The following is a 55,331-nucleotide window of genomic DNA, read 5'->3' as shown; positions in this document are numbered from 1 at the left end:
CTCCGACCGGCGCACCGCCCTTTGCAACGATCCGGCCGCAGGGCGAAGACCGTTGGCAGGTGATCACTGCGGATGCCCCGGAGGCACCGCGAGCCTGGGACGGTCTCAATACCGTGTGTGATCTCGTGGCGGAAATGGCCTGGGAGCGGTTGCGTTCCGATCCCGCGCTGCTGTGTCTCCATGCCGCTGCCGTTGATTTCGGGGGGCGCCTTGTCGTCTTTCCCAATGCCAGGCGCGCGGGAAAGAGCACATTGGCCATTGCCCTGGCACGGCGCGGCCTGCCGCTCTACACCGACGATTTTCTACCTGTGCGTCTCGACGCAGAGACCGGAACCTGCGCCGGGGTGGCGAACGGCGTGTTGCCGCGACTTCGCCTGCCGCCATACGCCGGGATCAGCCAGGCGTTTCGAAATGCCGTGGACCGTGACAGCGGCCCCTCGAACCGCCAGTACAAATACCTGGCGGAGCTGCCGGTTGCCCATTGGGGTGAGATGTTGCCCCTTGGGGCCATGGTGGTGCTGGATCGTCAGGACGCGCCAACCCGGCCGCAATTGAGCGCAATGGCGCGCGAAGATGCTCTTGCAAGCCTTATCACGCAGAACTTCGCCCGCACGCGCCATGCAGGTGCGATCCTGCGGTCCATCGACGTCGTGACGCGGCACCTGCCGATCCATCGCCTGCGCTACCATTGCGCGGAAGAAGCGGCTGCCTATCTGTCGACACATCCCGACCTGAAGGCACTTCCGGCGACCTCGCCTGCCGAACTTGTGCGCGATGACCGACAGGCGCCGCTGGAGCGGCCCTTTGAACCCGCTGCGACGTTCACCCCGGACCACCGCTATCAACAGGCGCCGGGCGTGACCGGAACCGTGGCCGGAGAGGATTGTTTCCTGGCCGACGGATCGGGGCGCGGCATTTTCCGCCTGAACCCGGTGTCGGCGGCGATCTGGACGCTGCTGGAGGAACCGACCGACCTGGCCGAGGTCACGGAAATCCTCACCTCGGCCTTTCCCGATATTGCCGCCGACCGGATCGCCACGGATTGTACCCGGCTGATGTGCGATCTGGCGCGGGCCCGGCTCATCTGCCCGGCGCCCCGGGAGGGGATCACGCAGTGACCGGCGGCAAACGCATATCCCGCCGGGCGGCTCTCGCCCGGCTTGGGCTGGGGGTCGCCGGTGTCTACACGACGCCCGGTCTGGTCGGTCTGAGCCGGGCCCACGCCGCGTCCGGCTCTGCCGCCAGCGCCGCGTCGGCGGCCAGCCCGGCAACTCCACCCAGTCCGGCTACGCCCCCCTCATCCCCAAGCCCGCCGAGCGGACCAAGTGACCCGTCGGAGCCCGGTGACTCCACCGGCGGCCTGAGCGCCCCGAGCGGTCCGGGCGCGTGCCGAAGCTCCTCGCTTGAGGGGGAGGCCCAGATTTCGCGGCGAGACTACCAGCGGGCCCAGCGCGCGATCGCGCGGGGCGACGCGCAGCCGTTGCGGGAGGTTCTGAAAAACGTGCGCTCCGAACACCCGGGCAGGGTTCTGCAGGTCGGGTTCTCGGAAAAAGGGGGGCGTGCGGCCTTCCAGGTGCTGATCGTCGATCCATCCGGCGCGGTGATTTCGGTATCCGTTGACGCGGGCTCCGGCCTGGTTACGAACATGTGGAAGTGCTGAATGCGTATTCTGATTGTGGAAGACGAACACAAGATCGCCGAGCTGATCGCCGATGTCCTGCAAGGCGAAGGGTTTATCCCCGAAATCGCCCGCGACGGAGAGGAAGGCTGGTTCCTGGGCAGCACCGAACACTACGCCGCCGCGGTGCTGGACATTGGCCTGCCCAAGCGCGACGGCCTGTCGGTATTGCGCAGCTGGCGCGAAGAGGGGTTGGATCTGCCGGTCATCCTGCTGACGGCGCGCGCGAACTGGAACGAGCGGGTCGAAGGGATCGATGCCGGTGCGGACGATTATCTGGGCAAACCCTTCCAGATGGAAGAGCTCGTTGCCCGTCTGCGGGCCCTTCTGCGCCGGTCGAGCGGGCAGAAGGTCACGGTGCTGGAAGCCGGACCGCTCAGGATCGACTTGCGACAGATGCGGGTCTCGGTCGATGGGCGACCGGTAAAGGTCACGCCTCTTGAGTACCGGCTGCTGAACTACCTGATGCACAACCGGGGGCAGGTCGTGAGTCAGGAGGAGCTGGCCGAAAGCATCTATTTCCGCGACCAGGAACCCGACAGCAACGCGATCGAGGTCCTTGTCGGGCGCCTGCGTCGCAAGATTGGCGGTGGCGTGATCGAAACCCGTCGCGGCTTCGGCTATCTGATCGGGGATGATCCCGAATGAGGATGTCGCTCAGCCTTCGCCTGCTGCTGGCCGCCGCTGTCACGACCGCGCTGGCGCTGGTGGCGACGGCGATTGTGTTCAACTTCCTGTTCCGCCTCTATTTCGAAGAGCGGGCGCGTAACGAGCTTGAGACCTATCTGGTCCTTCTGAGCGGGAATGTGGTGGTGCGGCCCTCCGGCGAGGTCGTTGTCATCCCGATAGCGGATCCGCGTTTCGACCAGGCCCTGTCCGGTTACTACTGGCAGGTCCAGGTCGATGATGCCGAGCCGATGCTGTCACCGTCCTTCTGGGCGGCGCCCCTGGTGCTGGACCGCCCGGCGGCACCGGGCGTGATCACTTTCGCCGATGTCACCACCGGGACCGGCGAGGCGGTGGCCGTCGCCAACTGGGTAATCACCATCGGCGAAGCCGAAACGCGGCGCGAGGTCTTCCTGGCTGTCGCCATCGACCGGGCAGATCTTGACAGCTCGGTCTCGGGTTTCCTGGCAAACTCCGTCTTCTGGCTGGCCATTCTCGGCCTGTTTCTGTTCGTGGCAAGCTGGGTCCAGGTCCGGCTGGGCCTGAATCCGTTGCAGAAAATCCGGTCCGAGGTCAGCCGCGTCACCCGCGCCTCAGGGGGCCGGTTGTCCTCCGACTATCCGACCGAGGTGCTGCCACTGGTCGAGGAGGTGAACCTGCTGCTTGACGCGAATGCGATGGCACTTGAACGGGCCCGCGCGCGGGCCGGAAATCTGGCGCACGGGTTGAAGACCCCCCTGACGATCCTGCACGGCGTGGAACGCAAGATGCGGCGTGCCGGCAATGACGCATTGGCGGACGAGTTGCAGGCCGAGATCTCCAGCGTGCGGCACATCGTCGAGCGTGAACTGGCGTCGACCCGGGACAGCCACCAGGTGCTCCGCCACTGTGATGCCGGCCCGATTGTCACCCGCCTGCACCGGGCCCTTGCGCGCCATCCGGGTGCCGAGACCGTTCGCTGGAGCATCGACATGCCAGCCCCCCTGCATGCTCCGTTCGACGAATACGACATGACCGAACTGCTGGGAAACCTGCTGGACAACGCCCTGAAATGGTCGGAAAGCCGGGTCGTGGTCAGCGGCGGACGGGACGGCACCCGGGCCTTTCTGGCGATCGAGGACGATGGTCCGGGCATCCCGGAAAATGCGCGAGCCTCCGTGCTGGAGCGCGGCGCGCGGCTGGACCCGAGCCAGCCCGGAACCGGGCTGGGTCTGAACATCGCAAACCGGATGGCCCTGGCCCACGGGTGCAGCCTGTCCTTGCAGGAGTCGTCTCTGGGCGGCTTGAAGGTCAGCCTTGCATGGAGCCTGCCCGCAGACCCTGGCGGCAGTTGACCATCCACGCATCCCGGTCAGTTCCCACGACGTGAAACCCGCCATCGGCGAAGCCTGTCATACCTTCGTCTCAACACAATGGGTTTTCTGCACCTGAAAGGCCGCTTCCAACCGTTTCGGCCACCATTACGAGTCATTTCTCACCCATATCGAGTGACAAGATGGTGACACGGGACTGCATGCAAAATGGTGACAACGCACCCGACAAGCAAGCGGGCACCGCGCAACCTGTTCAAAACACTATCCAATCTGGGAAGGAGATTTGGTGGAGCCTAGGGGAGTCGAACCCCTGACCTCTTGCATGCCATGCAAGCGCTCTCCCAACTGAGCTAAGGCCCCATCCTGTGCAACGCTGATCGCGTCTGCCCGGGGTATCTAGGCGAAGGCGTGGGGGGGTTCAAGTAAAAAAATCCCCCCAGCCAGTTTTTTAACCGTCGTCGTCGTCGGTCGCGACGTCGGCAATTTCGTCCAGCGAAACGTTGTCGTCATCGTCGTCATCCAGGACATCATCACCCAGATCCACGTCGCTGGTGTCGTCGTCATCTTCCAGCACCGCATCGGCATCATCCACCAGGTCATCCTTCATGGTGGCCTGGTCGGCCTTGTCGGCCACCATGGTGCGGGTGGCTTTGCCGGTTTCGACGTTCACCACTTCGCCGGTGTACGGGCTGACCACCGGATTGGCATTCAGGTCATAGAAACGCTTGCCGGTGGTCGGGCAGACGCGTTTGACGCCCCATTCTTCCTTGGGCATGGTTGGCCCCTTTCCGTGTTCAGTGTCTCTTGCGAAATCTGAGGCCAGTTGCCACAACAGGACCAGACTGTCAAAGGCTTTTGCCCGACAGATATAAACAGGCGGATAACGGGGGCGCAATGCGCAAGGCGGAGGTCTACGTGCTGGCAGGTGAGCCGGAGGTCGAGGTGGTTCTGAAACCCTCGCCCCGGGCAAGACGTCTTTCCCTGCGAGTCTCGCGCCTGGATGGGCGGGTCACGATGAGCATACCGCGCGGTGCGTCACGGCGCGAAGCGGTGCGCTTTGTCCAGGAACGGGCGGATTGGATTCGCACTCATCTGGCCGACCGCCCGGCCGAGCTGCGCCCCCGCCCCGGAGGCACCGTTCTGCTGGAGGGGCGCGAGGTGGCGCTGATCGCGTCCGGCGGACGGGCCGCGCGGATCGAAGATGGCGCGATTCACCTGCCCCTCTCGGCGCCGGAAAAGACCGGGGCACGTCTGGCGGCTCTTCTGAAGACCCTGGCGCGGGACCGGCTGGCCACGGCGTCGGACCGATATGCTGCCCAGGTTGGACGGACCTATGCCAGCCTGACCCTGCGCGACACCCGTTCGCGCTGGGGATCGTGTTCGTCGCGCGGGGGGCTGATGTATTCGTGGCGCCTGGTCATGGCTCCGCCCGAGGTGCTGGACTATGTTGCCGCCCACGAGGTCGCGCATCTGGTGCATATGGATCATTCCCGCGCCTTCTGGGCCCAGGTCGAACGGCTATGCCCGGACTATGCGCATCACCGCGTCTGGCTGCGCGACCATGGGGCGGATTTGCACAGGTACCGTTTCCGCGATTGACGGGCGGCGCATTTGTGATCACAAATACCCCATGGCCAATCCTACCCGTCTTTCCGGCGATGCCGGCTCCGCCCACGAAACCGTCTACCGTGCGCTGCGCACCCGAATCATGCATGGCGAGATGGACCCGGGCGAGGCGCTGACCCTGCGCGGGATCGGCAAACAATATGGTGTTTCGATGACCCCTGCCCGCGAGGCGGTGCGTCGGCTTGCGGCGGAAGGTGCCCTGACCATGTCGAGCTCGGGCCGGGTTACTGCGCCGGACCTGTCCAATGACCGGATCGAAGAGCTTGCCGCAATCCGCGCGCTCCTGGAGCCGGAACTCGCGGCGCGCGCCCTGCCCCGTGCCCACCTGGCCCTGATCGACCGCTTGCGGGCCATCAACGCGCGGGTGTCCGAATTCGTCGCCAAACAGGACGCTGTGGGCTATCTGCGCACCAATCTGGAGTTCCACCGCACCATTTACCTGCGCGCGCAGGCGCCGGCGATGCTGGCGATGCTGGAAACGGTCTGGCTGCAACTTGGCCCGACGATGCGGGCGCTTTATGCGCGGCGCAACCGGTCGGACCTGCAAAAGCACCATCGCATGATCCTGGCCGCCCTCGCCGCCGGGGACGAACCGGCGCTGCGCCTGGCGGTGCGGACGGATGTGACCCAGGGACTGAAGATGCTGGTGAGCTGAGCCCCCCCGCCACGGCAATACAAAAACATCGCCCCCGTGGTGGGGGCGATGCAAGGGCTCTGCCCCGCTTTCATGTCAGCGGGGAAACGGTCGCTCAGGCGGCACGGGTCAGAAGCGAATCAGCTGTCGAGATCACCGCCTCTTCAGCCGCTTTCATCGTGGCTTCCGCATCCACGGCAACGCCCGCAGCATCCACCACGTCGACTTCGGTAATGCCCAGGAAACCCAGCACCTGTTTCAGGTAGGACACCGCAAAGTCATGCGGGGCGCCCGCCGGGGTGCCACCGGAAGCCGCGACAACCACCGCGCGCTTGCCGGTCAACAGGCCTTCGGGACCGGCTTCACCATATTTGAAAGTCACACCGGTACGGGCCACCTGGTCCACCCAGGCTTTCAGCGCCGAGGGCACACCGAAATTGTAGACCGGGGTCGAGATGACCAGGAGATCGGCAGCCCGCAGCTCGGCCACCAGCTCATCCGAGAACGCCAGCGCCTCGTTCTGAGCTTCGGTGCGGGCCTCCGGCGGGGTAAATGTGCCGCTGACCCAATCTTCGGTCAGATGCGGGATGTTCGTGTCGGCCAGGTCGCGGCGGGTCACTTCGCCACCCAGGCGGGCGATCAGCTGGTCGGTCAGTTGGCGGCTGGCCGAGCCCTGTTTGCGGGCGGAGCCATCGATGCGCAGAATGGAAGTCATGGTGTCGATCCTTGTCATGTTGCGTTGACAGGAAGATCGGGCCTTGCGGTGACGAACTCAATCTGAGAGATTTCACAGTGAATGTTCGTTTTTGCACAGAAAGAATCCTCATGGACCATTGGGATGAGATCCGGACTGCCTATCAGGTGGCGAAACATGGCACAGTCAGCGCTGCGGCGGCGGAGCTGGGCGTGCATCATGCCACGGTGATCCGTCATATTGACGCACTGGAGGACCGCCTTGGGGTAAAGCTTTTTCAGCGCCATGCTCGCGGCTACACACCGACCGAGGCGGGCGCGGACCTGGCGCGGGTCGGACAGGCCACCGAGGATCAGCTCAGCCAACTGGGTGCCCGTCTGCAAGGCCAGGGAGAGACGATCTCGGGCGAGCTGGTGATCACGACGCTGGCCGGGTTTTCGAGCCTTTTGGTGCCGGTGGTGGTCTCTTTCCAACAGGCGCACCCGGGGCTTCGCGTGCGTTTCCTGACCGATCAGCGCCTGTTCCGACTGGAATATGGCGAGGCTCATGTGGCGATCCGCGCCGGTGGTCCACCGCAGGAGCCGGACAATGTTGCCCAGCGGTTTCACCAGGTCTGTACCGCGCTCTACGCCGCGCCCTCCTATGTCGAACGCTGCGGCATGCCAACCGAGCAGACCCTGGACCAGCATGATTTCGTGGGGCTTGAAGAGGGGGGCGGGCGCGCACCTTTCATGCGTTGGCTCGACGAACACGTGCCCAAAGAACGCATTACCTTCCGCGCCACGGACGACCGGGCCTGGACCGAAGCCGTCCGCGCCGGCGGTGCCCTGGGCTGGCTGCCCACGGATCAGGCCGAGGGGCTGATCCAAGTCCTGCCACCACGCCCCGAATGGACCTCGCAGCTCTGGCTTGTCACCCATGTCGATCTGCACCGCACCGCCAAGGTGCAGGCCTTCCTGGCCCATCTGAAGCAGGAGGCGCAGGCGTGGGGCTGAGACACCTGGCTTTCACCCCGGACGAGGTGAAGGCCCGAAGCGCAAGCTGCATCGGATCAACCTGATGCACAGCCTGACCCGCGCGTCGCTGTCCGGCCACATGGCCATGGCCCTGTTCGCGGCCCTGGTCGCGGGATCGCATTCACTGGGCGGGCTGGTCGCAAACGAGGTCGCTCCAATTGCCCTGATGTTCGCGCGGTTCGCGCTGGGGGCGGTGGTGGTCGGGGTGCTGGCGGCACTTGGCCCGGGCCTGTCCGGCGCCGATTTCCGCGGTCCCTGGAGGTATTTGCTGACCGGCGGCGTCTTCGCTTTCTATTTCGTGCTCATGTTCGAAGCCCTGAAAACCGCCAATCCCGTATCGACATCGGCGGTGTTCACCCTGACCCCGGTCATGACGGCCGGTTTCGGTTGGCTGATCCTGCGTCAAGTGACGGGCCTGCGAGTCGCTCTGGCCCTTGCGGTCGGGGCGGCGGGCGCGCTTTGGGTGGTCTTTCGCGGTGATCCGGCCGCGGCGCTCAGGTTCCAGATCGGCCGGGGCGAGGTGATCTATTTCATCGGCTGCATAGCACACGCGCTCTACATCCCACTTCTGCGCGCACTGAACCGGGGGGAAAACGGGTTGACTTTTACCTTCGGCGTGCTTGTCGGCGGCACGCTGGTTCTGGGCGTGGCCGGCGCGGGCGAGATCGCCGCCACCGACTGGTCCGCACTGAAACCAGTGGTCTGGGTCACGCTTGGCTACCTCGTCATCGCCTCGACCGCGATCAGCTTCTACCTGCTGTCCTTTGCCTCGATGCGCCTGACCTCGGCCAAGGTCATGGCCTACTCCTACCTTACCCCCAGCTGGGTGATCCTGTGGGAGCTGGGGCTGGGCCACGGCACCCCGCCAGTGGCAGTGCTGGGGGGCGTGATCTTGACGCTGGGTGCGGTGGCGCTGCTTCTGCGCGAGGATTGAGGCGGATTGGCGCCCGTTGCCCACGCCTGTCACAGGGGAAAACGGCGACCGCAAAAGCCTGTTTTGCTTGACTCCCCCTGCCCGCGCGCGTAATCCCCGGCCAACACCCGGAAGTGCGAAAGCTTCCGGTCCTGAGTCGCGAACCAGGATCGCCCCCCGTCAGCGCGTTGCGCCCACGGGGGCGCTTATGGTTTGTCCCCCGGAATTCGGGCTTGGGATCACGCAGCGCCGCCCCTACTTAGGGGTCAACGAAACGGTATAGGAGCCGAAGACATGTTCGAGAGCCTTTCAGACCGCCTGTCCGGCGTCTTCGATCGCCTGACCAAACAGGGCGCTCTGTCCGAGGATGACGTCAAGACCGCCCTGCGCGAGGTGCGCGTGGCGCTGCTGGAAGCCGACGTCTCGCTGCCGGTGGCGCGCGAGTTCATCAAGAAGGTTCAGGAACAGGCCACCGGCCATGCCGTGACCAAATCTGTCACCCCGGGCCAGCAGGTCGTCAAGATCGTGCATGACGCGCTGATCGACACGCTGACCGGCGAAGGCGAACCCGGTGCACTGAAGGTCGACAACCCGCCCGCGCCGATCCTGATGGTCGGCCTGCAGGGCGGCGGCAAGACCACCACCACCGCGAAACTGGCCAAACGCCTGAAGGAAAGGGAAGGCAAGCGGGTGCTGATGGCCTCGCTCGACGTCTACCGCCCGGCGGCCATGGATCAGTTGAAGGTGCTGGGCGACCAGATCGGCGTCGATACGCTGCAGATCGTGCCCGGCCAGAAACCTGTGGACATCGCCAAACGCGCCAAGCAGCAGGCGACCATGGGCGGCTATGACGTCTACATGCTCGACACCGCGGGCCGGTTGCACATCGACGAGGTGCTGATGGGCGAGGTCGAGGACGTGCGTAACGTCGTCACCCCGCGCGAGACCCTGCTGGTTGTGGACGGCCTGACCGGTCAGGTCGCCGTCGAGGTGGCACAGGAGTTCGACGACAAGATCGGCATCTCGGGCGTGGTCCTGACCCGGATGGACGGCGACGGGCGCGGCGGTGCCGCCCTGTCGATGCGCGCCGTCACCGGCAAACCGATCAAGTTCGTCGGTCTGGGCGAGAAGATGGACGCGCTCGAAACCTTCGAGCCCGAGCGCATTGCCGGCCGCATCCTGGGCATGGGCGATATCGTTGCCCTGGTCGAAAAGGCACAGGAAACCATCGAGGCCGAACAGGCCGAGCGCATGATGAAGCGCTTCCAGAAGGGTCAGTTCAACATGAACGACCTGAAGATGCAGCTGGAACAGATGATCAAGATGGGCGGCATGGAAGGCATCATGGGCATGATGCCCGGCATGCAGAAAATGGCCAAACAGGCCGAGGCCGCCGGGATGGACGACAAGGTGCTCAAGCGCCAGATCGCGCTGATCCAGTCGATGACCAAACGCGAACGCGCCAACCCGGCCCTGCTTCAGGCCAGCCGCAAGAAACGCATCGCCGCGGGCGCCGGCATGGAAGTCTCCGACCTCAACAAGCTTCTGAAGATGCACCGGCAGATGTCGGACATGATGAAGAAGATGGGCAAGATGGGCAAAGGCAAGATGCTGAAACAGGCGCTCGGCGGCATGTTCGGCAAGGGCGGCGGAATGCCCGGCGGCATGCCCGACATGAACGACCCCAAGGCGATGGAAGAAGCCGCGAAGGCTCTGGGCGGCAAGATGCCGGGCGGCATGCCCGGTGGCCTTCCCGGTCTGGGCGGCGCCGGCCTGCCCCCCGGCCTGTCCGGTTTCGGCAAAAAGAAGTAACCGATGATCCCCGCCGATTTCCATATCGACACACCCCGGCTGACCCTGCGTTTGCCCCGGATGGAGGACTTCCCGACCTGGGAAGCCTTCGCCGCGTCCAAGCGTGCGCAGTATATCGGTGGCCCTTACGACAAGCGCAACGCCTGGCGTGCCTTCGCCCATGTGGCGGGCCAATGGATGCTGCGCGGCTACGGTTCCTTCGTTTTCTGCGAAAAAGGCTCGGACAAACCGCTGGGCCTGACCGGCCCCTGGCACCCCGAGGACTGGCCGGAACGCGAGATCGGCTGGACCGTCTGGTCCCCCGAGGCCGAAGGCAAGGGTTATGCCTTCGAAGCCGCCCTGGCCGCCCGCGCCCATGCGTTCGAGACCCTGGGCTGGGACACCGCCGTCAGCTATATAGATGCGGACAATGCCCGCTCCATCGCGCTGGCCGAACGGCTGGGCTGCACCCTGGACGAGGACGCCGAAAAACCCGACAGCGACCTGCCGCCCTGCCTGGTCTATCGTCACCCCGCCCCCGATGCGGATGGCAGCCCGGAGGCATATGCATGACCTCTTTCACCATCCCGACCCTGGAAACCGACCGCCTGTTCCTGCGCGCCCCGCGGGAGGAGGATTTCGCGGCGGAGTACGACTTCTTCGCCTCCGACGCCTCGCGTTTCGTCGGCGGCCCGCTGCCCCCGCACCGCACCTGGCGCGCCTTGGCCACCGTGATTGGCCACTGGGCCCTGCGCGGGTTCGGGTTCTGGGCGCTGGAGGACAAGGCGACCGGCACCTATCAGGGCCGGGTCGGGTTGTGGTTCCCGATGGGCTGGAAGGAACGCGAAATCGGCTGGACCCTGATGCCCCACGCCACCGGGCACGGTTACGCAACCGAAGCCGCCATAGCTGCCCGTGCCCACGCCTACGAGCTGCTGGGCTGGGACAGCGCGATCTCGCAGATCGATCCGGCAAACACGGCCTCCAAAGCCGTCGCTCGCCGCTTGGGCGCCCGTTTTGAGAGCCATTATGAAGACCCCGAATACGGGACCATGGAAATCTGGCGGCACCTGTCGGCCGCAGCTGTGAAGGAGGCCGCCCAATGAGCCACGACGGCATCGATTCCGTTTCCCGCGCCGCCGAGATCCTGAAAGGGCACCGCGAGAGCATCGACCGGCTCGACGCGATCCTCGTCTACACGCTGGGCGAGCGGTTCAAACACACCCAGGCCGTGGGGAAACTCAAGGCCGAACACGACCTTCCCCCGTCCGATCCCACGCGCGAAGCGGCGCAGATCGAACGGCTCGAAGACCTGGCAACCCGGGCCGACCTGGACCCGGAATTTGCCAAGAAATTCCTGAACTTCATCATCGAAGAAGTCATCAGGCACCACAAGAAACATCAGGAATGACGGGGTCATAACGACAAGAACGGCCCCTTCAAATAGCTACGAATAGGAGAACACATCATGGCTATGAAAATCCGTCTGGCCCGTGGCGGCTCGAAAAAGCGCCCCTTCTACCGCGTTGTTGCCGCCGATACGCGCATGCCGCGCGACGGCCGCTTCATCGAGAAGCTGGGCACCTACAACCCGCTGCTGCCGAAAGACTCGGAAGAGCGCATCAAGCTGGACATGGAACGTGTGCAGTACTGGCTGGACCAGGGCGCCCAGCCGTCGGACCGTGTGAGCCGCTTCCTGGAAGCCGCCGGCGTCATCGCCAAGAAAGAGCGCTCGAACCCGAAGAAGGCCGAGCCGGGCAAGAAAGCCCAGGAGCGCGCTGAAGAGAAAGCCGCCAAGGCTGCCGAAGCTGCCGAAGCTGCGGCCGAGGAATAAGGCCCATGTCGGGTCTGGCATCGGGCCGGGAGGCGTTTTCGACCGGTTTCCGGGCCGACCTGCTGGACCTGATGCGCTGGCGGCGCGACGTGCGCCGTTTTCGCACCGATCACGTGGACGAGGCAGTGCTGATGCGCTGCCTCGACACGTTTTCGCTGGCCCCCTCCGTGGGCCTGTCGGAACCCTGGCGCCTGGTCCGTGTGGACAGCGCTGACGCGCGGGACGCCGCGCTTGAGAATTTCCGCGCCGAGAACGCCCGCGCCCTCGACGGCTACGACGGCGACAAGGCCCGGATTTACAGCACCCTGAAGCTCTCGGGCATGCAGGAAGCTCCGGTTCAACTGGCGATCTTCTGCGACGAGGCCACGGCCAAGGGGGCAGGCCTTGGCGCAGCCACAATGCCCGAAACCCGTCGCTATTCGGTGGTCGGCGCGGTCACACAGTTCTGGCTTGCCGCCCGGGCCGAGGGGCTGGGCGTCGGCTGGGTCTCGATCCTCGATCCCGAACGCCTGACCCGCGACCTCGACGTGCCTGCCGACTGGCGGCTGGTTGCCTACCTGTGCGTGGGCTGGCCGGAAACGGTCTCGGACACGCCCGAACTGGTGAACGCCGGTTGGGAAAACCGCTGCGCCGCCCTGCCGATCCAGTCACGTTGACCCTTGCACCGCCGGCGTGGATCAAGGACAAAGGCTGCAAGACCAGAACAGGGGGCCTAACCCATGTCCGATACGATCTGCGTGGGCGCCATCAGCGGCGCATTCGGCGTCCGCGGCGACGTCCGACTGAAAAGCTTCTGTGCCGATCCCGGCGCGATAGCCGACTATGGCACCCTGGCGTCGGAAGACGGCACTCGGCGCTTTGACATCACCCTTACCGGCCCGATCAAGAACGGGTTTTCGGCGCGTATCGATGGGGTCGAAACCAAGGAACAGGCCGATGCGTTGTCCGGGGTGCGGCTCTATGTGGCGCGCGACTCCCTGCCTGCCCTGCCGGATGACGAGTTCTACCACACCGACCTGATCGGCCTTGCGGTTTTCGACACCGGCGGTGTCGAGGTGGGGCGCGTCACAGCGGTGAACAACCACGGTGCTGGCGACTTTCTCGAGATCGAAGGCCCGGGCATTCGCAACACCGCGCTTCTGCCCTTCACGCGAGACGCGGTGCCGACCGTCGACCTGAGCGCGGGCCGCATCATCATCGACCCGCCCGACGGGGTACTGCCCGAATGACACGGCGGGAGGCCCAGCCATGAGCCCCCCGCGCATCCTCGTCCACGCCGGGTTCTACAAGACCGGCACCACCAGCCTGCAGGGGTTCCTGGCCGACAACCGCGCGGCCCTTGCGCCGTGGTTTGCCTATTACGGGCAGGGGGATTTCCATGGTGCTGGAGCACGGGCGCGGGAATATGCCCAGGCGCCTTTCCCGAACGGGCTGAAGGCCTTCCGCCTTGCTCTGCGCCGGTTTCTTTCCGAGGTGCCGGACGGAACCGACCTGGTTCTCTCGCGCGAAAACTTCACCGGCGCCATGCCCGGCCACCGCGATTGGCTGGGGCGTCCAATCACCGGCTTTCCCGCGGCGAAACCGCTGCTGCGCGACCTCAGGAAGGAGCTGTTTCGCCGCTTCGGCCCGGACACGCGGGTCGAAATCCTGTTTACAACCCGAACGCGCGAGGCCTGGCTGCGATCCGTGCACGGGCATCTTCTGCGGTCGATCCGCCTGGAGGACGACTTCGACGACTTCGCCCGGCGGTTCAGGTCTCTGGGCACACTGGAGGAGGAAGCGCGTCGATTGGATGCGGATCACATCAGCCGGGTCGAGGCATTCTTCGACCATCCGGCGGGCCCGGCAAAAGCGGTGCTCGACCTGATGGGTGTGCCGGAAGCGACCCAGGCCAGCCTGACCCCGGCCCGCCACCGCAACGCCGGGCAGAGCGGTGTGCTCAAAGCCGAATTCCTGCGGCTGAACCGATCCGGACTGTCGAAACCCGAGCTCAAGGCCGCCAAGGCGACCTTGTTGGAGCGGGGCTCGTGACCTCTCAGCGCATCATCCTGCACCCGGGGTTTCACAAGACCGGCACCACGACAGTGCAAAAATGCCTGCACATGAACGGGCCGCAAATCTGGCCCAGCACCGCGCTTGGGCTGGGGTTCAAGTTTCCCGATCTTCTGCATGCCTCGCGCGGGTTCTCGACCTGGCGCGACCCTTTCACGCTTGAAAAGTTCGCGCTGCGCATGGGGGCTTTCCTGGCACAGCTCGACCTGCCGCCTGACCGCAAGCTGGTTATCAGCGCCGAGGAGCTGGCAGGCCACCTGCCCGGACGGCGCGACGTCCCGGATTATAGCGCCCTGCCCGAGCTGATGGCACGGGCGGTCGAGGTGTTCGAGGCGCAGTATCCGCACGGCATCGACCTGACGATCTGCCTGTCGACCCGGGCTGCCGATACCTGGCTCGACAGCGCCTGGGCCGAACATGTCAAGGCTTCGCGCATGGTGCTGGACCTTGACGCATTCCGCGCACGCCATGCCGCTGCCGCCGACCTGGGCGGTATGGTTGCGGCGGTGAGGGACGCGGTGGACCACCCGGTGGTAAGCTGGCGGCTGGAGGACACATGGGACATGCCGCTGGGGCCCGCGCAGCCGCTCATTGACCTGATCGGCCTGCCCCCGGCCAACCGCGCGGCAATGATACCCGCGCCGGAGCAGAACGCCCGCATGCCCCGAGAGGTGTTGGAGGAAATGCTGGAGCTGAACCGCTCGGACCTGGAGCCTGACGCCTTGAAGGCCGCAAAACAGGCGGCGGCCGCACGTCACGCACATTCGGCGCGCGGCTGACCGCTTTTCTCCGCCCCGCAGGCAGGTTATGCAGGCGTCATGAGCGACACACCCAAATCCAAGCCGATGCGATCCCATGGCCGCGTGGCGGTCCGTCCAACCCTGCATCCGCGCGATCTGATGGCCTCGAGCCCGCAGTTGCAGGGGGTCTGGACGGCAAAGATCATTACCCTGTTTCCCCAGGCCTTTCCCGGCGTATTGGGCGAAAGCCTGACCGGCAAGGGGCTGAAGGACGGGCTGTGGGATTTGGAGTCGATCGACCTGCGCCGATTCGGCGAGGGCAAGCACCGCAATGTGGATGATACACCCGCAGGTGGCGGGGCAGGCATGGTGCTGCGCCCGGACGTGCTGGGCAATGCGCTGGACATGGCCTCGGCCGGCACGCCGCTGGACCGGGCCCGATGGCCGGTGGTCTACATGTCGCCACGCGGGCGGCGATTTGACCAGGCGATGGCGCGGCAGTTTGCGGCGGCCGAGGGCATGACGATCCTCTGCGGTCGGTTCGAGGGCGTGGATGAGCGGGTGCTGGAAGAATATGCGATTCAGGAGGTCAGCCTCGGCGACTTTGTCCTGACCGGGGGGGAGATCGCCGCGCAGGCCCTGCTGGACGCCACAGTCCGGCTGATTCCCGGCATGCTGGGTAATTCCGACAGTATCGAGGAGGAAAGCTTCTCTCAGGGGCTGCTCGAACATCCGCAATACACCCGTCCGGCGGAGTGGCGAGGGCGCGGCATTCCCGAGGTTCTGACCTCGGGGCACCACGGCAAGGTCGAGGAATGGCGCCGCGAGATGAGCGAGAAAATCACCCGCGAGCGCCGCCCGGACCTGTGGAAAAAGCACCTCGCGGACAAGGGCTGACCTGTCCGGGGCACCGGCAGCCGTGTTTTCCGACCGTGTGGCAAACTTGGCGAATCCCCCTTGATCCACAGGGCCAATAAGCCTATACCCCGCCCGTCCGGGACCGGAATCGGCCCCAGGACCTGTTTTGTCGTGGGCACGTGTTTCCGTGCAACGCACCAGGGCGGGCAGTGAGAAGAAATGGCGGCTTACCTCCTGCGGGCGCGAATGCGGACCCGGTGACAACCTGGAGCTCTGGACGGCACACACCTTTGCGGATCAACCGCAGGCAAAAAGGAGAAGATCAGATGGACCTGATCGCTGAACTGGAGGCGGAACAGATTGCCGCCCTGGGGAAAGACATCCCCGACTTCAAAGCCGGCGACACCATTCGTGTCGGCTACAAAGTGACCGAAGGCTCGCGCTCGCGTGTGCAGAACTACGAAGGCGTCTGCATCAGCCGCAAGAACGGCGACGGCATTGCCGGCTCGTTCACCGTGCGCAAGATTTCTTTCGGTGAAGGCGTGGAACGTGTGTTCCCGCTCTACTCGACCAACATCGACAGCATCACCGTCGTGCGCCGTGGCCGCGTGCGTCGCGCCAAGCTGTACTACCTGCGTTCGCGTCGCGGCAAATCGGCCCGTATCGCCGAGGACGCAAACTACAAGCCCAAGAAAGCCTGAGGAACGTCGACATGAAAAAGGATCTGCATCCCGACTATCACATGATCGAGGTCAAGCTGACCGACGGCACCTCGTATCAGATGAAATCCACCTGGGGCGCCGAAGGCGACGTTCTCCAGCTGGACATCGACCCGACCGTGCACCCGGCCTGGACCGGTGGCGGTGCCCGTCTGCTGGACACTGGCGGCCGCGTGTCGAAGTTCAAGTCGAAATACGAAGGCTTCGGCTTCTAAGCCATAACCTGACCGATTTTGCGAAACGCCGCCCCCCGGGGGCGGCGTTTTTCGTTGCCAGATGCGCAGGATAGGGGCCATGCGCATGATGGGTATTTTCAGATTGCCTCTTTCCACCGAACCCGACCGGCGCCATTCTGCCACCATGGACAACGCCGCGATATTCCTGACCTTTGGCGCCCTGTTCATGGGCGGACTTGCCGCGGACCTGCTGGGCCGCCGCCTGCGCCTTCCGCGCGTGACGCTGCTTCTGGCCCTGGGCATCCTGGCCGGCCGTTCCGGGCTGGACCTGTTGCCAATTGAATTTGCCGAATGGTTTTCATTTCTCACGGTTGCGGCCCTGTCGATGGTGGCGTTTCTGCTGGGCGGAGGTCTGACCCTGACCAAGCTGCGCCACATCGGCGGCGAAGTGCTGTGGGTTTCGCTGTCCATCGTCGGCGTGACGGTCGCGCTGGTGGCGTTCGGGCTGATCGTTTTGGGGGCGGCGCCGGCATTGGCCCTGATCTTCGGCGCACTGGCCTGTGCCACCGATCCTGCCGCCACACAGGATGCAATCCGGCAATCGGGCTCGAGCCATCCTTTCGCCGACAAGCTGTCTGCAATTGTCGCGATGGACGACGCCTGGGGCCTCATCGTCTTCGCGCTTGTGGTGGCCATGGCAAAGGGGCTGGACGGCAGTTTCGACCCCGGCCTTCTGATGGAGGCCACCCGTGAGATTGGCGGCGCCGTTGCGTTGGGGCTCGTGATCGGGTTGGCGCTTGCGCCGCTCACCGGCCGGCTGAAACCGGGCGAACCGCTGCAGGCCGAGGCCCTGGGCATCGTGTTTCTGAGCGCCGGCGCGGCCCTGTGGCTCGACGTCTCCTACCTGATCGCGTCCATGGTTGTCGGCCTGGTCATCACCAATCGCGCGCGCCACCACACCCGCGCCTTCCACGAGATCGAGCATATCCAATGGCCCATCATGATCCTGTTCTTCGTCCTTGCGGGCGCTGCGTTGGATCTGCGCAGCCTGGCCGCCATCGGTGCCCTGGGCGCGGGATTTGCAGTCCTGCGGGTGCTGGCGCGCGCCCTTGGCGGATGGGTTGGGGCGACCCTGGCGCGCAGCCCGGCACCCGAACGCCGCTGGTTCGGCCCCGCGCTTTTGCCACAAGCCGGGGTGGCCGTCGGCATGGCCCTTGTCGCGGCCACCGAATTCCCCGACCATGGCGACACGATCCTGACCCTCACCATCGGCGCCACCGTATTATTCGAACTGATCGGTCCGGCCGCCACGCTCTTTTCAATCCGGCGCGTCGATCCCTCTTCCAACCGGTCCGAGGGGGACTTATAGTTCGCCAACCCCCGCGCAAAGACGGGGGTCTGGGTAACGAAGGGACATTACCGTGGCGCATATTATCGTCGTAGGGAACGAAAAGGGCGGAGCAGGCAAATCCACCGTCTCCATGCATGTGGCCACAGCGCTTTCGCGCATGGGCCATTCGGTCGGCGTACTGGACCTGGACCTGCGCCAGAAGACCTTTGGACGCTTCATCCAGAATCGCCGCAAGACCCTGGAAGGTGTCGGCCTGGACCTGCCCACACCAGACTATCGCGATCTGCCCGACGTGGACCGGTCAGCCCTGAAACCGGGAGAAAACCCCTATGACCGCCGCCTGTCCATGGCCGTTGCCGGGTTGGAGCCCGACGCGGATTTCATCGTCATCGACTGCCCCGGCTCCCACACCCGCCTCAGCCAGGTCGCCCATTCGCTGGCCGACACGCTGATCACGCCGCTGAACGACAGTTTCGTAGATTTCGATCTGCTGGCCCATGTGGACCCGGACAGCGGCAAGATCACCCGCCCGTCGGTCTATTCCGAAATGGTCTGGAACGCCCGCCAGCTGCGTGCGCAAGCCGGGTTGAAACCGATCGACTGGGTGGTGGTGCGCAACCGTCTGGGCGCCCAGATGATGCACAACAAGAAAAAGATGGGTGACGCGCTCGACAGCCTGTCCACGCGCATCGGTTTTCGCGTCGCCCCGGGCTTCAACGAGCGCGTCATCTTTCGCGAACTCTTCCCGCGCGGCTTGACGCTTCTGGACCTGCGGGACGTAGGGGTGCGGGGGCAGATGAACATCTCGAACGTCGCCGCCCGTCAGGAGCTGCGCGACCTGATGAAAGCGCTGAACCTGCCGGGAGTCGAGGTGCGGATCTGAGGGGTTCCCCGCGCAACGTCTGATTTGGCAACAGGCCGCGCCCCTGCCAGGCTCTATGTCGATTTCGGCTTCTTCCCGGCCGGGACCACCTGCCCGGTCCATGGCACCAGTGGCAAGGTGCGCATGAAGGAGCGTCGCACGGAGACGGACTTCAAGTTTGGCGGCGACACCGGGCAAGCCGCATTCCGTTGCCAACACCCTGATGGGCGACGTTTCTCGGTGGCCATCGCCCCGTTCCTGCCCGGGGCCGAGGCCCCACCGGTGCCGATCCGGATCAACCAGGACAACCCCGCGCATGTCTTCCGGTTTCAGGACGGGCTGCGCAAACAGGTGTACCCGGGCATTCTGTACCGGGAACAGGCGCATCACCCAACCCTGCCCTTGTCGGCAGCTTTCTTCTCGAAACCACTGGGGAGCATGGTGCGGTCGGCGGGACTCGAACCCGCACGAGTGTTACCTCACAGCGACCTCAACGCTGCGCGTCTACCAATTCCGCCACGACCGCATGTCAGGCTAGGTGCGCGGTGTGTATCCGAGCCCTGCGGGCTTGTGAAGAGGAAAACGACGCAGCACCCGAGCAAATCGCATGCCACTTGCATCGCACCGGAATGCACCGGCCAGTCCCGGCCAGTCCCGGCTGGCCACCCCCCCCTTGTCCAACGGCAAGCCAGCGGTTAAGTCCCCCCCATGGTGACATGGGAAACAACCGACGGGCTCGTGCCCTATGAAGACGCCGTGGCCCGCATGGAGGCCCATGCGGACGCTATGGCCCGTGGCGAGGCCGGGGAACTGATCTGGCTGCTGGAACACCCGCCGCTCTACACCGCGGGCACCTCCGCCGATCCCGCAGATCTGGTCGATCCCGACCGCTTTCCGGTCCACCCGTCGAAACGCGGAGGCCAATACACCTATCACGGCCCCGGCCAGCGGGTGGTCTATGTCATGCTGGACGTCGGCAAGCGCGGCCATGACGTGCGCCGCTTTGTCCAGCAGTTGGAGGAATGGGTGATTTCCGCCCTGGCCGAGTTCAATGTCACCGGCGAGATTCGCGAAGGCCGCGTCGGCGTCTGGGTCACGCGCAATGACAAGCCGCTGACCGTCACCGGCCAATCGCCCGAGGACAAGATCGCCGCCATCGGCATCCGCCTGCGCAAATGGATCAGTTTCCACGGCATTTCGATCAATGTGGAACCGGACCTGGATCACTTCTCGGGCATCGTACCCTGCGGAATATCGGAACATGGGGTGACAAGCCTGGTCGATCTCGGCCTGCCGGTCACGATGGGGGATGTGGATGTGGCGTTGAAACGCAGCTTCGAACAGGTGTTTGACGACACGATTGCGTGATCCGCCCCCTTCTCTCCGACGCACCACCGCCGTCCTCCGGCAGGTTGTAATTCCCCTGCCTGTCTCTAGGTAGGGGACGACACAATCATAACAGGAGCCCCGGATGAACCAGACTCGTCGTGCCCACATGAAGATGCTTGGTGCCGGTCTTGGCATGACCATCCTGCCCGCCCCCCTGCGTGCCTCCGGGGACATGGCTCCCGTAACCCCGGTGATACATGTTGTGGAAATGCGCAACAGGCATCCCGAGAACGGCGGAATGCGAAATGTCTTCGTGCCTGACCTCTTACGCGTAAAGCCCGGGGATACAATAAGATTTGTCACTGTCGACAAGGGGCACAACACGGTCTCGGACGACCGGATGATCCCGGAAGGCGGCCAGAGCTGGGACGGCAGGATCGCGCAGGACGTCGAGGTCACTCTGACCACCGAGGGCGCCTATGGCTACTACTGCGCGCCGCATCGCAGCCTGGGCATGGTCGGGTTGATTCTGGTCGGGGATGTGTCAGGTAATTACCGGGCGGTGAAAGAGCAGCGCCAGAGAGGCAAGGCCAGGGAAGTTTATGCCGACATATTCAAACGCGCCGATGCGCTGTTGGCCGCCGACGCGTAACAAACCGTGGCAATCTGCCACAGACGGACGCTTTCAAATCGGCTTGTTTCATCCTAAATAGGGCCGAGCAAAGAATGTCACCCAGCGAGGATCATATGAAAATCATTCTGTCTACCGCCGCCACCGTTCTTGCCCTGTCGGGCGTCGCCTTCGCCGAAGGCGATATCGAAAAGGGCGAGAAAGTCTTCAAGAAGTGCAAGGCCTGCCATGCCGTCGTCAACGCCGAAGGCGAGGCGCTGATGAAGGGCGGCAAGACCGGCCCGAACCTTTACGGCATCATCGGCCGCACCGCCGGCACCGCCGAAGATTTCGGCAAATACAGTGACTCGCTGGTCGCCGCCGGCGAAGGCGGGCTGGTCTGGACCGAAGAACTGCTGGCCACCTTCACGATGGACCCAAAGGCCTTCCTGGCCGAGCAGCTGGGCGGTTCCGCCAAGTCGAACATGACCTTCAAACTGCGCAAGGACGAAGAGGCCGCCAATGTCGCCGCTTTCCTCGCTAGCCTCGCGCCGGCGCCGGAAATGACCGAAGGCGAAGAAGAGGGCGACGGCGACAGCTAAGACGCCGCTGCACCTGCCGCGGCCCTGCGCCGCCACAACCGGAATACCCCGCCCCTGTAGCCGCAGCGGGCGGGTTCTTCGTACCGACCGACGTGCCGCGATTCGCCACTGTCCCGCGCCATGTGAGCGCCACCAGCACTCCGCCGCCGCGGGGTGCACCGCCATCGCAGGCAGCAGAGCCGCAACGAGGCCCACTTTTTTGCCTCAGCCACTCTGCGACCAGTTGCCCTGCGACAATTCGCCCCTTAAAAACATTCCAAGCTCTTGATGGGCGCGGGGGGGCTTCCCGTGCCCGGATTCAAGGAAATACCCAGAGGGAGGCACATACATGGCGGACGCAGCCATTCACGGCCATGACCACGAAGATACCCGCGGGTTCTTCACCCGGTGGTTCATGTCCACCAACCACAAGGACATCGGTCTTCTGTACCTGATCGTGGCCGGCATCACCGGCTTCATCTCGGTCAGCTTCACAGTCTACATGCGAATGGAGCTGATGGAACCGGGTGTCCAGTACATGTGTCTCGAAGGCGCGCGATTCATCGCGGACGCTTCGGCCGATTGCACGCCGAACGGGCACCTCTGGAACGTGATGATCACCTATCACGGCGTGTTGATGATGTTCTTCGTCGTCATCCCGGCCCTGTTCGGTGGTTTCGGCAACTATTTCATGCCCTTGCAGATCGGCGCGCCGGACATGGCATTCCCGCGCATGAACAACCTGTCCTTCTGGATGTACGTGGCCGGTGTCGCCCTGGGCGTTGCCTCGCTGTTGTCGCCGGGTGGCAATGACCAGTTGGGCTCGGGCGTGGGCTGGGTGCTCTACCCGCCGCTCTCGACCACCGAGGCGGGCACTTCGATGGACCTGGCGATCTTCGCCGTGCACGTCTCGGGCGCCTCGTCGATCCTGGGCGCGATCAACATGATCACCACCTTCCTGAACATGCGTGCCCCGGGCATGACCCTGTTCAAGGTGCCGCTGTTCGCCTGGTCGATTTTCGTCACCGCCTGGCTGATCCTTCTGTCGCTGCCGGTGCTCGCCGGCGCGATCACCATGCTGCTGATGGACCGCAACTTCGGCACGACCTTCTTCGATCCCGCCGGTGGCGGTGATCCGATCCTGTACCAGCACATCCTGTGGTTCTTCGGCCACCCGGAAGTCTACATCGTGATCCTGCCCGGTTTCGGCCTGGTCAGCCACGTGTTCGCCACTTTCTCGCGCAAGCCCGTGTTCGGCTATCTGCCGATGGTCTGGGCGCTGATCGCGATCGGTTTCCTGGGCTTCGTCGTCTGGGCGCACCACATGTACACCGTGGGCATGAGCCTGCAGCAGCAGAGCTACTTCATGCTGGCCACGATGGTCATCGCGGTGCCCACAGGCGTCAAGATCTTCAGCTGGATCGCCACGATGTGGGGTGGTTCCCTGGAATTCAAGACGCCGATGCTGTTCGCCCTGGGCTTCCTGATCCTCTTTACCATCGGCGGCGTGACCGGCGTGGTGCTGAGCCAGGCGGGCGTGGACCGCGTCTATCACGACAACTACTATGTCGTGGCGCATTTCCACTACACCATGTCGATGGGCGCGGCCTTCTGCATCTTTGCCGGGATCTACTTTTACTTCGCGAAGATGACCGGTCGTCAGTACCCCGAGTTCCTGGGCAAGATCCACTTCTGGATGTTCTTCATCGGCGTGAACCTGACCTTCTTCCCGCAGCACTTCCTGGGCCGCCAGGGCATGCCGCGCCGCTACATCGACTACCCGGAGGCCTTCGCCTACTGGAACAAGATCAGCTCGATCGGCGCCATGATTTCCTTCGCTTCGTTCCTTCTGTTCATCGGCATCGTGGCCTACAGCCTGCTGGCCGGCCGTCGTGAAACCCGCGCGAACTACTGGAACGAATACGCGGATACGCTGGAGTGGACCCTGCCCAGCCCGCCGCCGGAACACACGTTCGAAATCCTGCCCAAGCAGGAAGACTGGGACAAGGGCCACACGCACTAAGGCCTGACTGACAAAGGGGCCCGGGCGGAAACGCCCGGGCCCTTTTCCTTCCGACTGACAGTGTTCCCTGGACGGGCTTTGCCGCCCCAATCCTGACCCGAGTGGCAATTTCCCCCCGAGACGCAGCCGATGCCCACCGAATGGACCACCCGCCTGACCGATCCCCCTTCGGCCCCCACCCCGCCGAGCCACGCCGCAGGCGATCCACCCATGGCCGAACTTCACGCCTGGCCGTTCCGCTCCCTGCCCCGGCGCGGATTCGTCGGCTTCATAGGAATGGCCTTCCTGTTCCTGCTGATCCCGCTCTTCCCGCTGATCGGCACGGTGGTCCTCTGGGGGGTACTCCCTTTCACGCTCGCCGCGCTCGGGGCACTCTGGTTCTTTATCGAAAAAAGCTACAAGGACGCCGAGATCCTCGAAGAACTGCGCTTCTGGCCCGATCATGTCGAACTTATACGCAACGGACCCAAGCGCGGACGGCAGGGCTGGCAGGCGAACCCCTATTGGGTCACGGTCGAGATGCACCAGACTGGTGGGCCGGTTCCGAATTACATCACCCTTACCGGCAACGGGCGCACGGTTGAACTGGGCGCTTTCCTCTCGGAAGAGGAACGTCCGGCATTATTCGACGAAGTGCAGGCGACCCTGACCCTGGTAAAAAGCCGGAAATAGGGTGTTGCGCCCAAGCGGGGCCCGGCCGGCGTTTGCAATCAGGCGTACCGAAGGCACTTCGCCTGGAAACCCAACAAAGGCGGGCTCAGCCCAGCTTGGCCTTCACCATCGGGCCGACCTTGCCGAAATCCATCTGACCGGTGTATTTGCCCTTCAGCACGCCCATGACCTTGCCCATGTCGCGAATGCTTTCCGCGCCCACCTCGGCGATCGCGGCCTCGACCGCCCTGGCGGTTTCGGCTGCGGACAGCTGACGCGGCAGAAACTCTTCGATCACCGAGATTTCCGCCAATTCCTTCTCGGCCAGTTCCAACCGGCCGCCTTCCTCATAGGCGCGGGCCGATTCCTGGCGCTGCTTGACCATCTTGCCCAGAATGCCCAGCACATCGGCATCAGTGACCTCGGCGTCCTCCTCGCCCTTGCCGCGCAGGTCGATATCCATGTCCTTGATCGCGGCATTGATCAGACGAAGGGTCGAAAGACGCTCGGCGTCTTTCGCTTTCATCGCGGTTTTCAGGGCGTCCATCACCCGGCTGCGCATGTCCATTGGTCTCGTGCATCCCCGTGCTTGTCCGAAGTTTCGAACTTAACCAAACACCCTCGTGCAATCAACCAAGCAGATATGACTCTAACTCTTTGTTTTCAAGGGAAATGTGAAATTTATCTGCGAATCCACACCCCCTTGACCCGAACTGCCCACCCCCTTAGGTTCCCGCCAGTTTGACCACGGGGAGTCGATCATGTCAGCCGCCACCGCCACTCAGCCAGAAACCGCCAAACCGACCGCCTGCCTCGTGCTGGCAGATGGGACGATCTTCTACGGCCAGGGCTTCGGCGCCACCGGCACCACCACTGCGGAACTGTGTTTCAACACCGCGATGACCGGCTACCAGGAAATCATGACGGATCCCTCCTACGCGGGCCAGGTCGTGACCTTTACCTTCCCGCATATCGGCAATGTCGGCGTGAACCCCGAAGATGACGAGACCGGCGACCCGGTTGCCGCGGGCATGGTAGTGAAATGGGATCCGACCGAGCCCTCGAACTGGCGTTCGGTCTCGGAGCTGACCGACTGGCTGGCCAAGCGTGGCCGCATCGGCATCGGCGGCGTCGATACCCGCCGCCTCACCCGCGCAATCCGCCAGCAGGGCGCGCCCCATGTCGCCATCGCCCATGATCCAGAGGGCAATTTCGATATCGAGGACCTGCTGGCCCAGGCCCGTGCCTTCCCCGGCCTCGAAGGGCTGGACCTGGCCAAGGAAGTAACCTGTGCGCAAAGCTACAAGTGGGACGAGATGCGTTGGGCCTGGCCGGACGGGTTCCCGAAGCAGGACAATGCACGGCACAAGGTGGTGGCGCTGGATTTCGGCGCCAAACGGAACATCCTGCGCTGCCTGGCCTCCGCCGGTTGTGACGTGACCGTGCTGCCCGCCACCGCCACAGCCGAAGAGGTTCTGGCCCACAAACCCGATGGTGTTTTTCTGTCGAACGGCCCGGGCGACCCGGCCGCAACCGGCGACTATGCCGTGCCGATGATCAAGACCATCCTGGAGACCACCGACCTGCCGGTCTTCGGCATCTGCCTGGGCCACCAGATGCTTGCGCTGGCGCTCGGCGCCAAGACGATCAAGATGAACCACGGCCACCACGGCGCCAACCACCCGGTAAAGGATCGCGATACCGGCAAGGTCGAGATCACGTCGATGAACCACGGTTTTGCAGTGGATGCTCAGACCCTGCCCGAGGGCGTGGTGGAAAGCCACGTGTCGCTGTTCGACGGCTCCAACTGCGGCATTCGCATGCAGGACCGTCCGGTCTTTTCCGTGCAGTATCACCCCGAAGCCAGCCCCGGTCCGATGGACAGCTATTACCTGTTCGAACGGTTCGCCGAAGCGATGGACGCGCGCGGCTGAGCCATTTCGAAACCGGGGTCCAGGCCCCGGTTTTATCGTGAAACCACCTGTATGAAGACGAGGTTAACGTACTGTTAACCTTCATTGCGGCAATGTCGTTGCAGTATCCACGCCCCGACCGGCAGAACCGCAATGACCGTCCATCAGATGAAGCTCACCAATACGCAGTCTGCGGAGCTCCGCGGGGGGAAGACGCGTGCGCCGCTCGGGCAGCTCCTGCGCCAGATGGGCGCCCTTTCGGACGATGATCTGGCCACCGCCGTCGCGCTACAACACCGCGAAGAGGCACGCTTCGGCGACATACTATTGGCCAACGGTCTCGTCAGCCGCGCGGACCTCTACGCCGCGCTGGCGCTGCAATATGACACTTCGATCGCCGACCTGCGATCCGAACCACCAGATGTTCGCCTGATCGACCGGCTTGGCGCGGAGTTCTGCATCCGAAATGCCGTTCTGCCCTGGAAACGGGTTGGCGGGGCGACGGTCGTGATCTGCTCCCGCCCTGACACGTTCGAGGCGCTCAGGGCACAGATGCCCGAGGCATTCGGCCGCCTGCACCTGGCCATTGCGCCGGAGGAGGACATCCAGGCCGCCCTGATCGCCCTTCGCCACCGATCGCTCGCCAATCGCGCCGAGACCCGGGTGTCGGATCATGAAAGCTGCCGCGCCTGGGACCGGGGGCCGGTCGGGCGGCTGGCCGTGGGGCTGCTCCTGTGTGTCATCACCCTGTTCTTCGCCATGCCCGTGGCAGGCTTTGCCCTGCTCACGGCCTGGGCTGTCCTGACCCTGGTCCTGAACGCCGCCATCCGCGCCACCGCCGCCGTCTACTACCTCCAGGAACGGCGCCGGGCCAACAGGGGTAAGACGGCGGCCGTGCACGACATTCGCCCCAGGCGCGGGCTGCGCAAACTGCCCACCGTGTCGATCATGGTGCCCCTGTTTCACGAAACCGAAATCGCCGGCCGGTTGGTCAAACGCCTCTCGGCCATCTCCTATCCACGCGAATTGCTGGATATTTGCCTGGTGGTCGAAGAGGACGACACCCTGACCCAGGCGACCATTGCGCAATCGGACGTGCCGCGCTGGATGCGCCAGATCACCGTGCCGCGCGGGGCGGTCAAGACCAAACCGCGGGCCTTGAACTTTGCCCTGGACTTCTGTCGCGGCTCGATCATCGGGGTCTATGATGCCGAAGACGCCCCGGATCCGGACCAGATCCACAAGATTGCCAAACGCTTTGCCGAGGCCGGACCGGAGGTCGCCTGCCTGCAGGGCGTGCTCGATTTCTACAATGCGCGTACCAATTGGCTCAGTCGCTGTTTCACCGTCGAATACGCCACCTGGTTCCGCATCGTTCTTCCGGGGCTGGAAAAGATGGGCTTTGCCGTGCCCCTGGGCGGCACCACGCTGTTTTTCCGCCGCGAGGCGCTTGAGGCATTGGGCGGTTGGGATGCCCATAACGTGACCGAGGACGCCGATCTGGGCATTCGCCTTGCCCGCCACGGCTACACGACCGAGCTGATCCACACCGTCACCCAGGAAGAAGCCAACTGCCGCCTCTGGCCCTGGGTCAAGCAGCGGTCTCGCTGGATCAAGGGCTATGCCATGACCTGGGGCGTGGCGATGCGCGACCCGGCGGCCTTGCTGCGCGAGTTGGGATGGTGGAAGTTTATCGGGGTACAGATTCTATTCGCAGGAACGCTCAGCCAGTTTGTGCTGGCCCCGGTCCTCTGGACTTTCTGGGCCCTGCCTCTGGGCCTGCCCCACCCGCTGGTCGGCGTCATGCCGATGTCGATGTTCCTTGGACTGGGCGTGGTTTTTCTGGCATCGGAGCTTCTGAACATCGCCGTGGGGGTAATGGCCGTGTCAGGCGAACGCCACCGCTGGCTGCGGCTCTGGGTGCCGACGCTGCACTTCTATTACCCGCTCGCCTCGCTGGCAGCATTGAAGGGGCTGGGGGAAATCCTGCACAAACCGTTCTACTGGGACAAGACGGTGCACGGAATCTTCGACACCCACGACGACATGACCGCGAATGGGGAAGAGCCGCTCAGCGCGGATCCGAACCCGCCGCATCGAGCTTGAGGCGGGTCTCGAACGCGTGCGAGATATGCGCCCGCAGGGCAGTCCCTGCAGCGTCCCCGTCCCGGGCCTCGATCGCCCGCACGATCGCCTCATGTTCCCCCACCGCGTTTTCGGCCCGCCCTTCGGCGGCCAGCGATGTGGTGGCCAGCAGCGCCATGGTCCGGTGCACCATGTCCAACTGCTGCACCAGGTAGCGGTTGTGCGAGGCCAGATGCAGCTGCTTGTGAAACCGCCGGTTGGTGCGCGCAAGCTCCTCGGGGTTGTCGAGCCGCTTCTTGTCCTCGTCCACCATGTCACGCAGCACCTTGATTTCCTCGGGCGCGGCATGTTGCGCCGCCAGCCGCGCGGCCAGGGCCTCAAGCTCTGCCCGCACCGCGTAAAGCTCGGCCAGCTGGTTGTGGTTCAGCGAGGCCACGATCAGCGACCGCCCGTCCCGCGCCAGCAGCCGTTGGGTCTCCAGCCGCTGCAAGGCCTCCCGAATGGGAGTGCGCGACACGCCGAACCGGTCTGCCAGTTCGCTTTCCACCAGCCGGTCGCCGGGGCGATAGACGCCCACATCGATGGCATCCAGGATCAGTTCATAGGCGTCTTTCTGGCCCGTCTTCGTCTCGTTCACGGCTGTCTCCTTCGGTCGGCAATGACTATGCACCCTTGTGCCCGAACATCAAGCGCGGACCATTGCAAAACCGACGTCGGAGGCCTAGCTTCCGCCCATGGTCGCCGACGCTTTCTCTCATGTCTTCGCCTGGGTCTTTGATCTGGACAATACGCTGTATCCACCCGAGGCGCGGCTTTTTGACCAGATCGAGGTCCGCATGACCGCCTGGGTCTCCGAAACCCTGGGTGTGACCGAACCCGAAGCCGACCGGTTGCGCAGCCATTACTGGGCGAAATACGGCACAACCCTTGCCGGGCTGATGGAGGAGCACGGCGTCGACCCGGCCCCCTACCTGACCCATGTGCATGAGATCGACATGTCCCACCTGGAACAGGATACAGAGCTTCGCGCCCATATCACCGACCTTCCCGGGCGGCGCATCGTCTATACCAACGGGTCCGAGCCCTATGCCCGCCGGGTGCTGGCAGCCCGCGGCCTGGGTGGCCTGTTCGACGCGGTCTATGGCGTGGAACATGCGGACTTTCGCCCGAAGCCGGAACGCGCAGCCTTCGAGACCGTCTTTGCCGCGGATGGGCTGGACGCCACCGTGGCGGCCATGTTCGAGGATGACGCGCGCAACCTGACCGCGCCGCACGCGATGGGCATGCGCACGGTGCACGTGGCCCCCGTGGCCACCCCGGCAGATCACATCCATCACCACACCGATGACCTGACCGGCTTTTTGTCCGACCTGACCCGTCTGAGCCCCCCGAAACGGAGACCCGCATGACCCCTCCCAACATTCATCGGGCCGACATCTTCATCTCGGGCGGCGGCATTGCCGGGCAGGTCGCGGCCTGCGTCTTTGCCGCCAAGGGGTTTACCGTCGTCATGGCCGATCCGGTCCCACCGGTGACAGAAGCGGATCTGGACGGTTCCGACCTGCGCTCCACCGCGTTTCTGCGTCCCGCGCGGGAGCTTTTTGACGCCTGTGGCCTCTGGCCGGTTCTGGCCCCGCACGCCAAACCGCTCGACCAGCTGCAGGTGATCGACACCACCGGTTGGCCACCGGTCGAACGCGAACGACGCAGCTTCCGCGCCGATGACATGGGGGATGACCCGTTCGGCTGGAACCTGATGAACTGGGTCGTGCGACGCGAGCTCTGGTCCTACCTGCAGGGTCAGGATCGGATCACCGCGCTCTACGGCACCGGCTTCAGCTCCATCGTGCAGCGCACTGGCGAGATCATCGTTACCCTGGACAATGGCGACCAGGTGCGTGCGAAACTGGGCGTGGCGGCGGATGGCAAATTCTCGCCCCTGCGCGAGGCGGTGGGCATCGACGTGACCACCACGCGATATGGTCAGAAATCCCTGGCCTTTACCGTGACCCACGACACGCCGCACGACAATATCTCGACCGAGATCTACAACGAGGGTGGACCCTTCACCATCGTGCCCCTGCCCGACATGGATGGCCGCCATGCCTCTGCCATCGTCTGGATGAACCGCGGCCCGCGCGCAGTCGAGCTTATGAAGATGGAGGTGCCGGAGTTCGAAGAGGTGATGTATCACCGCTCCACCGGCTTGCTGGGGCACATGCGGCTGGAGGGGCGGCGCTCGATCTGGCCGATCATGACCCAGACCGCCAATCAGCTGGTTGCGGGCCGCGTCGCGGTCATGGCAGAGGCCGCCCATGCCCTGCCGCCGATCGGAGCGCAGGGGCTGAACACCTCGCTCAACGACCTCATTGCCCTTGCAGGCCTGGCCGAGACACACCGCGGCGACCTGGGCAGTCCCGAGATGATGCAGGCCTATGAAAAGGCACGAAAATCCGACATTGCACAACGCGCCCGCGTGATCGACCTGTTCAACCGCGTGGCTCGCTCCGGCGAGGCGGCGCTGCAGGCGGTGCGTCTGGCCGGGCTCAAGACCGTGCATGACGTCACGCCCCTGCGCAAGGGCGTGATGCGGGCCGGACTGGGGCCACGTGGCTGATTGCTGCGATGCGGCATAGCGCCGCGCCAGTCCCATTTACCATAGGAATTTCTTCGCATGTGCAGCAATACACTGCCACCGCGAACAGAGGAGATTCTCCATGGACATGAGCCAGACCCCCGCCGCAGTTGACACCAACGCCGCCGCGACTGCCCATCACGCCGCCGATCCCAAGGCCGAACGCCGCGCCGAGATCATCGGCTTCGGAATCATCGGGGCCCTGATCGCCGTCCTGGGCCTCGCCTTCCTGGCCATGGGCCTGACCGGTGTCGGCCTGGTCGCTGTCACCCTGGTGCCGGTGATCTACATCATGCTGGTCTGGATGGCGGGCGGCAAAAGCTGAGCCCCCCACCCGGTCCAAAGAAGGAAGGGGCGCCAAGCGGCGCCCCTTCTGTTTTACAAAACCTTGTCGATCACCTGTGTCAGGCGATCCAGGCTGGCATCCACGTCATAAAGCTTGTCGAGCCCGAAAAGGCCCAGCCGGAACGAAGAATAATCCTCACCCTCGTCACACATCAGCGGCACACCGGCGGCAATCTGCACCCCTTCAGCGGCAAAGGGCTTGCCAATTTTCACCTCGGGATCATCAGTATAGGCCACGACCACGCCGGGTGCGCCGAAACCTTCGGCGGCGACGGATTTGAGTCCCTTCCCGGCCAGCAGGGCGCGCACGCGGTTGCCCTGCTCCCACTGCGCGTCGCGCAACCTGTCGAACCCGTATTCCTTTGTCTCCAGCATCGCGTCGCGGAAGGCGCGCAGCGCGTCCGTGGGCATGGTGGCGTGATAGGCATGTCCGCCCCCCTCATAGGCCTCCATGATCGACAGCCACTTGCCCAGATCGACAGCGAAACTGGTCGAGGTGGTGGCTTTCGCAAGATCGCGCGCCGCTTCGTTCATCATCACCAGACCGGCCGAGGGCTGCGCCGACCAGCCCTTCTGCGGGGCCGAGATCAACACATCCACCCCCGTCGCCTTCATATCGACCCAAGCGCAGCCCGAGGCGATGCAGTCAAGGACGAAGATGCCTCCGACCGCGTGCACGGCCTGGGCCACGGCCGAAAGGTAGTCGTCGGGCAGGATCATGCCGCTGGCGGTTTCGACATGGGGGGCAAAGACCACATCCGGTTTCTCTTCCGCGATGCGCGCGGTCACTTCGTCGATCGGCGCGGGGGCAAAACCGGCGTGTCGATCATTCCCGACCCGGCGCGCCTTCAGCACGGTTTCCGCAGCGGGAATGCCGCCCATCTCGAAAATCTGACTCCAGCGGAACGAGAAAAACCCGTTGCGGATCACCATCGCGCGCTTGCCGGTGGCGAACTGGCGCGCGACCGCTTCCATCGCGTAAGTACCGCCACCGGGCACGATGGCCACGGCATCGGCATTGTAGACTTCGCGCAGGGTAGCGGAGATGTCGTTCATAACCCCTTGGAAGGCCTTGGACATGTGATTGAGCGAGCGGTCGGTAAAAACGACTGAAAATTCGAGCATCCCATCGGGATCGATATCGGGGCGCAGGGCGTGCATTGGCGGCTCCTTTGATGTGATGGGCAACATACGGCACCGGACCGGCGACGCATGATGCGCGAAAAACGCCGGATTTCCGCGCATTCGCGATTTGAACCAGAACCACGTCCGGTTTCAAAACAAAAAATTACGGGAAATGGCTCGGAACTTTTTCGCAGCCCCCGGATCAGGTCGGACAGGTTCAGATCGGCCCGGGTCGCCGCTCTTCGCTCAACAGCACATTAGCCTCCACATCTCCCACCCCGGGCAGGGTCATGATGCGACGCCTGAGCACCCGTTCGAAATCCGACAGGTCCCGCGCCACGACGCGCAGCCGATAGTCGTAGAGCCCCAGCACGTGCGCCACGGTCTGCACCTCGGGGATCGCCGTGACCGCACGTTCGAAATCCTCCAGGCTGACGCGCCCCTTGGTGGCCAGCTTCACGCCCAGAAACACGGTCACACCAAACCCCAGGGCCTCGCGATCCAGATCAACCCGACGCCCGGCGATGATGCCGCTGTCATGCAGCCGCTTGACCCGGCGCCAGGCCGCCGGTTGCGACAGGCAGAAGCGCCGTCCCAACTCGCCCGCCGACAGGGTCGCATCCTCGGACAGGGCACGCAGGAAACCACGGTCAATTTCGTCCAAGGTCATAGCGGAAGTGCCTCATCCGTCTTGATCGTGGCCACCTGTGCCAAGGCTTCGATATCGGCAATATGCGGCAGGGTCAGGATGCATTCGCGATAGATCTGTTGATAATGCGCCATGTCGCGGGCGACCAGGTTCAGGCGCACGTCGACCCGGCCCAGGAAGGTCTGGATTTCGATCACCTCGGACACCAGCCGGGCCTCGGCCAGGAATTCATCGAAGGCGCGCGGGTTGGTCTTGTCGAGCGTAACCCTGAGCGACACCTCGACTTCATAGCCCAGCGCGGGCCAGTGGATCACCGCGTGCTGGCCGCGCAGGATCCCGGCGCGGGTCAGTTTCTCCAACCGGCGCGAGCAGGTCGCCACGGTCACGCCCGCCAGCTCGGCCAGTTCCGAGCCCGCCAATTCGGGATTCTGCTGCAAGCGGCGCAGAATGCGGCGGTCCGTATCATCGACCTGCATGATTTCCTCATATTAGACAAATATAGAGAATGAATTACCCGGCTTTTACGGATTCTTCATTCCCTTTGCAAACGCCATTCAGGTAAAACCGCTATTCTCCGCTCAGAACACAAACTCGGAAGAAGGACGCGAAACATGCGCGTATATTACGATCGCGATTGCGACATCAACCTAATCAAGGACAAGAAGGTTGCCATCCTGGGCTATGGCTCGCAAGGCCACGCCCACGCGCTGAACCTGCGCGACTCGGGCGCGAAGAACCTGGTCGTCGCGCTGCGTGAGGGCTCGGCTTCGGCCAGGAAAGCCGAAGCTGAAGGCTTGGCCGTCATGGGCATCGCCGAAGCCGCCGCCTGGTGTGACGTGATCATGTTCACCATGCCCGACGAGCTACAGGCCGAGACCTACAAGAAATACGTGCATGACAACATCAAGCCCGGCGCCGCGATTGCTTTCGCCCACGGCCTGAACGTGCACTTCGGCCTGATCGAGCCGAAAGAAGGCGTTGACGTCATCATGATGGCCCCGAAAGGCCCCGGCCACACCGTGCGCGGCGAATATGTCAAGGGTGGCGGCGTGCCCTGCCTGGTCGCCGTTGACACCGACGCCACCGGCAAGGCACTGGAAATCGGCCTGTCCTATTGCTCGGCCATCGGCGGCGGCCGCTCGGGCATCATCGAGACCAACTTCCGCGAGGAATGCGAAACCGACCTGTTCGGCGAACAAGCCGTTCTGTGCGGTGGCCTGGTCGAGTTGATCCGCTGCGGGTTCGAAACTCTGGTCGAAGCCGGCTACGCGCCGGAAATGGCCTATTTCGAATGCCTGCACGAAGTGAAGCTGATCGTCGACCTGATCTATGAAGGCGGCATCGCCAACATGGATTACTCGATCTCGAACACTGCCGAGTACGGCCAGTATGTCACCGGCCCGCGCATCCTGAACTACGACGAGACCAAAGCCCGCATGAAGGCCGTTCTGGACGACATCCAGCAGGGCAAATTCGTGCGTGACTTCATGCTGGAAAACGCCGTTGGCCAGCCCACGATCAAGGCTTCGCGCCGCGCCAATGACGAGCATCTGATCGAAGAGACCGGCGCCAAGCTGCGCGGCATGATGCCGTGGATCTCGGCCGGCAAGATGGTCGACAAGGAAAAGAACTGATCCCGTCTCCGCAGAGACAATCAGTTGAAAGTCGGTCCGTCGGGGAAACCCGGCGGGCCGTTTTGTTTTGACTTTCCGATAAAAACCGCAGCCTATTGGCGCGAATTAGGGTTCCAACTTACAGATATCGAACAATGATCCGAAACTGGGTATATCTGCTGCTGCTCTCGGTGATCTGGGGCGCGAGCTTCATGGGCGTCTCTCTGGCGCTCGAAGGTTTCGGACCGCTGGGCGTGGCGGCCATTCGCATCACCATGGGTGCCGTGCTGTTGACCGGCCTGGCTTTCGCCATGGGGAACGGATTGCCCAGCCTGTCGCAAAGGCGGTTATGGCTGCACATTGCGGGCATGGGCCTCTTTTCCAATGCGATCCCCTTCTTCCTGCTCAGCTGGGGGCAACAGTATGTGACCAGCGGCTTTGCCGGGATCACCATGGCGGTCGTGCCCCTTCTGGTCCTGCCCCTGGCCCATGTCTTTATCCCCGGCGAGGCCCTGACACCCCGCAAGGCCGTCGGTTTTGCCATCGGCTTCTTCGGCGTCGGTGTCCTGATCGGTCCCGGAGCCCTTGCCCGCTCCGGCGCGGCGCTGGAGTTCTGGGCACAGCTGGCCTGTATCGGCGCTGCGGGCTGTTACGCCATCGGCTCGATCTTTACCCGGCTGGCGCCGAAGTCCGACCAGATCGGATTTTCCGCAGGCGGGCTTCTGGTGGCGACGCTCGTGATCCTGCCCATGGCCCTTGTCAGCGAGGGGCTGCCCGCCCTGCCCGGGGCCACGGCGCTCTGGGCGGTCGTTTATCTTGGCGTCTTCCCGACCGCCCTGGCCACTATCCTGCTGGTCAAGGTAGTTCAGAGCGCCGGGCCCAGTTTCATGAGCACGGTCAACTACCTCGTGCCGATCTGGAGCGTACTGTTCGGCGTTGCCCTGTTGGCTGAACCCCTGCCAGCCAGTTTCCTGACCGCCCTTGGCCTGATCCTGGCCGGCCTCGCCATCAGCCGGGCACGGGGGCTCCGCCGGCGCCCCTGACAGCCTGTGCTATACTGGGGAGGAAAGGAGACGCATCATGAAACGACGCACCCTTCTTGCCGGCCTACTGGCCTCACCTGCGCTCATGCCATCGGCAGGAACAGCGGAGGAAAGTGGCTTTCAAATCAGATCCAGCCGGTTCATGTTTTTCGACGATGACGAACCGGCCCGCCCGAACTGGCTGCTGCTGGGGACAGGCAATCGTATCAGGGGGTGGGACTTGCGCCCGGAGGTTCGGGAATACCCGGTGGAAACCGTGAACACCCGGATGCTGGGCCGACTGTTTCGCAGCTCGTTCAAACAACGCCTGCGAGGCGGCTCGCGCCTTGGAACCGTCTACCTGAACGGTCGCCGCCTGATCGTGCCCCATAACGCGGATGTGCGCAGAGCCGCGATCGCCCACAAACGCACCGAATGGTATTACAACAGACGCCCAAGATGGCTGTTGCTGAACACCCCGCTGGTCGAAAGCATGTTTCGCGGCTCCGGCGTTGGCAGCGCCTATCTGTCGGAAGATCGGACGGAGGTTCTGATCCTGATCCGCCCGACCGTCTTGCACGAGTTCTAAACGGCGGCCTCGACCGCTGCGACTATATTATCGACGACGCCGGTCAGCAGCGCCTCGTCCTCGCACTCCGCCATCACGCGGATCAGCGGCTCAGTGCCCGATTTGCGGATCAGCACACGCCCCTTGTCCCCCAGGTCTGCCTCACCGGACGCAATCGCGTCCTGCACCGACGCATTTTCCAGCGGCGCCTGCCCGGCCTGAAAACGCACGTTCTTCAGCATCTGCGGCACGGTTTCGAACACCTGGGTCAGTTGCGAGGCGCGCTTGCCGCTGATCACCATTTCAGCCAGGAATTGCAGCCCGGCCAGCAGCCCGTCACCCGTGGTCGCATAGTCCGTCATCACGATGTGACCCGACTGCTCGCCCCCCAGGTTGTACCCGTGCGCGCGCATCGCCTCGACGACATAGCGGTCGCCAACCTTGGTCCGGTGCAGCCCGATACCATGATCGGCCAGGAACCGTTCCAACCCCAGGTTGGACATGACTGTTGCGACCAGCGCGCCCCCGGCCAGACGGCCTTCGGCCGCCCAATGGCGGGCAAACAGTCCCATGATCTGATCGCCGTCAGCCACGCGTCCCTTCTCGTCAATGATCATGACCCGGTCCGCGTCACCATCCAGGCAAATGCCCAGATCGGCACCATGGGCCACCACGGTCTGCGCCGCGAGGTCGGTATCGGTCGAGCCGCAGCCCTTGTTGATGTTGATGCCGTCGGGCGCAACGCCCACCGGAATCACATCGGCCCCCAATTCCCACAGTACCTCGGGTGCCGCGCGATAGGCCGCGCCATTGGCGCAGTCAATCACCACCTTGATTCCGTTGAGCCTTTTGCCCCCCGGGAAGGTGGTCTTCAGGTATTCGACATAGCGAAGTCGGCTTTCGTCCACCCGGCGGGCACGGCCGATGTTCTGCGACTGTACCGGCTCCACCCCGGCGGCGACCAGCGCTTCGATCTGTCCTTCTACCTCGTCCGACAGCTTGAACCCGTCGGGGCCGAAGAACTTGATCCCATTGTCATGGAACGGGTTGTGGCTGGCCGAAATCATGATGCCCAGATCGGCACGCATCGAATGGGTGAACCGCCCAACGGCCGGAGTCGGCACCGGCCCCAGAAGAAGCACGTTCATACCGGTCGAGGTCAGCCCCGCCACCAGCGCGTTTTCTAGCATGTACCCGGACAGGCGCGTGTCCTTGCCGATGACCACGCGATGGCCGTTCTGACCGTCGCTTCGAAAATGCCGCCCCGCTGCCTCACCAAGACGCAGCGCCATCCCGGCGGTCATCGGCCAGGAGTTGGCCAGGCCACGAACCCCATCGGTGCCGAACAGTTTGTCCATCTCACAGGTCTCCGATCATTGCCTTTTGCAGGGTCAATGCCTGCCTTGTCTCAAATGTGTCATGCACGCGCAAAATCTGCGCGCCTTGCTGTGCGGCGAAAAGTGCCACGGCCACCGACCCCGCCATGCGGTCCTTCGCCTCTTCCGCGCCCCCAAGGGTGCCGATGAACCGTTTGCGTGAGGCGCCCAGCAGGATCGGCAGACCCAGATCATGGAGCAGGCTCAGTCCCCGCAGCAGGCTCAGGTTGTGCTCCAGCGTCTTACCAAAACCAATGCCCGGGTCCACGATAATCCGATCCCGCCGAATGCCTGAAACACACGCGGCGGAAATCCGCTGATCAAGGTGATCGTAGACATCGAACAGCACGTTGTCGTAACGCGGATCAGCCTGCATGGTTTCCGGGCTGCCCTGGGCGTGCATCAGGCAGACCGGTACATCGCGTTCCGCCACCAGGTCGGCCAGTTCCGGATCAAACAGGAAGGCCGATACGTCATTGACAATATCGGCACCCGCGTCCAACGCCGCCTCGGCCACGCGGGCCTTGCGCGTGTCGATCGAAATCGGCGTGGTGATGCCGGCGGCGCGGATGGCTTCGATGACCGGCGCAGTGCGGCGGATTTCCTCGTCGATCCCAACCTCGGCCGCGCCTGGGCGCGTGCTTTCCCCGCCAATGTCCAGAATATCGGCATCCACCGCCATGGCACGGGCGCGGGAAACGGCGGCGTCCAAGTTCGCGTGGTCCCCCCCGTCCGAAAAACTGTCCGGCGTCACATTCAGAATGCCCATGATGCGCGGGCGATCGAGGCTCAATCCGCAGAGCTCCGCACGCGGGGAGGTCAGACGCGGCAGGGCATCGGCGCATTCGGTCTGTTCCAGCTCCCCCATCCGCGTCACGCGGCGGATTTCCGAGAAGCAGAAGAGCTTGCTGCCACCGAGGGCATGTTCGCCCTCAAGCGCGGGAATCGCGTGGGTGTAGGTTTTCATGCCTTCCCCTCGACCCGCAGTTCATCCGCATGCAGTTCTTCGGCTATCCAGCGGGTCAGATCCACCGGATCCGTCCCCGCCGGACCATCCACCGCATCCAACACCAGTTTCGACGGTGCCCAGAGCACCGGCTGGCCGTTTTTCATCGCCCAGTCCAGTTCCGTGCGCGTGGCGACGACCTTGACGCGGGGCTCGGCACCCGCAAGCGCCCAGGCGGCCTGCTCCATGGCCAAAAGGTCGATGTGACGCTGCGCCTCAGGCGTGGTGGCGCGCGGGCCGTCCCCGGTCGCGGCGACGGTGACGATCAGGGGTCGCGGGTCATCGGCCAGACTGTCCAGTAACCCGGACAAATCCCCCTGCCCCAGGTATACGACCAGGGGATGCGGCACATCGGCGCTTTCGGCCCCGGCAACCTCTCCCCGCCCGCGCACGATCTCGACCCCCAGCTTGCCGGGGCCTCGATCCAGCTTCTGGATGCGCACAAACACCCGCAAGGGCTGCGGTTCGGCCAGAAGGCGCGCGGCAATGCGGTCGGCCAGTGTTTCGAGAAGGTTCAGCCTTTCGGCGGCCAGCTCGGCCGTGATCGCCTCGGTGATCGTATCATAGGACAGGATGTCGTCCACGTCGTCGGTGTCCGCACCGTCATGGGAGCCCACCTCGACCACCACGTCGAAACGCAGGCGCTGGGATACACCGCGTTCGGCCTGGAAGGCGCCAATCTCGACGGCGACCTCGTGGTCGCGCACGGAAATCCGGTCAGGCGGGGTGTCGCAAACGGCGGTGCCGGCGGCGCGGCCTTCGAGCGGGCCGAAGGCCTGGGTGGTCTCGTCAGTCATGGTGTCCTCGGGCAAAGTCGCGCGCACAATGCCCGGAAAACACGCCGAAAGGCCAGCGAATAGCGGCTTGCGAAGGCCATGAAACGACGCCTGTCAGTTCGACGAAACGCGCACCGGCATGCGGTAGAACTTGTGCACCCCGATCCGGGTGGTTTGGATGAAACGCCGCGCCCAGGAGGGGTTCACCGCCGTGGTGTGGTAATGGGTCGCCCCGGCGGTCAGCCCGCGCGGAGCACCGTCCATCAGCACCCGGGCGATCTTGCCAGCGGTGGCCCAGGCAGCGGGTTCGGTCACGCGCTCGGGACGGCCATCGCAGGTATAGGTGAACTGGCATTGGTATTTGCGCCCGGTGCCCTGATTGACCACGCCACAGATCGAGTTCGGGAACTGGGTCGAATCCACCCGGTTCAGGATCACCTCGGCCACGGCGAATTGACCTTTCACGGCCTCACCGCGCGCCTCGAAATAAAGCGCTTCGGTCAGGCACTGCCATTGCGCGTCGCCTTCAGCAACAGGCTGGCTGTTGATCCACGCACGAGAGTACCGTTGGGAACTCCCCGTGGACGGGGCCTGGCCCAGGCGGGCAACCCGGGTCGGATCGAGCGTTCCGAGACCGGCCGCTTCGGTGGCAAGCACCCTTTCGACCCCCGCAGGAGTGGTTTCCGCGAAGCCGGGCAATGCCAGCAAAAGGCCGAAAACAGCGGCCGAAAACAGCGTACGAACCATGGTAGCTACCCCACGTTTGCTCCATTCGCAGCGCCCGCAGGACGCCACAAGGCGCGGAAAGTAGGGGAAAAGTGCGCTTTCGTCCAGTTTTTCAGCCGCCTGGAAACGCATAGCCGCCATGCGTTTCCGTGGAGAGGCAAATTTTATTCCGTCTTTTCAGCTTGTTGCGCCATGCGGTCCTGAATGGCCAAATGGGCTGCCGCCAGCCGGGCCACCGGGACGCGGAAGGGGGAACAGCTGACATAGTCGAACCCGGCTTCGCGACAGAAGGCAATGGATTCGGGGTTGCCGCCATGTTCACCGCAGATCGACAGCGTGACCGTCTCACGCGCGTCTCGCGCCCGCTCTGCCCCGATCTCCAGCAGTTCCCCCACCCCTTCACGGTCCAGCGTGTGGAACGGGTCTTCGACATAGACACCCTGCTTCACATATTCACCCATGAAACGCCCCGCATCATCGCGTGAAAGCCCGTAGGTCATCTGCGTGAGGTCGTTCGTGCCAAAGGACATGAAGGACGCATGATGCGCGATCTCGTCCGCCCGCAAAGCGGCGCGCGGCGTTTCCACCATCACACCCAGGCGGTAGGTGAAATCGGCTTCGGTCTCGACCCGGACGGCAGCGGCAACGGCGTCGATGTGGGTCTTGACGATCTCGACCTCGCGCTTGGCGCTGACCAGGGGGATCATGATCTCGGGCACCACGGGGTCGCCGGATTTCGATGCCTCGATCGTGGCCTCGAAAATGGCGCGGGCCTGCATGTCATAGATTTCAGGTACTGTGATACCCAAGCGAACGCCACGCATGCCCAGCATCGGGTTGAACTCGCGCAGGCCCGCCACACGCACGGTCACGTCCGAGATCGGCAGGTCCAGCGCTTCGGCCAATTCACGCATGCCCTCGCGCCCATGGGGCAGAAATTCATGCAGCGGCGGGTCGAACAGGCGGATGCAGACCGGTTTGCCCTGCATGATACGGAACAGCGCGGTGAAGTCGTCGCGCTGCATCGGCAGCAGCCGTTCCAGCGCGGCGCGTCTGTCCTCGGAGCTGTTGGCAAAGATCATCTCGCGCATGGCCAGCAGGCGGTCGTCGTCGATAAACATATGCTCGGTCCGGCACAGCCCGATGCCCTCGGCGTTGAACATGACCGCCTTGTCCGCATCCGGCGGCGTGTCGGCATTGGCGCGAATGCCGATGTCGCGGTTTTCATCCGCCCAGGTCATCAGTTTCCTGAAACAGTCGCCAAGCTCCGGCGGCAGCAGGTCGACCGAGCCGCTGAGCGCCTCGCCCGCCGCGCCGTCCACGGTGATCACATCGCCCTCGCGAAACACACGGCCATCGGGCGCGATCAACATGCCGTTCCTCTTGTCGAGCCTAAGGCCAGCGGCCCCCACCACGCAGGGCAGGCCCAGACCACGCGCAATGACCGCCGCATGGCTGGTAATGCCGCCGCGAATGGTCAGGATGCCGCGCGCGGCGTGCATACCGCGAATGTCCTCGGGACTGGTTTCGCGGCGGACCAGGATGCAATCCTCGTGCTGCGCCGCCATGGCCTGGGCCGCGCGCGCATTGAAGACGATCTTGCCGGTGGCCGCGCCCGGGCTTGCCGCGATGCCTTCGGCAAAGACATCGCGTTCACCCTTGGGGTCGACCTGGCTGTGCAGAAGCTCTGCCAGGGCGCGCGGCGGGATGCGCAACACCGCCTCGTCATGCGAGATGATCCCGTCATCGGCCAGTTCCACCGCAATACGCACATTTGCGCGCTCAGACCGTTGCACACGCACCGCATCCAGAATGAACAGCTCTTCGTTCTCGATGGCGAACTCGATCTGCATCTCTTCGCGCAGCCGCGTCCGCACTTTTTCGCCGAAGGTGATGAGATCCGCGAAATTCTGCGGCAGGACATCCTCGATCGACCGGCCTCGCGGGTCCCTGGTCAGATACATGACATCGCTGTCATCCGGCGCGGCCAATGCGTCACGCCCCTGGCTTTTGCACAGGTAGCGCCCGCGCACTTCGCGCACGCCCGTATCACCGTTGACGAATTGCATGACGCCCGAACCGCTGAGCCCCTTGCCCACGCCCAAAGCCATCTTTTGCACGATCAGCCCCAGCCCGGCATCTGCCGGTGCGCCCTTGGCCTCGCGCAGAAGCCGCGCCGTGGTGCCTTCCCAGGCCCGAGCCATGGAGCGCAGGATCTCGGCCAGCTGGACCTCGGGATCCTGCGGGAAATACTCGTGCGTCTCTTCCTCGTACAGGTCAAGGGCCTCGCGCAGCGCTTCGGCGGTGGGCGCTTCGGGCGCATCGAAATCATCAGGGTCAAGACGGCCAACATGCACCGCATAAGCCTGAATAAAGCGCAGGTAGAGCGCGTTGGCCGCGGCTTCGCCATGACTTTCCACCAGCTTGGCATGCAACGCATCATTCATGCCGATGTTGAGAATGGCGGACGGCCCGCCCCAGTCGGGGTCTTCCGACGAGGGCCGCACGGATACCAGCGGATCCGGGCCGATCATTTTCAGCATTGCCCCCAGGTCCGGCATCTCGCCCGCCGATACCCCATGCACCGCATCGAAATCCAGCGCCAAGGTGCGTGGCACCGGCATGTCCAGACGAATCAGCCGTTGCAGGCACTTGGCCCGTCCACCATGGCGGCCCGTCTCGATCGGGGCCGTTGGCGTGATTTCGATAAAGCCAGGCTCGCTCATGTCTTTCTGCACTGCAGCACCCTCCGTTCGGGCCTCAGCATAGCGCGCGGTAGCGGTCACACAAGGGTTACATGCGCCGCCCGGTTTGCAGCGGGCGCCGCAAGATCCGTCAGCCCTCGATCCGGGTCAGATCGGCAACACCCAGGCAGATGTCGCGGATCCGCGCCAGCAGGTTCAGGCGGTTGCGGCGCACCACCTGGTTGTCGGTGTTGATCTGCACCGCCTCGAAGAAAGCATCGATCGGCGCGCGCAGGGCGGACATGGCGGACATGGCGGCGGCGAAATCCTCGCCCTCCATCGCGGGCGCGATGGCTGCCTGCGCCTCGTCCAGCGCGGCAAACAGCGCCTTTTCGCTGGCATCCTCGGCAAATTTCACATCCGCGCCGAAGGAATATTCGACCCCATCCTTTTCCTCGGCCTGCGACAGGATATTGTTCGCGCGCTTGAAGCCCTGCAACAGGTTTTCCCCGTCATCGGTCTTCAGGAACCCGGCCAGCGCCTCGGCCCGCTTGACCAGCAGGATCAGGTCGTCATTGCCCGGCATCGCCAGACAGGCATCGATCACGTCATGGCGAATGCCTTCCTCGCGCAGGTGGACCTTCAGGCGGTCGTGGAAGAAGGACAGCAGGTCTTCGGACACGCCCGGCATCTTGGCCGAGACCTTGCCCAGCACCGTGTCCGTATCCCCGGGAGTTTCCAGACCCAGCTTTTGCAGCACGGCGTGGAAAGCGGCACCGAAAACGCCGTGATCGGCAATCTCGTCCAGAGTGTTTTCCAAAGCGGCCAGTTCGGCCGCTTCAGCGGCCCCGGCGTGCTGGGCGATCTCGTGTTTCAAAAGCTGGCTGTCGATGAAACGATCCAGGCGCAGACGCAGGTCATTGGACAGGATGATGCGGATCACTCCCAGAGCGGCGCGGCGCAGCGCATAGGGGTCTTTCGATCCGGTCGGCTTTTCGTCGATGGCCCAGAAGCCGGTCAGCGTGTCCAGCTTGTCGGCAAAGGCGACAGCAACGGATACCGGTTCTTCCGGCACGTCATCGGAGGGGCCCAGCGGCGAATAATGCGCCTCGCAGGCATTGGCGACGCTTTCCGGCAGTTCGGCGGCCAGCGCGTAGTAGCGGCCCATCACGCCCTGCAACTCGGGGAACTCATAGACCATTTCGGAGGACAGGTCGGCCTTGGCCACCCGCGCGGCTTCCTCCGACAGGTCCGGCAGCGCGCCGACCAGCGGGGCCACTTCGCCCGCCAGCTTGGCGATGCGCGCGATCCGGTCGGACTGGCTGCCCAGCTCGCGGTGGAAGGTCACGTTGGCCAGCGGCTTGCCCATGCCGGCAAGCCCGACGGACCGCACCGTGCGCAGGTCGTTTTCCCAGAAGAACTTGGCGTCGGCCAGGCGGGCGGCCAGCACCTTCTGGTTGCCCGCCAGAATGGTCGCGCCGTGATCGGCGGTCTCGCGGTTGGCGACGGTGACGAATTTCTCGATCCGGCCGGTTTGCGGGTTGCGGACCGAGAAGAACTTCTGATGTTCCTTCATCGAGGTCTGCAGCACCTCGGGCGGCAGCGGGATGAATTCCTCGGCAATGTCGCCCATCAGCACGACGGGCCATTCCACCAGCCCGGCCACTTCGCGCAAGAGGCCCGCGTCTTCAACGATCTCCAAACCTTGCGCGAAGGCAGCGTTCTTGGCGTCCTCCCAGATGTGGTCAGCGCGTTCCTGCGGGTCGAGGATCACATGTGCGGCCTTCAGCTTGGCGGCGTAGTCGTCGAACCCGGTGACAGTGATCTCTCCGGACGCCATGAAGCGATGGCCTTGCGTGGTGTCGCCCGAGCGAATCCCGTCAACTACCATCGGAACCACCTGCGCACCCGCCTCATCCGACAGAATGCAGAGGATCGAATGCAGCGGGCGCACCCAGCGCAGGCTGCCCTCTCCTGGTTGGCCGGCCCCGCCCCAGCGCATGGATTTCGGCCAGGGGAAGTTGCGGATCGCGACTTCCAGCACCTCGGCGACGATCTCGCCCGCCTCGCGGCCCTCATGCTCGATCGTGGCGAAATAGACCGCGCCCTTTGGGGTCTCGCGTTCCTCGAGCTGGTCGCGGGTCACACCTGCGCCGCGCAGGAAGCCCTCGATCGCCTTGTCCGGCGCGCCCACCTTCGGGCCCTTGCGTTCCTCGCGGGTGTCGGGCGAGCGGGCCAGCAGGCCTTCTACACCCAGGCATAGCCGGCGCGGCGTGGCGAATGCGGCGGCACCTGCGTAGGTCAGGCCGGCATCCACCAGCCCATCGGTGACGAGTTTCTGCAGGTCGGCCGCGGCCTTGCCCTGCATCCGGGCGGGAATTTCTTCCGAGAAGAGTTCAATCAGCAGGTCGGGCATGGGTTTACTCGCCGTTCATTCATCATATTTTTCGTTCAACTGGTGCCACGCAAAGGCCCTGCCATCGGGATAGACGGCGATGATGCGGTCCACCCCGTCACGAATGTTCCTTTCCCCCAGGAAGGCCACGGCCTGCCCCTGTTCCAGGTCGTGCCCGATCGTCTCGGCGTCGAAACACTCGAACCAACCGGGGGCGGTCAGCGGCGTGGGGTCTTCGTGGATGACATAGGTTTCGGTCAGCATCGCCAGGCTGGAGGGCGTCGTGAAACAGGCCCGAAATCTGAGCGGCGAGCTGTTGGCGTCGATGCCCTCGAGCCCATCGGCGATGATCTCTTCGGCTTGGTCTGTGGCCACGTTGGTCATGCGCATTACCTCGGCCTCGGCATCCACCGGGTCGTAGAAGGCGTAAAGCTGCAGCCAGTAGATCGCTACGCCGGAGATGAGGGAAATGGCCACGATCAGGCTTACGATAATCTTGCCGCTCACGCTGCATAGCCTCCGGCTTCGGTCAGCACGAATGCGTCGGCGCATTGTTTGGCCAGCGCGCGAACCCGGCCGATATAGGCCTGGCGTTCGGTGACAGAGATCACGCCGCGCGCGTCGAGAAGGTTGAATATATGCGACGCCTTGATGCATTGGTCATAGGCCGGGTGAGCCATGATGATGCGCTTGCCGGTCTTGGGATCGACATGTTCATGCGCGAGGATCGCGGCGCATTCTGCCTCGGCTTCCTCGAAGTGGCGCAGCAGCACGTCCGCATTGGCCACGTCGAAGTTCCAGCGGGCGTATTCCTCTTCCGTCTGCTTGAAAACATCGCCATAGGACAGGGCGATGGGCGACTGCGGGTCGTTGAAGGGCATGTCCATCACGTGGTCGACGCCCAGAACATACATGGCCAGACGTTCCAGACCATAGGTCAGCTCGCCCGATACCGGGGTGCAGTCATGGCCGCCAACCTGCTGGAAATAGGTGAATTGGCTGACTTCCATGCCGTCGCACCAGACCTCCCAGCCCAGTCCCCAGGCGCCCAGGGTTGGGCTTTCCCAGTCGTCCTCGACGAAGCGGATGTCATGCAGCGCCATGTCGATGCCGATGGCTTCGAGCGAGCCCAGGTAGAGCTCCTGCAGGTTGGGCGGGCTCGGTTTGATCAGCACCTGGTACTGGTAATAGTGCTGCAACCGGTTCGGGTTCTCGCCGTAGCGCCCGTCGGTCGGACGGCGAGAGGGTTGCACATAGGCCGCCGCCCAGGCGTTCGACCCCAGCGCGCGCAGCGTGGTGGCCGGGTGGAAAGTGCCCGCGCCCACTTCCATGTCGTAGGGCTGCAGCACGGCGCAGCCTTTTTCGGCCCAGTAATTCTGCAGCCGCAGGATGATCTCCTGGAAGCTCTTCGGTCGGTTGTCGCTCATGGCCATGGAACCCCTTCGGAACAGGTCTTGTCCTATCGCGCCCTCAATAGGCGCTGGGAAGAAGGGGGTCAATCGGCTGGTCAGGCGGATTGCACAGGCAAGCCCCCCGCGCGCGTTTCCCATGGTGAAAATGCGACCCGATCCACGCAGTTGCCCCCGAGCATCACGCAATTCGAAGCCATCGGTTGACCTGCCCCCCCGTCATGGTGTTCACAAGCTCTAATGGTTTTGGCAGGAAGAGCCCCGCGTGGGGCCGTGAGGGGTTATGAAGAGACTGTTTTACGCAATCACCGTCCTGGTCGCGATGTTCTGGGGCCTGTTTGCCACCCGGGCCGAAGCACAGGAGACCGCATGGATCCAGCTCGAAGCGCAGCCGAGCCTGGCCCAGGCCCAGACCGCCGCACAGCGTTACGCGACGCGCCTGCAGGACGTAAACGGGTTTCGGGTAAACGGTGGGTGGTATGCGATTGCGGTCGGGCCGTTCACTCAGCAAGGCGCCACGGCCCGGCTGACCGAGCTGCGCGCCGGTGGGGCGATCCCGCAAGACGCCTACGTGGCCTTTTCGGGGCAGTACGGACAACAGTTCTGGCCGATCGGCGCCAATACGCTGGGCGCAGCACCTCTGGACACCACCACACCGGTTGAAACCGTACCGGCCACCGCCCCGGTCGCAGAGATTCTTCCCGACGAAACCCCGGGCGAAGCCCGCGCCTCGGAACGCCTTCTGGACCGCGAGGCCCGCATGGAGTTGCAGCGCATGCTGGAATTCGAAGGTTTCTACAACTCCGGCATCGACGGCGCCTTCGGTCCCGGCACCCGCCGCGCCATGGGCGATTACCAGACGGCCATGGGCTATGAGCCGACCGGCATTCTGACCACCCGCCAACGGGCAGAACTGCTGGCCAACTACCAGGGCTTCCTTGACAGTCTTGGTCTTCAGACCACCCAGGACCGCGAGGCCGGCATCCAGATCTCCCTGCCCGCGGCCCTGGTCGATTTCAACCGCTACGAAGCCCCCTTTGTGCATTATGACGCCAAGGGTGACAGCGGCGTGCGCGTGGTGCTGATCAGCCAGCACGGCGACCGGTCGACCCTGTTCGGCCTCTATGACATCCTGCAATCGCTGGAGATCGTACCGACCGAGGGCGAGCGTGAACGCAAGAATGATGAATTCACCCTGACCGGTCGGGACGACAACATCACCTCCTACACCTATGCCAAGCTGGTGGATGGCACGGTGAAGGGTTTTACCCTTGTCTGGCCCAACGGGGATGAACGCCGCCGCGACGTGGCCCTGAAGCAGATGCGCGAGACCTTCACGAGTCTGGGCGGGATGGCCCTGGCCGACAATGCCGGTCTGGATGACGCGGTGCAGAGCCTCGACCTGCTGTCCGGTCTCGACATCCGCCGCCCGCGCCTGTCGCGGTCCGGTTTTTACGTCGATGGCAACGGCGCCGTGGTGACGACCGCCGAGGCCGCGCAGGCCTGCGCACGCATAACCGTGGATGGCTATAAGGCGCGGGTGGTGGCCGCCAGCCCTGCGCTGGGCGCGGTCCTTCTTAATCCGGTCGAGGCGCTCTCGCCGCCTGCCGTGGCGCAGATGCTGAGCACCGATGCGCGCCTGAATTCCGAAGTGGCCGTGGCCGGCTACTCCTACGAAGGCCGACTGGGCGCACCGACCCTGACCTTCGGCACCCTGGCCGACCTGGCCGGCCTGCGTGGCGAGGTCGAACTGACCCGGCTGGCGCTCTCCACCCAGACTGGTGACGCGGGCGGTCCGGTTCTGGATTCCGGTGGTGCGGTGATCGGCATGCTGCTACCGCCTGCCGGTGGGACTGGCCGGCAACTGCCCGGTGACGTGAGCTTTGCAGCCGATGCGAGCGCCCTGGCGGCCTTTCTGGCCGAAAACGGCGTGACCGCCACGGCAACCGATTCGATGGCCTCGATGGACCCGGTGGACATGAGCGCTCTGGCCGCGGACATGACCGTGCTGGTAAGCTGCTGGGACTGATCCCCGCCGACCGGCCAGACATGAAAGGCGCGGGAAGCCCCCGCGCCTTTTTCCTTGCCCGAGCCTAACCCGCCAGAATCTCCGGCGTGACGTGAATGACGGTTGGCCCGTCGGCCTCGAAAGCATCCAGCACGGCGCGGGTCACATCCTCAAGCGACCCCGGAGCCACCGCCCCGGCCCCATAAGCCTTGGCAAGCGCCAGGAAATCCGGATTGCGCGCCACCACGGCGTTGGGGGCAATCTGGCTTTGGACCATGCTGTCCTCGATCTCTTTCAGCTTGCCATTGTTCCACAGAAGGATCGGCAGGCTCAGACCCAGTTCCACCGCCACGCCCAGTTCGGGCAGGGTGTACTGAAACCCGTAATCCCCGGCGATGCACAGAACCGGCAGCGCCCCCAGCCCCACTTTGCCGCCGATTGCGGCGGGCAGGGCCCAGCCCAGCGTGCCGAACCCGGTCGGGTGGTGCCAATGCGCGGGTTCGGCCATCGGCCAGACTTCCTTGGCGACATAGGCAAGCTGTGTCATGTCCGAAAACACCCGCATAGTTTCCGGCATCTCGGGCGCGAGGGCTGCGCAGATCCGGGCAATACCGGGCCGTTCGGCGCCCGCCTCGGCCCGGAACCGATCGCGCGTCGCCTGGACCTCGGACGGCGACCACCTGCCGGGTCGCGCGTGGGGCTCGACAAGGTCCAGAAGGTCAGACAGGAACAGCGCCGCGTCGCCCACCAGGCCCAGATCCGGGCGCACGGTTTCATTCAGAACTGCCGGGTCGATATCCACCCGCACCAGAGGCGCCTTGTGCCCCAGCTCGTTGCGCCACAGGTCGACCTCGGCCAGCTCGCAACCGACGACGATGACCAGATCTGCCTTGGCAATCTCCTCGGCCGAGCCGGGGCGCGACAGGGTCGCCCCGAAGCTGAGCGGCGCATCGTCCGGGACCACACCGCGCCCCGCATAGCTCTGGAAACTTGCCGACCCGGTGCAGGCCACAAGCTGTCGCGCGGCACTTGCACCAGCCACAGCGCCCCCACCGAAGATGAACAGAGGTCGCCGGGCGCCGATCAGCCATTCGGCCACCGCCGCCACATCCTCGGGCCGGACCTGCGGCAGACCCGGAGCGATACCGGCCTCGGGCGCGGGGTCGGCCAGGCTGCCCGCCAGGGCGATCGGCACGTGAATCGCCTTGGGCCGTTTGCGCACCGAGCCGAATTCGGCCAGCGCACGGTCCACCAGCCGATAGGCCGCATCGGCGCTCAAGGCAACTTCGGACCAGTCGCACACCGCTGCCCCGGCGCCCGCCTGGTCGCGCATCTGATGCAACTGCCCGCGCCGACCCGCGGCCTCATCCAGGCAGGAGCAGATCGCCAGGACGGACGAGCTGTCCGACCAGGCCTGCCCCAAAGGGGTCAGCGCATTCAGAAAGCCGGGGCCCGTAATCAGATAGCACACGCCCGGACGGCCGGTCGCACGCGCATAACCATCCGCCATGAACCCCGCACCCTGTTCGTGGCGCGCCAGCACGTGGGTGATCCCGGCTTCCTCGATGCCGCGATACATTTCGACGTTATGCACGCCGGGAATGCCGAAAATCACGTCGGTGCCGCGATCTCTCAGCATGTGGGAAATCTGCGCGCCCAGTGGTTTGCGCATGGTCAACCTCTCCAGAATTTCAGCGTGAACAGCACATAGACGACCAGCAGCTCCAGCCGCCCGATCAGCATGGCGGCGATCAGAATCCACTTGGCGGCATCATTCAGCCCCGCGTAATTGCCTGCCGGGCCGATTTCCGCCCCCAGACCCGGGCCGATATTAGCCAGCGCCGCGGCAGCCCCGGAGACCGAGGTGATGAAATCCAGCCCGGTCATGCCCAGCGCCACAGAGATCAGCCCCAGCGACACGACAAAGAGCACGAAGAACCCCATGACCGAGCTCAGAACGTCCTCGCCCACACGCCGACCGGCATAGCGCGGCGTGAACACCCCATGGGGTGAATGGATCGACCGGATTTGCGCTTTGATCGACGCAAACAGCAGTTGATAGCGGAAAATCTTGATCGAACAGGCGGTCGAGCCCGCGCAGCCACCGATCAGCCCGATGAAGAAGAACATGACCACCGGGAAGGAGCCCCAGTTCATGTAATCGGTCGAGGCATAGCCGGTGCCGGTCAGGATCGAAGTCACATTGAACAGGACCTTGCGGAAAGACTGCTCGATCGAGCCGCCGTCAAACAGAAACTGCCAGACCGCCATCAGCAGGATCAGAACCGCAGCGGTTGCAAAGAAACCACGCACCTGCGGATCATTCACAAGCGGCCGCGCGGTGCCCGCGACCAGTTGCACATAGCGCACGAAGGGCAGCGCGGCGAGCAGCATGAAGACCACCGCAGCATATTCCGTCCCGGCCCCGAAAGCGCCGAAACTGGAGTCATAGTTGGCGTAGCCCCCCGTGGCGATCGTGGTCATCGCGTGGGTTACGGCATCGAAGGCCGACATGCCCAGGGCATAATAGACGACGGCACACAGCGCCGTCAGGCTGAAATAGATCACCGAGATGCGCGACGAGATCTCGGTCGCGCGCGGCAGGATCTTGCCAAAGGTATCGAACCCTTCGGAGCGGAAGATCTGCATGCCCCCGATGCGCAATTCCGGCAGGAACACCATGGCGACAACGATGATCCCGACACCGCCGAACCACTGCAGAAGCCCTCGCCAGAACAGCAGGCCCTCGGGCAGGTTGTCCAGTCCCGACAGCACCGTGGCCCCGGTGGTGGTCAGGCCGGACATCGCCTCGAAAAACGCGTCCACCCCGCGTGCGTCCACCTCGCCCAGCACGAAAGGCAGCGCGCCGAACAGCGGCAGCGCGACCCAGACACCGGTGGTCAGAATGAAGGTCTGCTGAATATTCAGCCCCTGCCCCACCCCGTTCGACGTGGCCAGAGCGACCGAGCCGCCGATCAGCATGGTGATCACCGCGCTTTGCAGAAACACGATCCAGTCCGGGCTGCCGACCGCCAGATCGATCCCCATGGGGATCAGCATCGTCGCCCCGAGGACGGCAATGAGCAGGCCTATGACATATCCAACAGGGCGCAGATCCAGCATGGGCGCAGGGTTGGCCGGGCGCGGGGTTGGTGTCAAGCCGGATGCCGCCCCGGACGCTTGTCAATTACGCATTTCAGCCAACGTGGAACAGGGTCGAAAACAGCTTGGGATCGAGGCTCTGCGCCTCGAAGGTGCGCCCTTCGGTCAGGATCGACACGGCATCATGGCTGTGCAGGCTTTCCTGATGGCTGGCCACCACGCGGAAATCACCAATGCGCGGATCCTGTTGCAGCTGTTCGCAGAACAGGCGCGCGGCATCCTCGACGAAGATCGGATTGGCGGCATTCAATTCGGCAAAGGCCTGTTCATCCTCGCGCTTGACCATCACCTGGGTCTCGGTCGGGACCGCGAGACGGCACATGTCGATCAGATCCTCGAACCACAGCGTATTGCCCGGCTGGTGGATCTTCTCGACCGAAATCCGTGCCACGGACCGCTGCGAATGCGGCGTAGCCAATTGACCGCGGCTCTGGCGCGCGTGTTCGGACAGTTCTAGCGAACAGGGGCAGGTCGAGCTGTAGACATAGTCCAGGTGCATGAACTTGCGCCGCTTGCCGTGGTGTTCGATCAGCTCCAGTGCAATGTCGTAATACTGATACCCCGACAGCCCCGAACGCAGCGACTGCACCCGCGCGGGATAGGAGAAACGCATCTCGATCCGCGCATCCAGGCTTTGCAGGTCGGCCTTGTAGTCGTCCAGCGCGTGTTCGATCACCTCGAAGGAAAAGGTCTTTTCCGCATGGCCATAGAAGCTGCGCATGATGCGCGACATGTTAATGCCCTTCTTGCCGGCCTCGAGGCTCACCGTGCCGGTGACAGAGGTTTCCAGCGTCACGTCACCATCGTCGCGGGTGTGATAACGGATCGGCAGACGGAAGTTAGAAATCCCCACATGCTGGATGTGCCGTTTTGCGCCCTGGATCAGGCTGGCCGGGCCGTTCTGCAGATCGGGCATCGACGCCTTGTAATCTGCGTCCGGGTCGAAATCGGACGGATAGTCGCGGCTGAGCGCGGGGTAGTTCGACACTTCACCGCCCGGCAGCAGGCGCGCGATCGACGGGTCCAGCTGGGCCACTTCGACCGGATCGGCCCCGGCCGCCCAGTCGCGCAGCAGGGCCAGGGCGCGTTTGGCCTCCTCCCGGTCAGGCAGCTCGGTGGCTTTCTGATCGATCTCGGGCGTGAACTTGTTCATGGCTGGCCCCCCACTCTCCGAAATGCCACCTGTCGCACAGCTTCAATGTAAGCCTTTGACAGTGATTCACCAAATCGGCAACGCCAGAGGCGACACTCAGACGGCCCGAAGCGCCTGATCGAGGTCCGCGACCAGGTCCGCCGGGTCTTCCAGCCCGATCGACAGGCGCACCAGCCCGTCCGAAATGCCCAGCGCGTCCTTCTGGTCCTGCGGCAGGCGTTGATGGGTGGTGGTGGCCGGATGGGTCGCAATCGACTTCGCATCGGCGAAGTTGTTCGAGATAATGAAGATCTCCAGCGCATTGAGGAAGCGGAAACAGGCCTCCTTGCCGCCCTTGACCTCGATTGCCAGCACGGTGCCACCCGAGGGCGCCTGCCGGATCGCGATGTCATATTGCGGATGCGACGGGTGGGTCGGGTAGCTCATGCGCGAAAGCTTGGGGTGATCCGCCAGCGCCTCGGCCACCCTGAGCGTGCTTTCGGCCTGGGCCCGCACCCGCAGGTCCAGCGTCTCAAGCGCCTTCAGGTGGGTCCATGCGGCGAAGGGGTTGATCGCCCCGCCGGTGTGTTTGATGTAGGTCTCGATCGGGCCGCGGATCAGCTCGCGAGAGCCGCAGATCGCCCCGCCCAGCATGCGCCCCTGCCCGTCCACGTGTTTGGTCGTGGAATAGACCACCAGGTCGGCGCCCAGCCGCGTGGCATAGGAAAAGATCGGCGTGGCCATGGCATTGTCCACCACCACCAGCGCACCGTTGGCATGGGACAGCGCGACCACGTGGGCCAGGTCGATCACCTCCAGCGTCGGGTTCGAGATCGACTCAAGGAACACCAGCCGCGTATCCGGGCGGATCGCCGCCTCCCACGCCGCCTTGTCGATGCCGTCCACGATGGTCACTTCCACACCGAAATTGGCCAGAACCTCTTCCAGCACGTAAAGGCACGACCCGAACAGCGCACGCGAGGACACCACGTGATCCCCCGCCTTGCACAGCGCCATCAGCGCGCCCGACACGGCGGCCATGCCCGAGGTGCAGGCAAAGGCGTCCTCGGTACCCTCCATCGCGGCGATGCGGTCCTCGAACATGCGGTTTGTGGGGTTGCCGTAGCGGGCATAGATGAATTCGTCCGGGCCGCTCTTTTCGAACCGGGCCTCGGCGGCCTCGGCGGTCGGGTAGACGAAGGCCTGGGTCATGTACATCGCCTCGGACAGCTCGCCATACTGGCTGCGCCGCGTGCCGCCGTGGATTGCCTCGGTGCGTTTGCCCCATTTCGTCATCGTCTTGTCTCCCGACATAAAAAAATCCCCACCGCTGTCAGCGACGGGGATGGTCCGGCCCTGACCTCTTTAGCGGAATATTTAAAGAGGCCCGCAATCCGGTGAACAAATCGCCTCTGGGCGCCTGTTACAATCTGCAAGGTTCTCCGTCAAGCGTACAGCCCTTAGCCGGAGGTGCCGGTATCCGCATCGTCGCTTTCGATCCCGTATCTGGAAAACAGGCTCATCTGGGTGGCGAAGAAGGCGAAGGTGCCCAGCGTCAGGCCGAAGGTCTTGAAGTTCACCCAGGCATCCGTGCTCATCGTGCGCCAGATCGCCTCGTTGGCAATCGCAAGCCCGAGGAAGAACAGGGTCACGCGGCGGGTCAGGATCATCCAGCCCTCGCGCTCCATCGGCAGGGCCTGATCCATGACCGCCTCCAGGTAGCTCTGCCCCCGCAGCAGGCCGAAGCCGAGGGCACCGGCGAAGAGCAGGTAGATCATGGTCGGTTTCATCTTGAAGAAACGTTCGTCATTGAGCCAGATCGACAGCCCGCCGAAGCCCACCACCAGCACCAGCGTAACGATCTGCATCTTCGACAGATGTCCGGTCAGGCGCCATTGCACGAAGGTTGTCGCGGCGAGCAACGGGATGAACATGGCGGTGACGGCAATGAAGCCGGAGTATTCCGCCCCGCCGACCGCGAAGCTGCGGTCCTTGAACAGCGTATAGCCGACAAAGAACAGGATGATCGGCCCGTATTCCAGGGCCATCTTCAGGCCCGGATTGATCTGTTTCTCGCTCATGCGCTTCCTTTCATCCGCCCATTTCGACGATCACGGCCCCGGCCGCGATCAATGCCATCAGTGCCAGGCGGCGCGGCCCGGTGCTTTCGCCCAGCATCAGCCAGCCGATCAGGGCAGCAAAGACCGTCGATGTCTCGCGCAGCACCGCCGCCTCGCCGACCGAATCCAGCCGGGTCGCCAGCATGATGGAGCCGAAGGACATATAGGCAATAAATGCGCCGGTTACACCCTTTGCCATCAACGGGCCCGGCGCGGGGCGGTTGGGCATGCTGCGCCAGCGCAGGTAGGCGAACGGCGGGAGGGCCAGCCCGTCGATGAAGAAGAACCAGGCGAGAAAGGTGAACGGATCGGCCGTGGCGCGAATGCCAAAGGCGTCCCAGGTCGTGTAGGCGGCAACGAAACCACCGGTCAGCACCGCCATGGCAATGGCCGGTTTCAGCTTGTCGCGACCGACCTGCCAGTGTTTGAGGTTATAGACCGCAAGGCCATAGATCCCGGCCAACA

The 55,331-nt window shown here is 64.2% G+C and carries 57 protein-coding genes, 2 tRNA genes and 1 riboswitch (1 of these 60 running past the window's edge); of the genes, 36 read left to right on the top strand and 23 right to left on the bottom strand.

Going from position 1 to position 55,331, the window contains the following annotated elements; translation table 11 throughout:
• The 4 genes from Q1V43_RS10015 to Q1V43_RS10000 form a co-directional block, all read left to right on the top strand.
• A protein-coding gene (locus Q1V43_RS10015; RefSeq protein WP_300517225.1) for a PqqD family protein crosses the window boundary here: on the top strand, positions 1–1,118 show its 3' portion. The gene continues 124 nt to the left of window position 1, outside the view; 1,118 of the gene's 1,242 nt are visible here — the last part of the coding sequence; its start codon lies off the left edge, out of view; its stop codon occupies positions 1,116–1,118.
• Between the two features lie 383 nt (positions 1,119–1,501).
• Positions 1,502–1,660, top strand: a complete 159-nt coding sequence (locus tag Q1V43_RS10010; RefSeq protein ID WP_300517223.1) for a hypothetical protein — start codon at positions 1,502–1,504, stop codon at positions 1,658–1,660.
• Positions 1,661–2,326 carry a response regulator transcription factor gene (locus tag Q1V43_RS10005; protein ID WP_300517221.1) on the top strand — a complete coding sequence of 222 codons (666 nt, stop codon included), beginning with the start codon at positions 1,661–1,663 and terminating at the stop codon, positions 2,324–2,326.
• Positions 2,323–3,678, top strand: coding sequence for a HAMP domain-containing sensor histidine kinase (locus Q1V43_RS10000; RefSeq protein ID WP_300517219.1), 1,356 nt, complete (start codon positions 2,323–2,325; stop codon positions 3,676–3,678). Before Q1V43_RS10005 ends, Q1V43_RS10000 begins: the two co-directional genes overlap by 4 nt.
• A gap of 263 nt (positions 3,679–3,941) precedes the next feature.
• On the opposite strand, the gene Q1V43_RS09995 is transcribed toward Q1V43_RS10000, so the two are convergent.
• Both Q1V43_RS09995 and Q1V43_RS09990 read right to left on the bottom strand, forming a co-directional pair.
• Positions 3,942–4,017: transfer RNA gene (locus Q1V43_RS09995), tRNA-Ala, on the bottom strand.
• An 88-nt stretch (positions 4,018–4,105) separates the two neighbouring features.
• The gene (locus tag Q1V43_RS09990) at positions 4,106–4,432 is read right to left on the bottom strand and encodes a TIGR02300 family protein (RefSeq protein WP_300517217.1); all 327 of its coding nucleotides are present in this window, start codon (positions 4,430–4,432) and stop codon (positions 4,106–4,108) included.
• Positions 4,433–4,551: 119 nt separating this feature from the next.
• On the opposite strand from Q1V43_RS09990, the gene Q1V43_RS09985 reads away from it, so the two are divergent.
• Positions 4,552–5,256, top strand: coding sequence for a SprT family zinc-dependent metalloprotease (locus Q1V43_RS09985; protein WP_300517215.1), 705 nt, complete (start codon positions 4,552–4,554; stop codon positions 5,254–5,256).
• A gap of 31 nt (positions 5,257–5,287) precedes the next feature.
• Positions 5,288–5,938 (top strand): GntR family transcriptional regulator, encoded by a 651-nt coding sequence (locus Q1V43_RS09980; protein ID WP_300517212.1) that lies wholly within the window; start codon positions 5,288–5,290, stop codon positions 5,936–5,938.
• 94 nt (positions 5,939–6,032) lie between these two features.
• Here the strand turns inward: Q1V43_RS09980 and Q1V43_RS09975 are convergent, their stop codons facing one another.
• Positions 6,033–6,632 (bottom strand): NAD(P)H-dependent oxidoreductase, encoded by a 600-nt coding sequence (locus Q1V43_RS09975; RefSeq protein ID WP_300517210.1) that lies wholly within the window; start codon positions 6,630–6,632, stop codon positions 6,033–6,035.
• A 110-nt stretch (positions 6,633–6,742) separates the two neighbouring features.
• Between Q1V43_RS09975 and Q1V43_RS09970 the strand changes: the two genes are divergently transcribed.
• The 16 genes from Q1V43_RS09970 to Q1V43_RS09895 all read left to right on the top strand — a co-directional run bounded on the left by Q1V43_RS09970 (position 6,743) and on the right by Q1V43_RS09895 (position 18,944).
• Positions 6,743–7,606, top strand: a complete 864-nt coding sequence (locus tag Q1V43_RS09970; RefSeq protein WP_300517206.1) for a LysR family transcriptional regulator — start codon at positions 6,743–6,745, stop codon at positions 7,604–7,606.
• Between the two features lie 64 nt (positions 7,607–7,670).
• A complete protein-coding gene (locus Q1V43_RS09965) occupies positions 7,671–8,561 on the top strand; it encodes a DMT family transporter (protein ID WP_300517203.1) in 891 nt (296 codons plus the stop codon).
• 273 nt (positions 8,562–8,834) lie between these two features.
• The gene (gene ffh / locus Q1V43_RS09960) at positions 8,835–10,352 is read left to right on the top strand and encodes a signal recognition particle protein (RefSeq protein WP_300517201.1); all 1,518 of its coding nucleotides are present in this window, start codon (positions 8,835–8,837) and stop codon (positions 10,350–10,352) included.
• A 3-nt stretch (positions 10,353–10,355) separates the two neighbouring features.
• Entirely contained in the window at positions 10,356–10,904 is a 549-nt protein-coding gene (locus tag Q1V43_RS09955) for a GNAT family N-acetyltransferase (RefSeq protein WP_300517200.1), read from the top strand.
• Entirely contained in the window at positions 10,901–11,437 is a 537-nt protein-coding gene (locus Q1V43_RS09950; protein WP_300517197.1) for a GNAT family N-acetyltransferase, read from the top strand. The genes Q1V43_RS09955 and Q1V43_RS09950 overlap by 4 nt, the downstream gene beginning before the upstream one ends.
• A complete protein-coding gene (locus Q1V43_RS09945; RefSeq protein ID WP_300517196.1) occupies positions 11,434–11,742 on the top strand; it encodes a chorismate mutase in 309 nt (102 codons plus the stop codon). Before Q1V43_RS09950 ends, Q1V43_RS09945 begins: the two co-directional genes overlap by 4 nt.
• Before the next feature lie 57 nt (positions 11,743–11,799).
• A complete protein-coding gene (gene rpsP, locus Q1V43_RS09940; protein ID WP_300517195.1) occupies positions 11,800–12,165 on the top strand; it encodes a 30S ribosomal protein S16 in 366 nt (121 codons plus the stop codon).
• A gap of 5 nt (positions 12,166–12,170) precedes the next feature.
• On the top strand, positions 12,171–12,821 hold the full coding sequence (gene bluB / locus Q1V43_RS09935; protein ID WP_300517192.1) for a 5,6-dimethylbenzimidazole synthase: 651 nt from the start codon (positions 12,171–12,173) through the stop codon (positions 12,819–12,821).
• Between the two features lie 63 nt (positions 12,822–12,884).
• Complete coding sequence (rimM, locus tag Q1V43_RS09930; RefSeq protein WP_300517190.1) at positions 12,885–13,394, top strand: ribosome maturation factor RimM; 510 nt, start codon at positions 12,885–12,887, stop codon at positions 13,392–13,394.
• A 19-nt stretch (positions 13,395–13,413) separates the two neighbouring features.
• Positions 13,414–14,196, top strand: coding sequence for a hypothetical protein (locus tag Q1V43_RS09925; RefSeq protein WP_300517187.1), 783 nt, complete (start codon positions 13,414–13,416; stop codon positions 14,194–14,196).
• Positions 14,193–14,996, top strand: a complete 804-nt coding sequence (locus tag Q1V43_RS09920; RefSeq protein ID WP_300517184.1) for a hypothetical protein — start codon at positions 14,193–14,195, stop codon at positions 14,994–14,996. Before Q1V43_RS09925 ends, Q1V43_RS09920 begins: the two co-directional genes overlap by 4 nt.
• Before the next feature lie 39 nt (positions 14,997–15,035).
• Positions 15,036–15,854, top strand: a complete 819-nt coding sequence (gene trmD, locus Q1V43_RS09915; RefSeq protein ID WP_300517181.1) for a tRNA (guanosine(37)-N1)-methyltransferase TrmD — start codon at positions 15,036–15,038, stop codon at positions 15,852–15,854.
• A gap of 287 nt (positions 15,855–16,141) precedes the next feature.
• Positions 16,142–16,516 carry a 50S ribosomal protein L19 gene (gene rplS, locus Q1V43_RS09910; protein ID WP_300517179.1) on the top strand — a complete coding sequence of 125 codons (375 nt, stop codon included), beginning with the start codon at positions 16,142–16,144 and terminating at the stop codon, positions 16,514–16,516.
• An 11-nt stretch (positions 16,517–16,527) separates the two neighbouring features.
• Positions 16,528–16,749 carry a 50S ribosomal protein L31 gene (rpmE, locus tag Q1V43_RS09905; protein WP_300517176.1) on the top strand — a complete coding sequence of 74 codons (222 nt, stop codon included), beginning with the start codon at positions 16,528–16,530 and terminating at the stop codon, positions 16,747–16,749.
• A gap of 85 nt (positions 16,750–16,834) precedes the next feature.
• On the top strand, positions 16,835–18,079 hold the full coding sequence (locus Q1V43_RS09900; RefSeq protein ID WP_300517173.1) for a cation:proton antiporter: 1,245 nt from the start codon (positions 16,835–16,837) through the stop codon (positions 18,077–18,079).
• Positions 18,080–18,131: 52 nt separating this feature from the next.
• Positions 18,132–18,944 (top strand): division plane positioning ATPase MipZ, encoded by an 813-nt coding sequence (locus Q1V43_RS09895; RefSeq protein ID WP_300517171.1) that lies wholly within the window; start codon positions 18,132–18,134, stop codon positions 18,942–18,944.
• A 418-nt stretch (positions 18,945–19,362) separates the two neighbouring features.
• On the opposite strand, the gene Q1V43_RS09890 is transcribed toward Q1V43_RS09895, so the two are convergent.
• Positions 19,363–19,449 (bottom strand) — tRNA-Leu (locus Q1V43_RS09890).
• A gap of 182 nt (positions 19,450–19,631) precedes the next feature.
• Between Q1V43_RS09890 and lipB the strand changes: the two genes are divergently transcribed.
• The 5 genes from lipB to Q1V43_RS09865 all read left to right on the top strand — a co-directional run bounded on the left by lipB (position 19,632) and on the right by Q1V43_RS09865 (position 24,138).
• Entirely contained in the window at positions 19,632–20,291 is a 660-nt protein-coding gene (gene lipB / locus Q1V43_RS09885; protein ID WP_300517169.1) for a lipoyl(octanoyl) transferase LipB, read from the top strand.
• A 103-nt stretch (positions 20,292–20,394) separates the two neighbouring features.
• On the top strand, positions 20,395–20,904 hold the full coding sequence (locus tag Q1V43_RS09880; RefSeq protein ID WP_300517166.1) for a plastocyanin/azurin family copper-binding protein: 510 nt from the start codon (positions 20,395–20,397) through the stop codon (positions 20,902–20,904).
• 95 nt (positions 20,905–20,999) lie between these two features.
• The gene (locus tag Q1V43_RS09875; RefSeq protein WP_300517165.1) at positions 21,000–21,464 is read left to right on the top strand and encodes a c-type cytochrome; all 465 of its coding nucleotides are present in this window, start codon (positions 21,000–21,002) and stop codon (positions 21,462–21,464) included.
• A gap of 328 nt (positions 21,465–21,792) precedes the next feature.
• Positions 21,793–23,466: a cytochrome c oxidase subunit 1 gene (locus Q1V43_RS09870; RefSeq protein WP_300517163.1), complete on the top strand. Its 1,674-nt coding sequence runs from the start codon at positions 21,793–21,795 to the stop codon at positions 23,464–23,466.
• Between the two features lie 129 nt (positions 23,467–23,595).
• A complete protein-coding gene (locus Q1V43_RS09865; RefSeq protein ID WP_300517159.1) occupies positions 23,596–24,138 on the top strand; it encodes a DUF2244 domain-containing protein in 543 nt (180 codons plus the stop codon).
• Positions 24,139–24,223: 85 nt separating this feature from the next.
• On the opposite strand, the gene Q1V43_RS09860 is transcribed toward Q1V43_RS09865, so the two are convergent.
• Positions 24,224–24,685, bottom strand: a complete 462-nt coding sequence (locus tag Q1V43_RS09860) for a GatB/YqeY domain-containing protein (RefSeq protein WP_300517156.1) — start codon at positions 24,683–24,685, stop codon at positions 24,224–24,226.
• Between the two features lie 193 nt (positions 24,686–24,878).
• On the opposite strand from Q1V43_RS09860, the gene carA reads away from it, so the two are divergent.
• Positions 24,879–26,051 (top strand): glutamine-hydrolyzing carbamoyl-phosphate synthase small subunit, encoded by a 1,173-nt coding sequence (carA, locus tag Q1V43_RS09855; protein WP_300517154.1) that lies wholly within the window; start codon positions 24,879–24,881, stop codon positions 26,049–26,051.
• Between the two features lie 132 nt (positions 26,052–26,183).
• Entirely contained in the window at positions 26,184–28,136 is a 1,953-nt protein-coding gene (locus Q1V43_RS09850; protein ID WP_300517151.1) for a glycosyltransferase family 2 protein, read from the top strand.
• On the opposite strand, the gene Q1V43_RS09845 is transcribed toward Q1V43_RS09850, so the two are convergent.
• Entirely contained in the window at positions 28,102–28,752 is a 651-nt protein-coding gene (locus Q1V43_RS09845) for a GntR family transcriptional regulator (RefSeq protein WP_300517148.1), read from the bottom strand. The genes Q1V43_RS09850 and Q1V43_RS09845 overlap by 35 nt on opposite strands.
• Before the next feature lie 97 nt (positions 28,753–28,849).
• Between Q1V43_RS09845 and Q1V43_RS09840 the strand changes: the two genes are divergently transcribed.
• From Q1V43_RS09840 to Q1V43_RS09830, 3 genes are all read left to right on the top strand, one after another.
• A complete protein-coding gene (locus tag Q1V43_RS09840; RefSeq protein WP_300517146.1) occupies positions 28,850–29,524 on the top strand; it encodes a pyrimidine 5'-nucleotidase in 675 nt (224 codons plus the stop codon).
• Positions 29,521–30,732 carry an FAD-dependent monooxygenase gene (locus Q1V43_RS09835; protein WP_300517143.1) on the top strand — a complete coding sequence of 404 codons (1,212 nt, stop codon included), beginning with the start codon at positions 29,521–29,523 and terminating at the stop codon, positions 30,730–30,732. The genes Q1V43_RS09840 and Q1V43_RS09835 overlap by 4 nt, the downstream gene beginning before the upstream one ends.
• Positions 30,733–30,832: 100 nt before the next feature.
• Positions 30,833–31,075, top strand: coding sequence for a hypothetical protein (locus Q1V43_RS09830; RefSeq protein ID WP_300517141.1), 243 nt, complete (start codon positions 30,833–30,835; stop codon positions 31,073–31,075).
• A gap of 53 nt (positions 31,076–31,128) precedes the next feature.
• Here the strand turns inward: Q1V43_RS09830 and Q1V43_RS09825 are convergent, their stop codons facing one another.
• From Q1V43_RS09825 to Q1V43_RS09815, 3 genes are all read right to left on the bottom strand, one after another.
• Positions 31,129–32,256 (bottom strand): aminotransferase class V-fold PLP-dependent enzyme, encoded by a 1,128-nt coding sequence (locus tag Q1V43_RS09825; protein ID WP_300517139.1) that lies wholly within the window; start codon positions 32,254–32,256, stop codon positions 31,129–31,131.
• A gap of 181 nt (positions 32,257–32,437) precedes the next feature.
• Positions 32,438–32,890: an Lrp/AsnC family transcriptional regulator gene (locus tag Q1V43_RS09820; protein WP_300517137.1), complete on the bottom strand. Its 453-nt coding sequence runs from the start codon at positions 32,888–32,890 to the stop codon at positions 32,438–32,440.
• Positions 32,887–33,345 carry an Lrp/AsnC family transcriptional regulator gene (locus tag Q1V43_RS09815; RefSeq protein WP_300517135.1) on the bottom strand — a complete coding sequence of 153 codons (459 nt, stop codon included), beginning with the start codon at positions 33,343–33,345 and terminating at the stop codon, positions 32,887–32,889. The genes Q1V43_RS09820 and Q1V43_RS09815 overlap by 4 nt, the downstream gene beginning before the upstream one ends.
• Before the next feature lie 93 nt (positions 33,346–33,438).
• Between Q1V43_RS09815 and ilvC the strand changes: the two genes are divergently transcribed.
• The 3 genes from ilvC (at position 33,439) to Q1V43_RS09800 (ending at position 36,093) form a co-directional block, all read left to right on the top strand.
• A complete protein-coding gene (gene ilvC, locus Q1V43_RS09810) occupies positions 33,439–34,503 on the top strand; it encodes a ketol-acid reductoisomerase (protein WP_300517252.1) in 1,065 nt (354 codons plus the stop codon).
• Positions 34,504–34,637: 134 nt separating this feature from the next.
• The gene (locus Q1V43_RS09805) at positions 34,638–35,525 is read left to right on the top strand and encodes a DMT family transporter (protein WP_300517132.1); all 888 of its coding nucleotides are present in this window, start codon (positions 34,638–34,640) and stop codon (positions 35,523–35,525) included.
• A 142-nt stretch (positions 35,526–35,667) separates the two neighbouring features.
• Positions 35,668–36,093, top strand: coding sequence for a hypothetical protein (locus tag Q1V43_RS09800; RefSeq protein ID WP_300517130.1), 426 nt, complete (start codon positions 35,668–35,670; stop codon positions 36,091–36,093).
• Here the strand turns inward: Q1V43_RS09800 and glmM are convergent.
• The 8 genes from glmM to Q1V43_RS09760 form a co-directional block, all read right to left on the bottom strand.
• Positions 36,090–37,430, bottom strand: coding sequence for a phosphoglucosamine mutase (gene glmM, locus Q1V43_RS09795; protein WP_300517128.1), 1,341 nt, complete (start codon positions 37,428–37,430; stop codon positions 36,090–36,092). The genes Q1V43_RS09800 and glmM overlap by 4 nt on opposite strands.
• Position 37,431: 1 nt before the next feature.
• Positions 37,432–38,415 carry a dihydropteroate synthase gene (gene folP, locus Q1V43_RS09790; RefSeq protein ID WP_300517126.1) on the bottom strand — a complete coding sequence of 328 codons (984 nt, stop codon included), beginning with the start codon at positions 38,413–38,415 and terminating at the stop codon, positions 37,432–37,434.
• Positions 38,412–39,251, bottom strand: a complete 840-nt coding sequence (locus Q1V43_RS09785) for a dihydroneopterin aldolase (protein WP_300517124.1) — start codon at positions 39,249–39,251, stop codon at positions 38,412–38,414. The genes folP and Q1V43_RS09785 overlap by 4 nt, the downstream gene beginning before the upstream one ends.
• Before the next feature lie 93 nt (positions 39,252–39,344).
• Positions 39,345–39,977 carry a cell wall hydrolase gene (locus Q1V43_RS09780; RefSeq protein WP_300517122.1) on the bottom strand — a complete coding sequence of 211 codons (633 nt, stop codon included), beginning with the start codon at positions 39,975–39,977 and terminating at the stop codon, positions 39,345–39,347.
• A 143-nt stretch (positions 39,978–40,120) separates the two neighbouring features.
• Entirely contained in the window at positions 40,121–42,682 is a 2,562-nt protein-coding gene (locus Q1V43_RS09775) for a putative PEP-binding protein (RefSeq protein ID WP_300517120.1), read from the bottom strand.
• A 109-nt stretch (positions 42,683–42,791) separates the two neighbouring features.
• The gene (gene glyS, locus Q1V43_RS09770; RefSeq protein WP_300517118.1) at positions 42,792–45,056 is read right to left on the bottom strand and encodes a glycine--tRNA ligase subunit beta; all 2,265 of its coding nucleotides are present in this window, start codon (positions 45,054–45,056) and stop codon (positions 42,792–42,794) included.
• A 15-nt stretch (positions 45,057–45,071) separates the two neighbouring features.
• Complete coding sequence (locus tag Q1V43_RS09765) at positions 45,072–45,542, bottom strand: DUF6446 family protein (RefSeq protein ID WP_300517115.1); 471 nt, start codon at positions 45,540–45,542, stop codon at positions 45,072–45,074.
• Entirely contained in the window at positions 45,539–46,462 is a 924-nt protein-coding gene (locus tag Q1V43_RS09760) for a glycine--tRNA ligase subunit alpha (protein ID WP_300517113.1), read from the bottom strand. The genes Q1V43_RS09765 and Q1V43_RS09760 overlap by 4 nt, the downstream gene beginning before the upstream one ends.
• A gap of 265 nt (positions 46,463–46,727) precedes the next feature.
• On the opposite strand from Q1V43_RS09760, the gene Q1V43_RS09755 reads away from it, so the two are divergent.
• Positions 46,728–48,473, top strand: coding sequence for a peptidoglycan-binding protein (locus tag Q1V43_RS09755; RefSeq protein WP_300517111.1), 1,746 nt, complete (start codon positions 46,728–46,730; stop codon positions 48,471–48,473).
• Positions 48,474–48,537: 64 nt separating this feature from the next.
• Here Q1V43_RS09755 and Q1V43_RS09750 read toward each other — a convergent pair whose 3' ends face one another.
• The 6 genes from Q1V43_RS09750 to Q1V43_RS09725 form a co-directional block, all read right to left on the bottom strand.
• Positions 48,538–50,124 (bottom strand): thiamine pyrophosphate-binding protein, encoded by a 1,587-nt coding sequence (locus Q1V43_RS09750; protein WP_300517107.1) that lies wholly within the window; start codon positions 50,122–50,124, stop codon positions 48,538–48,540.
• Positions 50,125–50,126: 2 nt separating this feature from the next.
• On the bottom strand, positions 50,127–51,575 hold the full coding sequence (locus Q1V43_RS09745) for a TrkH family potassium uptake protein (protein WP_300517104.1): 1,449 nt from the start codon (positions 51,573–51,575) through the stop codon (positions 50,127–50,129).
• A gap of 73 nt (positions 51,576–51,648) precedes the next feature.
• Entirely contained in the window at positions 51,649–52,767 is a 1,119-nt protein-coding gene (gene folE2 / locus Q1V43_RS09740; protein WP_300517102.1) for a GTP cyclohydrolase FolE2, read from the bottom strand.
• Positions 52,768–52,863: 96 nt separating this feature from the next.
• Positions 52,864–54,042, bottom strand: a complete 1,179-nt coding sequence (locus Q1V43_RS09735; RefSeq protein ID WP_300517249.1) for an aminotransferase class I/II-fold pyridoxal phosphate-dependent enzyme — start codon at positions 54,040–54,042, stop codon at positions 52,864–52,866.
• A gap of 48 nt (positions 54,043–54,090) precedes the next feature.
• A riboswitch (SAM riboswitch) is annotated at positions 54,091–54,169 on the bottom strand.
• A 37-nt stretch (positions 54,170–54,206) separates the two neighbouring features.
• On the bottom strand, positions 54,207–54,827 hold the full coding sequence (locus Q1V43_RS09730) for an inner membrane-spanning protein YciB (RefSeq protein WP_300517099.1): 621 nt from the start codon (positions 54,825–54,827) through the stop codon (positions 54,207–54,209).
• 10 nt (positions 54,828–54,837) lie between these two features.
• The coding region (locus Q1V43_RS09725) for a DMT family transporter (protein ID WP_300517097.1) at positions 54,838–55,331 on the bottom strand (494 nt) is incomplete at its 5' end.

Origin of the sequence: Aliiroseovarius sp. (assembly GCF_030148435.1) — a bacterium.
Lineage (GTDB): Bacteria > Pseudomonadota > Alphaproteobacteria > Rhodobacterales > Rhodobacteraceae > JASBTN01.
This window is presented reverse-complemented; position numbering and strand designations above follow the sequence as displayed.

Excerpts from the sequence above, each read along its gene's own strand:
- Q1V43_RS09970 (WP_300517206.1), top strand. The coding sequence starts at position 6,743 with ATGGACCATTGGGATGAGATCCGGACTGCCTATCAGGTGGCGAAACAT.
- Q1V43_RS09925 (WP_300517187.1), top strand. The coding sequence starts at position 13,414 with ATGAGCCCCCCGCGCATCCTCGTCCACGCCGGGTTCTACAAGACCGGC.
- Q1V43_RS09835 (WP_300517143.1), top strand. The coding sequence starts at position 29,521 with ATGACCCCTCCCAACATTCATCGGGCCGACATCTTCATCTCGGGCGGC.
- Q1V43_RS10000 (WP_300517219.1), top strand. The coding sequence starts at position 2,323 with ATGAGGATGTCGCTCAGCCTTCGCCTGCTGCTGGCCGCCGCTGTCACG.
- Q1V43_RS09780 (WP_300517122.1), bottom strand. The coding sequence starts at position 39,977 with ATGGTTCGTACGCTGTTTTCGGCCGCTGTTTTCGGCCTTTTGCTGGCA.
- rimM (WP_300517190.1), top strand. The coding sequence starts at position 12,885 with ATGTCCGATACGATCTGCGTGGGCGCCATCAGCGGCGCATTCGGCGTC.
- Q1V43_RS09745 (WP_300517104.1), bottom strand. The coding sequence starts at position 51,575 with ATGCTGGATCTGCGCCCTGTTGGATATGTCATAGGCCTGCTCATTGCC.
- Q1V43_RS09760 (WP_300517113.1), bottom strand. The coding sequence starts at position 46,462 with ATGAGCGACAACCGACCGAAGAGCTTCCAGGAGATCATCCTGCGGCTG.
- Q1V43_RS09750 (WP_300517107.1), bottom strand. The coding sequence starts at position 50,124 with ATGCGCAAACCACTGGGCGCGCAGATTTCCCACATGCTGAGAGATCGC.
- ffh (WP_300517201.1), top strand. The coding sequence starts at position 8,835 with ATGTTCGAGAGCCTTTCAGACCGCCTGTCCGGCGTCTTCGATCGCCTG.
- Q1V43_RS09975 (WP_300517210.1), bottom strand. The coding sequence starts at position 6,632 with ATGACTTCCATTCTGCGCATCGATGGCTCCGCCCGCAAACAGGGCTCG.
- Q1V43_RS09800 (WP_300517130.1), top strand. The coding sequence starts at position 35,668 with ATGTTTTTCGACGATGACGAACCGGCCCGCCCGAACTGGCTGCTGCTG.
- trmD (WP_300517181.1), top strand. The coding sequence starts at position 15,036 with ATGAGCGACACACCCAAATCCAAGCCGATGCGATCCCATGGCCGCGTG.
- Q1V43_RS09825 (WP_300517139.1), bottom strand. The coding sequence starts at position 32,256 with ATGCACGCCCTGCGCCCCGATATCGATCCCGATGGGATGCTCGAATTT.
- Q1V43_RS09815 (WP_300517135.1), bottom strand. The coding sequence starts at position 33,345 with ATGCAGGTCGATGATACGGACCGCCGCATTCTGCGCCGCTTGCAGCAG.
- Q1V43_RS09755 (WP_300517111.1), top strand. The coding sequence starts at position 46,728 with ATGAAGAGACTGTTTTACGCAATCACCGTCCTGGTCGCGATGTTCTGG.
- Q1V43_RS09865 (WP_300517159.1), top strand. The coding sequence starts at position 23,596 with ATGCCCACCGAATGGACCACCCGCCTGACCGATCCCCCTTCGGCCCCC.
- Q1V43_RS09860 (WP_300517156.1), bottom strand. The coding sequence starts at position 24,685 with ATGGACATGCGCAGCCGGGTGATGGACGCCCTGAAAACCGCGATGAAA.
- Q1V43_RS09735 (WP_300517249.1), bottom strand. The coding sequence starts at position 54,042 with ATGACGAAATGGGGCAAACGCACCGAGGCAATCCACGGCGGCACGCGG.
- rpsP (WP_300517195.1), top strand. The coding sequence starts at position 11,800 with ATGGCTATGAAAATCCGTCTGGCCCGTGGCGGCTCGAAAAAGCGCCCC.
- Q1V43_RS09900 (WP_300517173.1), top strand. The coding sequence starts at position 16,835 with ATGATGGGTATTTTCAGATTGCCTCTTTCCACCGAACCCGACCGGCGC.
- Q1V43_RS09945 (WP_300517196.1), top strand. The coding sequence starts at position 11,434 with ATGAGCCACGACGGCATCGATTCCGTTTCCCGCGCCGCCGAGATCCTG.
- folP (WP_300517126.1), bottom strand. The coding sequence starts at position 38,415 with ATGAAAACCTACACCCACGCGATTCCCGCGCTTGAGGGCGAACATGCC.
- Q1V43_RS09850 (WP_300517151.1), top strand. The coding sequence starts at position 26,184 with ATGACCGTCCATCAGATGAAGCTCACCAATACGCAGTCTGCGGAGCTC.
- folE2 (WP_300517102.1), bottom strand. The coding sequence starts at position 52,767 with ATGAACAAGTTCACGCCCGAGATCGATCAGAAAGCCACCGAGCTGCCT.
- Q1V43_RS09830 (WP_300517141.1), top strand. The coding sequence starts at position 30,833 with ATGGACATGAGCCAGACCCCCGCCGCAGTTGACACCAACGCCGCCGCG.
- rplS (WP_300517179.1), top strand. The coding sequence starts at position 16,142 with ATGGACCTGATCGCTGAACTGGAGGCGGAACAGATTGCCGCCCTGGGG.
- Q1V43_RS09805 (WP_300517132.1), top strand. The coding sequence starts at position 34,638 with ATGATCCGAAACTGGGTATATCTGCTGCTGCTCTCGGTGATCTGGGGC.
- Q1V43_RS09980 (WP_300517212.1), top strand. The coding sequence starts at position 5,288 with ATGGCCAATCCTACCCGTCTTTCCGGCGATGCCGGCTCCGCCCACGAA.
- Q1V43_RS09840 (WP_300517146.1), top strand. The coding sequence starts at position 28,850 with ATGGTCGCCGACGCTTTCTCTCATGTCTTCGCCTGGGTCTTTGATCTG.
- Q1V43_RS09965 (WP_300517203.1), top strand. The coding sequence starts at position 7,671 with ATGCACAGCCTGACCCGCGCGTCGCTGTCCGGCCACATGGCCATGGCC.
- rpmE (WP_300517176.1), top strand. The coding sequence starts at position 16,528 with ATGAAAAAGGATCTGCATCCCGACTATCACATGATCGAGGTCAAGCTG.
- Q1V43_RS09880 (WP_300517166.1), top strand. The coding sequence starts at position 20,395 with ATGAACCAGACTCGTCGTGCCCACATGAAGATGCTTGGTGCCGGTCTT.
- Q1V43_RS09985 (WP_300517215.1), top strand. The coding sequence starts at position 4,552 with ATGCGCAAGGCGGAGGTCTACGTGCTGGCAGGTGAGCCGGAGGTCGAG.
- glyS (WP_300517118.1), bottom strand. The coding sequence starts at position 45,056 with ATGCCCGACCTGCTGATTGAACTCTTCTCGGAAGAAATTCCCGCCCGG.
- Q1V43_RS09990 (WP_300517217.1), bottom strand. The coding sequence starts at position 4,432 with ATGCCCAAGGAAGAATGGGGCGTCAAACGCGTCTGCCCGACCACCGGC.
- Q1V43_RS09775 (WP_300517120.1), bottom strand. The coding sequence starts at position 42,682 with ATGAGCGAGCCTGGCTTTATCGAAATCACGCCAACGGCCCCGATCGAG.
- Q1V43_RS09955 (WP_300517200.1), top strand. The coding sequence starts at position 10,356 with ATGATCCCCGCCGATTTCCATATCGACACACCCCGGCTGACCCTGCGT.
- Q1V43_RS09820 (WP_300517137.1), bottom strand. The coding sequence starts at position 32,890 with ATGACCTTGGACGAAATTGACCGTGGTTTCCTGCGTGCCCTGTCCGAG.
- Q1V43_RS09875 (WP_300517165.1), top strand. The coding sequence starts at position 21,000 with ATGAAAATCATTCTGTCTACCGCCGCCACCGTTCTTGCCCTGTCGGGC.
- Q1V43_RS09870 (WP_300517163.1), top strand. The coding sequence starts at position 21,793 with ATGGCGGACGCAGCCATTCACGGCCATGACCACGAAGATACCCGCGGG.
- carA (WP_300517154.1), top strand. The coding sequence starts at position 24,879 with ATGTCAGCCGCCACCGCCACTCAGCCAGAAACCGCCAAACCGACCGCC.
- Q1V43_RS09730 (WP_300517099.1), bottom strand. The coding sequence starts at position 54,827 with ATGAGCGAGAAACAGATCAATCCGGGCCTGAAGATGGCCCTGGAATAC.
- glmM (WP_300517128.1), bottom strand. The coding sequence starts at position 37,430 with ATGGACAAACTGTTCGGCACCGATGGGGTTCGTGGCCTGGCCAACTCC.
- Q1V43_RS09950 (WP_300517197.1), top strand. The coding sequence starts at position 10,901 with ATGACCTCTTTCACCATCCCGACCCTGGAAACCGACCGCCTGTTCCTG.
- Q1V43_RS10005 (WP_300517221.1), top strand. The coding sequence starts at position 1,661 with ATGCGTATTCTGATTGTGGAAGACGAACACAAGATCGCCGAGCTGATC.
- bluB (WP_300517192.1), top strand. The coding sequence starts at position 12,171 with ATGTCGGGTCTGGCATCGGGCCGGGAGGCGTTTTCGACCGGTTTCCGG.
- lipB (WP_300517169.1), top strand. The coding sequence starts at position 19,632 with ATGGTGACATGGGAAACAACCGACGGGCTCGTGCCCTATGAAGACGCC.
- Q1V43_RS09785 (WP_300517124.1), bottom strand. The coding sequence starts at position 39,251 with ATGACTGACGAGACCACCCAGGCCTTCGGCCCGCTCGAAGGCCGCGCC.